The sequence below is a fragment of the Phenylobacterium sp. genome (genome assembly GCF_024508875.1).
Taxonomy (GTDB): domain Bacteria; phylum Pseudomonadota; class Alphaproteobacteria; order Caulobacterales; family Caulobacteraceae; genus Phenylobacterium.
Map to the genome: position 1 here is coordinate 1 of NZ_JANINU010000094.1, position 42,912 is coordinate 42,912.

Genomic DNA, 42,912 nt, shown 5'->3' on the forward strand with positions numbered 1-42,912 from the left:
CCTGACCCGCCGCGACCTGCAGAACGCCGCCAAGGACAAGGGCCAGCCCTGGGACAGCTCCAAGGGCTTCGACGACAGTGCGCCGATCTCGGCCATCCGCCGCTGGACCGGCGCGCCGCCGCAAGGTCGCATCGCCATCTCGGTGAACGGAACGGTGAAGCAGGACGCCACCGTCGCGGACATGATCTGGAACGTGGCCGAAATCGTCGCCGAGGCCTCCAAGCTGTGGGCGCTCGCTCCCGGCGACCTGATCTACACGGGCACCCCCGAGGGCGTCGGTCCGCTGGTGAAGGGCGACCGCGTCGAAGGCCAGGTCGAAGGGGTGGGCAAACTGGCCTTCACGGTGGCCTGATGGGCTGGACGCTGCATTCCGCCTGGCGGGCGACCGCGCCCTACCGGGTGCGCATCGGCCTGAACCTCAAGGGCTGCGCCTACGATTACCACCCCATCGACCTCCTCGCCGGCCAGCAGCGCGAGCCCGAATACAAGTCGGTGAACCCGCAGGGCCTAACGCCGGCGCTGGAGCTGGGCGACGGGACGATCCTCGCGCAGAGCCTGGCGATCCTGGAGTGGCTTGAGGAGACGCGGCCCGAACCGCCGATCCTGCCGCGGGACGCGCTGGACCGCGCCGTGGTCCGTCGGATGGCCGGGATCATCGCCTGCGACATCCACCCACTGAACAACACCCGCGTGGGCCGCAAGCTGACCGAGCTGGGCGTGCCGGCCGAGGTGCAGAAGACGGAATGGATCCAGGCCTGGATCCGCGACGGGTTCGATGCGCTGGCGCCGCTGATCGAAACCCATGGCGGCCGATATGCGTTCCGCGATAGCCCGACGATCGCGGACTGCTGCCTCGTGCCCCAGGTCTACTCGGCGCGACGCTTCGAGCTCGACCTCACGCCCTGGCCGAAACTGGTCGCGGTCGCCGACCACGCCGCCGAGCATCCGGCCTTCCAGGCCGCACACCCCAACAACCAGCCTGACGCGAAGCCCCTCTGATGCCGAAGACCCTCGAAGACCTGAAAGCCAAGAACAAGGCCTGGGCGGCCGGCAAGGTCGCCGTCGATCCTGGCTTCTTCAAGCGGCTCGAGGGCCAGCAGGCCCCCGAGTACCTATGGATCGGCTGCTCCGACAGCCGCGTGCCCGCCAACGAGATCGTGGGCCTCGACCCCGGCGAGCTGTTCGTCCATCGCAACGTGGCCAACCTCGCCCCCCCGCAGGACGCCAACTACCTGTCGGTGCTGCAGTTCGCGGTCGAGGTGCTGAAGGTGAAGCACATCCTCGTCGTTGGCCACTATGGCTGCGGCGGCGTCGCGGCGGCGGTCGACGGCCAGCGGCGCGGCCTGGTCGACCATTGGCTCCACCCGATCCGCGAGGTGCACCAGGACCACCGCTGCGAGCTGGAAACCCTGCCCGACGAAAAAGCCAGGTGGGACCGCCTGGTCGAACTCAACGTCATCCGCCAGGTGAAGAACGTGGCGTCCGACGTCTTCGTGCAGGACGCCTGGGCCCGCGGCCAGCCGCTGACCGTGCACGGCTGGGTCTATACCCTGGGGACCGGCATCGTGACGGATCTCGACGTCAGCGTGACCGGGCCCGAGGATCTGGCAGAATTCGAGGACTAGGTTCGTCGTCCCCCGGTTGACCCGGGGGCCGACCCTCGCTTGTGTCGGGACCAGAGGCGGCCGCGAGCCGCCACCGGAAACGACCAGGACCTACGCATGAAACTGAAGCTCATGGCCGCCTGTGCGCTGGCCGTCATCGCGTGCGCCGCGCCGGCGTCCGCGCAACCGAAGCCCACCGCCGCCGACGCCAAGGCGTTCGTCGAGAACGCCGAAGCCCAGCTCGACAAGGCCAACGCATTCGCCAACCGCGCCGCCTGGGTGCGGGCCAACTTCATCACCGAAGACAGCCAGTGGCTGGAGGCCAAGGCCAACGCCGAGCAGAACGAGCTCGTCACCCGGCTGGCGGTCGAGGCGGCGAAGTTCAATGGCGTGCCGGTCGACGCCGTGACCGCGCGCAAGCTGAAGCTGCTCAAGCTCTATCTGGTGTCGCCGGCGCCGAACCGGCCCGGCGCGGCCGAAGAGCTGGCCGGCCTCGTGACCAAGCTCGACAGCACCTATTCGTCGGGCAAGTTCGTCTACAAGGGCAAGCCGATCACCCTGAACGACGCGGAGGACGTGCTGGCCGAGAGCCGCGACCCGGCCGAGCTGAAGGCCGTCTGGGAAGGCTGGCACGGGACGGCCGCGGTGATGAAGCCCGACTACGCCCGCTTCGCCGCCCTCTCGAACGAAGGCGCCAAGAGCCTGGGCTTCAAGGACACCGGCGCCCTCTGGCGCTCCAACTACGACATGGATCCCGATGCCTTCGCCGCCGAGACCGACCGGCTGTGGAAGCAGGTGGAACCGTTCTACAAGAACCTGCACTGCTACGTGCGCGCCAAGCTCAACGAGAAATACGGCGACGCGGTTCAGCCCAAGACTGGCCCGATCCGCGCCGACCTGCTGGGCAACATGTGGGCCCAGCAGTGGGGCAATATCTACGACATCGTCCAGCCGAAGACGGCCGACTCCAGCTACAGCCTGGACAAGCTCCTGGAGGCCAAGGGCTACGACCCGGTGCGGATGGTGAAGACGGGCGAGGGCTTCTACTCGTCGCTGGGGTACGCGCCCCTGCCGCAGACCTTCTGGGAACGGTCGCTGATCACCCGTCCGCGCGACCGCGAGGTGGTGTGCCACGCCTCGGCCTGGGACATCGACGACAAGAACGACATCCGCATCAAGATGTGCACGAAGGTGAATGCGGAGGACTTCCAGACCATCCACCACGAGCTGGGCCACAACTACTACCAGCGCGCCTACCAGGCCCAGCCGACCCTGTTCCGCAACGGGGCCAACGACGGATTCCACGAGGCCATCGGCGACTTCGCGGCGCTCTCGGCCTCGACGCCGACCTATCTCAACCAGATCGGCCTGCTGGACACCGTGCCGGGCGCCGAGGAGGACATCCCCTTCCTGCTGAAGATGGCGCTCGACAAGATCGCCTTCCTGCCGTTCGGCCTGCTGGTCGACCGCTGGCGCTGGGAGGTGTTCTCGGGCGAGGTGACGCCGGACCACTACAACGACGCCTGGTGGGCGCTGCGCCTGAAGTACCAGGGCCTGATGCCGCCCGCCCAGCGGCCGGCCGACGCCTTCGACCCGGGCGCGAAGTACCACGTGCCCGGCAACACGCCCTACACCCGCTACTTCCTGGCCCACATCTACCAGTTCCAGTTCCACCGGGCCGCGTGCCAGCAAGCCGGCTGGAAGGGTCCGCTGCACCGCTGCTCGGTCTATGGCCAGAAGGCGGTGGGCGAGAAATTCGAGAAGATGATGGCCCTGGGCCAGTCGCAGCCTTGGCCGCAGACCTTGGCGGTGTTCTCAGGTGAGACGCGCACCGACGCCAGCGCCGTCGCCGACTACTTCAAGCCCCTGGACGCGTGGCTGGTGAAGCAGAACAAGGGGCAACAGTGCGGTTGGTAGGATAACGGCGTGGCCCTTCTCCCCTTGCGGGAGAAGGTGGCCCGCGAAGCGGGTCGGATGAGGGGTCGCGCCGGCCTCTCGATCCGAAACGAAGAAGGGTCGCGCGGACAGTTCTGCACAACCCCTCATCCGTCAGCCTGCGGCCGACACCTTCTCCCGCAAGGAGAGAAGGATAGGCTTGGCGCGGGCTACGCCAGCTTGATCTCCTTGAGCCGCTCCTGGAGGTACCCGTCGGCGGTGATCGGCTCGGGGTAGCGGTCCGGGTGCTGGGCGTCGATCGTGCTGGGCAGCGTCTTGATCAGGTAGTCCGAGTTGAAGTGCAGGAAGAACGGCGTGGAGTAGCGCGGGAAGCCGCGACGTTCGGGCGCCGGATTGACCACCCGGTGCGTCGTGGACGGCAGCTTGTGGTTCACCAGGCGCTGCAGCATGTCGCCGATGTTGCAGACGAGGCTGCCGGCCGGCGGGTTGATCGCGATCCAGCGGCCGTCGTGATCCTTCACCTCAAGCCCGGCCTCCTCGGCGCCAAGCAGCAGGGTGATGACGTTGATGTCCTCGTGCGCGCCGGCGCGGATGTGCGGGCCGTCCTTGGGCACCGGCGGATAATGCAGCAGGCGCAGGATCGAATTGCCGACGTCCACCTTGTCGTCGAAGAAGTGGCGGTCCAGCCCGAGGTAGGTGGAGATCGCCTCCAGCACCTTCAGCCCCATGGCGTCCAGCGCGCTGTACAGCCACTGCACCTTTTCGCGGAATTCCGGCAGCTCGGCGTCGGGCCAGACGTTGTCGGCCATGTGGTCGCGGAAGGGATGGCCGGCCGGCAGGTCGCGGCCCACGTGCCAGAATTCCTTCAGGTCGTAGTGGGTGTGGCCCTTGGCGGTCTCGACGCCGAACGGCGTGTAGCCGCGCTGGCCGGCGAGCGGCAGCTTGTACTTGAGCTTGGTCTCTTCGGGGAGGGCGAAGAACCGCTTCATCTGGTCGATGGCGGCGTCGACCTTGTCCTGCGGCAGGCCGTGGTCGGAGATCACCGCGAAGCCCCAGCGCGCATAGCTGTCACCGAGGCGCTGCGTGAACGCCTTGAAGTCCTTGGAGAAGAGCTCGAACGAGACGGGCTCGATTTTGTCTTGGAGGTCGAGGGCTTGGCTCATGCCGGCGTTCTACACCCGGCGCAGCGCGGTCGCCACCTTGGTGCAAGGTCGCGTCAGCTCGCCTCCAGCCGGCGCCCTTCCGCGGTATCGTTGTCGGCCTCCTCGGCTTCTTCCTTGCGCAGCCGCCGCATCTCGGCGGCGAGGAGCTGCTCCATCGTCTCGCGGCTGTCGCGCACGGCCATGGCGTAGCGCTCTTCCTCGCCATAGGTGGGGGCCAGGCGCTTGAAGAGCGCCTTGTCGTGGTCGCGGAACAGGCTGACCGCCTTGGCCGCACGCCGCTCGGACAGCCCCAGACGCAGGAGGGCTTTCTTGCCGAAGAGCAGGGCGCTCTCAAAGGTCTCGCGCACGATCTCGTCGCCGCCCACTCGCACCAGTTCGTAGGCGTGCCGCCGGTCGAAGGCGCGGGCGATGATGGTGAGGTTCGGGAAGTACTCGGTCGCGGCCTTCACCAGCTCGATGGCCTTATCCTTGTCGTCGATGGCCACCAGCAGGAGCTTGGCCTTGTCGGCGCCGGCGGCGCGCAACAGGTCGAGGCGCGAGGCGTCGCCGTAGTGCACCTGCCAGCCGAACCGACGGATCGTGTCGATCTGCTCGATGGAGCTGTCCAGCAGCACCACCTTGAAGTCGTTGGAAATCAGGAGACGGGTGGCGATCTGTCCGAAGCGGCCAAAGCCGGCGACGATGGCGTCGGGCGCCCCATCGTCGAATGGCAGGTCCTCGGGCTCGGCCAGGCCCGAGGCCCGATTCAGCCAAAGATTCTCGTAGAGGGCGAAGGCGACGGGGGTGAGCGCCATCGACAGCGCGACGACCGCCGTGATCAGCGACGCCTGCTCCGCCGTAAGGACGCGCGCGGCGAGGACGAAGCCGATCAGGACGAAGGCGAACTCCCCGCCCTGCGCCAGTGAGACCGCCACGGTAGCCGCGTCGCGCCGACCTTTCCGGAACACGATCCCCACCGCCCACATGGCGAGGAACTTGGCGGCCATCAGCCCGACGGTCAGGGAGATCACCAGCACGGGCTGGGCCATGACGAGCCCGAAGTTCAGCCCAGCGCCCACAGTGATGAAGAAGAGGCCGAGCAGCAGACCGCGGAACGGCTCGATGTCGGTCTCCAGTTCCCGGCGGAACTCGCTCTCGGCCAGCACCACGCCGGCCAGGAACGCGCCCAGCGCCGGCGACAAGCCCACCATCTCCATCAGCGCCGCCACCGCCACGACCAGCAGCAGGGCCGAGGCCGTGAAGATCTCGCGCAGCCGCGCGGCGGCGATGAAGCGGAACATGGGCCGCACGAGGTAGCGCCCACCCACCACGACGAAGGCGACGGCGGCGAAGGTGGCCAGCACCCCCACCCATTCGGGCTGCCCCTGCAGGATGTTGCCGCCGCCGTGGCCGGCCGCCGGCGCCGCGCCCGCCTGGTGGCCGACCGCCAGCAGGGGCAGGAATGCGAACAGCGGAATGACCGCGAGATCCTGGAACAGCAGCACACCGAACGCCGCCTGCCCGACCGGCCCTTGGCGCAGCCCCTTCTCCTCCAGGCTCTGCAGGACGATGGCGGTGGAGGACATGGCCAGGATCAGGCCTGCGGTCGCCGCGACCCGCCAGCCGGCGCCCAGCAAGAGGGCGACGGCGCCTACCAGCGCGGCGGTCGCGAGCATCTGCGCCATGCCCAAACCGAAGATCGAGGTGCGCATCTGCCAAAGCAGCGCCGGGCGAACCTCCAGCCCGATCAGGAACAGCAGGATCACCACGCCGAACTCGGCGAAGCGCATCACGTCGCCCGCCTCGCCCACGAGGTCGAGCACGAACGGCCCCACCAGCGCCCCCGCGATGAGGTAGCCGAGGACCGAGCCCAGGCCGAGCCGCTTGGCGATCGGCACCGAGACCACGCCGGCCGTCAGGTAGACCAGCGCCTGGATGAGGAAGGAATCGGCGTGCATGGGAGCTCCACTCTAGCCTCCGACACGTGGGTGTGACCTTCAAATCATCAATCGATGAATTTTTCTCGCCCCGGTTCCCAGCCGCCGTTTTGCAGCGTATTTGGCGAGCATGGCGGACAAGGTTTCCAAGGACGCGGTCGAGGCGCTCGCGGGTCGGCTCTTCGACGGCATGACGATCATGGCGGGGGGCTTCGGGCTCTGCGGCATTCCCGAGAACCTGATCGCGGCCATCCGCGCCTCGGGGCGCAAGGACCTGACGGTCGTCTCGAACAACTGCGGCGTCGACGATTTCGGCCTGGGCGTGCTGCTGGCCGGCGGCCAGATCCGCAAGATGATCAGCTCGTACGTCGGGGAGAACAAGCTGTTCGCCGAGCTGTACCTGTCGGGCAAGCTGGAGCTGGAATTCAACCCGCAGGGCACCCTCGCCGAACGCATCCGCGCCGGCGGCGCCGGCATCCCGGCCTTCTTCACCAAGACCGGCGTCGGCACCCTGGTGGCCGAGGGCAAGGAAGTCCGCGAGTTCGACGGCGAGCTCTATGTCATGGAGCGAGGCCTGACCGCCGACCTGTCGATCGTGAAGGCCTGGAAGGGCGATCACGAAGGCAACCTGATCTATCGGATGACCGCCCGGAACTTCAATCCGATGATGGCCACCGCCGGCAAGGTCTGCGTGGCCGAGGTCGAGGAGATCGTCGAGACCGGCGCGCTGGACCCCAACAACATCCACACCCCGGGCATCTTCATCGACCGCATCGTCGAGGGCGCCCAGGAGAAGCGCATCGAGCAGCGCACCGTCCGCAAGCGGGAGATCGCGTAACATGGCCCAGGACGCCAAGGGTTGGACCCGCGACGAGATCGCCGCCCGTGCGGCGCAGGAGCTTAGGGACGGCTTCTACGTGAACCTGGGGATCGGCATCCCGACCCTGGTCGCCAACTACATTCCCACCGGCATGCATGTGACGCTGCAGAGCGAGAACGGCATGCTGGGCATGGGCCCCTTCCCCTACGAGGGCGAGGAGGACGCGGACCTGATCAACGCCGGCAAGCAGACGATCACCGCCCTGCCGATGTCGTCCTATTTCAGCTCGGCCGACAGCTTCGCGATGATCCGCGGCGGCCACATCGACCTCAGCATCTTGGGCGCGATGCAGGTGGCCGCCAACGGCGACCTCGCCAACTGGATGGTGCCCGGCAAGATGGTCAAGGGCATGGGCGGGGCCATGGACCTCGTCGCCGGCGTCAAGCGCGTGGTCGTGGTCATGGAGCACACGGAGAAGACCGGCGCGCCCAAGCTCCTCGAGGCCTGCACCCTGCCGCTGACCGGCGCGGGCGTCGTCGACCTGGTCATCACCGATCTGGCCGTCTTCGATGTCAGCCGCGGCAAGAAGCCCCTCACGCTGCTCGAGATGGCCCCCGGCGTCACGCTCGACGAGGTGAAGGCCAAGACCGCCGCCGCTTTCCAGGTGGCGGAGAAGACGACAGCGTAGCTTCGTTCGTGGCGGAAGGGCCTTGAAGCCGCCACAGCCGTGCTCACGTAATGCCCATTAGGCGCTTGCCGGGCGGGCAAGACGTGAGGAATGCTGAAGTCCATGAAAGTCCTGCTCCTTGCCGCGACCACCGCGGCCGCGACCCTTCTCGCCTCGGCCGCGCCGGCGGCGGCCACCAAGACGGCCGTCTTCGCCGGCGGCTGCTTCTGGACCGTCGAGAAGTTCTTCGAGGCCACGCCGGGGGTGACCGCCGCGGTCTCGGGCTATTCGGGCGGTATGTCGCCCAACCCGACCTATGAGAACCACTCGGGCTACCTGGAGGCCGTGAAGGTCACCTATGACCCGTCGAAGGTCAGCTACGCCCAGCTCGTCGACGTCTTCTACCATCACATCGATCCGACCGATCCGACAGGCCAGGTCTGCGACAAGGGTCCGTCCTACCGCACCGCGATCTTCGCGGGCGACGCCCAGGAGCGGGCGGTCGCTGACGCGGCCAAGGCGAAATACGAGAAGCAGCTCGGCGCGAAGATAACCGTCACCACGCGCAACGCGGCGCCGTTCTACAACGCCGAGGCCTATCACCAGGACTTCTACAAGAAGAACCCCGGCCATTATGAGCGCTACCGGATCGGCTGCGGCCGCGACCGGGTGCTCCAGGTGATCTGGGGCAAGAGCTAGGTCTCAGACGCCAGGGTCTTCGTCCCGCGCCGTCCGCGGCCGCGGGGCGAAACCCTCGCCGATGAACATCTCGACACGGCGCTTGTGGCGCCGGTCCAGCCAGACCGAGCCGATCTCCAAGCCCTGGGTGGCGCGGAAATCGGCCTGCATCTCTGAGCGGCGCCAGCCCTCGTACGACACCATCAGCACCCGCCGGCCGATCGAAGCAGTGAGCGGGGCCGTGGTCTCGGCCTGGTTCCTCGGTCCTTCCATGAGCAGCCAGCTCGCAAGTGGCGGATAGCCGAACGCCAGGCGGTCGCGGCCGTAGTAGCTGACCGCGTAGAACAGGAAGCGGTTGTTCACCGCGATGGCCGTCAGCCCCTTCTCCCGCGCCGCGCGGTCCAGGATCAGGTCCGTCGTCTGGGACCAGCCACGGGCCCGCTTCAGCCCGTTGGCCAGGCCGACCTTGTCCGCCAGGTCAGGCGACATGACCGCCGCCAGGAAGAAGGCGGCGACGGCGCCCTGGATCGCAAGGGCCGCGACAAGCCAGCGCCGGGCGCGCCAGCGCATCAGCCAGGCGGCGACCAGCACCGCGCCGGCGAGGTAGCCCGCGCCCGACCAGTTGGCGTTCGCGCGGCTGATGAACGCCTGGGCAGTCACGATCACCAGCGGTGGCAGGGTGAAGCAGAGTAGCGTCAGGTCCCGCGGATCGAGGCTGCGCCGCCGGGCGGCCAGGACCAGGCCCACCAGCAGGGCGCCCAGCGGAACCGGTCCGAACACGCCGAATTGCGAGCCCACGAAGGCGGCCATCTCGGCGACATTGAACAGTTGCACCCCGCTCCAGGCCGCGTTGGACGCGGTGTGCTGGAAGGTGGCGAAATGGTGCGTGGCGTTCCAGGCGAGGTTGGGCGCCAGCACCGCCGCGAAGGCCGCCAGCGCCGCCGCCGCGGCCGAAAGGCTCCACGCCGACCGCGCGGCCTTCGACAACGCCAGATGGACCGCCAGACCGATGACGAAATAGACCGCGGCGTATTTCGACAGGAACGCCAGGCCCAGAGCCGCGCCGAGGCCGGCCGCGAGCAGGACGCGGTGGCGGCCTTCAGCCTCCAGCAGCATCACATAGGCGAGGATGGTGACGCCCAGAAAGAAGAGCAGGGGCGCGTCGGTGGCCGCCACCAGTGCGGAGAGCTGGATGCCGGGCATCAGGGCGTAGAGAGCGGCCGCCGCCAGACCCGTCGCCCCCCCGTAGAGCCGCCGGCCGATCAGGAACACCATCATCGTCGCGCCCGCCTGAAAGAGGCAGGCGGAGAGGCGCACCCAGGCCTCGGTGTCGCCGCCGATCGCCGTCGTCGCCCAGATGGCCCAGGCGATCACGGGAGGTTTCGAATAGTAACCGAAGTCGAGGGTCCGCGACCAAAGCCAGTACTGCGCCTCGTCCGGATAGAGTTCGAGCGGCGTGCGGAACAGGGCGACCAGCCGCGCCAAAGTGAGCCCCGCGGTCAGCAGGACGGCGGCGCGCAGATCACGAGCAGTCCCTTGCGGCGGAAGGCTTTGCGACATTTCGTTCCTCGAAGGCCGCGAAACCTAGTGTGCTCCGAGGGTATCGCAAATGGACTGATGCGCATTTGCCTCAGTGTGACAGTCTCGGGACCGGCGTCGCATAAGTGTCACCAACGGCCGGATTTTTGGCGTTATAGGGGCCCGAAGACTCAAGGGCGCCTGAGGGGAGCCCTTTCGTTCGAGTCTGTGGGAAGGGGTCTACTCTATGAATAGCAAACTGAGCCGCGCGCTGTGCGCGACCACGGCGCTTGCCACCGGCCTGTTGATTTCGGGCCAGGCGCTGGCGCAATCCACCGGTACGGCGATCGTCGAAGAACTGGTCGTCACGGGCAGCACCGGCCCGCGCAACCTGGGCGGCGCCATCGTCGCCGAAACCGAGCCCAAGGCGCGCGCCTCCATCACGGCGGAACTGATCGAGCGCCAGGCGCCGGGTCAGACGATCCTCGACACGATCAACCTGCTGCCGTCGGTGAACTTCACCAACAACGACGCCTTCGGCTCGTCGGGCGGCGACATCACCATCCGCGGCGTCGATTCCCAGCGCATCGCGCTGCTGCAGGACGGCGTTCCGCTGAACGACAGCGGCAACTACGCGATCTACCCGAACCAGCAGCTCGAATCCGACCTGATCGAGCGCGTGACCGTCAACCTGGGCACGACCGACGTCGACAGCCCCACCGCGGCGGCCGCGGGCGGCACGATCAACTACGTCACCCGCAAGGCCTCGAAGGAATTCGGCGTCCGCGGCGAAGTGGGCTTCGGCTCCGACGACTTCCAGCGCTACTACGGCACCATCGAGACCGGCGAGATCGGTCCGTTCGGCACGCGCGCCTGGATCTCGGGCCTCTACACCCGCAACGATCTGTTCAAGCCGCATAACTCGCCGCTGAAGCCGGCCGGCAAGATCCAGAAGAAGCAGTTCAACGCCCGCATCGACCAGGACTTCGGGACGGTCGGCCAAGCGAGCCTGATCTTCAACTACAACGAAAACCGCAACAACTTCATCAACCGGATCAACCTGGCCACCTTCCAGCGCCAGGGCGTCACCACCACGGGCGCGCCGGACACCAGCATGGTCGCGCCGACCACCTGCCTGCGTCCGACCCCGGCCGCGGGCTCGGCTCAGGTCGACAACTCGGGCGCGTTCACCTGCCCGAGCAACTACTACGACTTCAGCATCAACCCATCGAACACCGGCAACATCCGCGGTCTGTCGAGCTGGCGTCTGACCGACGCCCTGACGCTCACCGTCGACCCGTCGTTCCAGTACGTGCTGGCCAACGGCGGCGGCGCCCAGATCTTCGCGGAAAACGACCCGCAGCTCCGCGGCAACTCCTCGGCGGCCGGCGTCGACCTGAACGGCGACGGCGACATCCTGGACCGCGTCTACCTGTACCGCCCGAACACGACGAACACCCGCCGCTACGGCGTCACCTCGTCGCTGATCTGGAAGTTCGCCGACAACCAGAGCGTCCGCGTCGCCTACACCTTCGACCGCGCCAAGCACCGCCAGACCGGTGACATCGGCTACGTCGACGCCGACGGCACGCCCGCCAACCCCTTCGGCGGCAAGGACGGCTACGGCAAGGCGATCACCCTGCCCGACGGCACCAACCTGCGTCGCCGCGACCGCTACTCGGTGGCGCTGCTGAACCAGGTGTCGGCCGAATACCGGGGCCGGTTCCTGGAAGACAAGCTGCTGCTGAACGTCGGCCTGCGCGCCCCGTTCTTCAAGCGCGACCTGAACAACTACTGCTACCAGCAGAACACGTTCAACGCGTACTGCACGACCCAGGTCGGCACGCCGGTCCCCGGCACGAACGACGGCACGGGCAAGCCGCTCGTGACCTTCCCGGCCGCGACGCTGAACTCCAGCGCCACGCTGCGCTACGGCCAGCCGCGCTCGTTCACGCGCAAGTATGACGACGTGCTGCCGAACGTCGGCGCCAGCTACAAGATCACCGAGGACTGGACGGTGTTCGGCAGCTACGCCGAGACCCTGTCGGCGCCGCGCACCGACGACCTGTACGACCAGATCCTGGTCGACCCGGGTCCGGAACGCACCAACACCTACGACCTGGGCCTGCGCTACCAGACCGGCACCCTGATGATGCAAGCCGGCGTCTACATGACGAAGTTCAAGAACCGCATCGAGCGGGTTCTGGACGAGCCGTCGGGCGTCGCCTTCTCGCAGAACGTCGGCGACGTGGACTACAAGGGCTTCGACATCCAGGCCGGCTTCAAGCCGACCGAGGAGCTGAGCGTCTACGGCTCGTATTCGTACATCGACTCCGAGATCAAGGATAACATCCCCAACGCGGTGGCCGGCATCCTGGCGACCAAGGGCAAGGAGATGTACGAGACGCCGAAGCACCAGGGCTCGGTGCGGGTCCAGTGGGATCCGATGGAAGTCCTGAGCCTTGGGGTGCAGGGCAAGTTCGTCGGCGATCGCTGGACGAACCTGGTCAACACCGAAAAGTTCAACGGCTACACGCTGTGGGACCTCGATGCGCGCGTGAAGCTCGACCAGTTCGGCCTGAAGAACACCTACCTGCAAGGCAACGTCCGGAACCTCTTCGACGAGCGTTACCTGGGCGACATCACGACGAACCTGACCGGCACGGCTCTGGGCCAGCCGGGCTACCGTCGCACTTTCATCCTGACCCTGCACGTCGAGTACTAGGACAGGCAGGTCCGGGACACGGACGTGGGAACGGGGCGGCCGCAGCGATGCGGCCGCCCTTTCTCTTTTGGGGAATGCTTGACGTGGGGGGCCCCGGGGGCCATCTGCGCGCGGCTTTTGGAGGTCTGAGCGTCAGATGAGCTTTGTCGTTCCCGCGGAATGGGCGCCCCACAAGGCGATGTGGCTGGGCTTCCCCAGCCATGCCGACCTTTGGGAAGACAACCTCGAGCCCGCTCAGGCCGAGGTGGCCGCGCTGGCCCGCGCGCTCGCGGGCGTCGGCGGCGAGACGGTCAAGCTGATGACCGGCCATCCGGATGGCGAGGCCGCCGCCCGCGACATGCTGGGCGGCCTGGCCAACATCGAGATCGTCCCGGGCGCGTTCGGCGACATCTGGCTGCGCGACACCGGCCCGATCTTCGCGCAGGGCAAGGCGCACGCCTTTCGTTTCAACGGCTGGGGCGGCAAGTACGAGCTGGAGCACGACGACACCGTCGCCACGCAAATCGCCACCGCCGCGGGCGCGCCGCTCGTGCAGAGCGATTTCATCCTGGAAGGCGGCGCCGTCGACCACGACGGCGCGGGCACGGTGCTGACCACCGGCCAGTGCCTGCTCAACCGCAACCGCAATCCCGGCTGGACCGAAGAGATCGCCGCCGAGGCGCTCGGCAGGGCGCTGGGTGCGAAGAAGCTGCTGTGGCTGGGCGAGGGCCTGGTCAACGACCACACCGACGGCCACGTGGACAACCTGGCCCGCTTCGTCGCGCCGGCGACCGTCGCGATCCCCGTGGCCTGGGGCAAGGGCGACCCGAACGCGCCCGCCTTCGACGACGCCGCCAGGCGTCTGGCCGAGATGACCGACGCCGAGGGCCGCAAGCTGAAGGTGGTCCGCATCCCCTCCCCGGGCTGGATCGACGGCGACGACGGCCGCCCGGTCCCCGCCAGCCACATGAACTTCCTGATCGCCAACAAGGCGGTCATCGTGCCGATCTATGCCGATCAGCCGGGCCAGTTCGCCGTGGGTGCGCTGAAGGAGGTGTTTCGCGACCGCGAGGTGATCGGCCTGCCTTCCAACGCCATCCTGAGCGGCGGCGGATCCTTCCACTGCATCACCCAGCAGGAGCCGGCCTGATGTCGCGCGAGATTACGGTGGCCGCCATCCAGACGTCGTACGGCGACGACCTGGCGGCCAACATCAAGAAGACCGAGGGCTTCATCCGCGAGGCGGCCGCCAAGGGCGCCCAGGTGATCCTGCCGTCCGAGCTCTTCCAGGGGCCCTACTTCTGCGTGGCCCAGGAGGAGCGCTGGTTCGCCACCGCCTACCCGTGGCGCGAGCATCCGTGCGTGAAGGCCCTGGCGCCGCTGGCGGGCGAGTTGGGCGTCGTCCTGCCGATCTCGATCTTCGAGCGCGAGGGCCCGCACTACTTCAACAGCCTCGTCATGGCCGACGCGGACGGCAGCCTGATGGGCGTCTACCGCAAGAGCCACATCCCCGACGGCCCTGGCTACATGGAGAAGTACTACTTCCGGCCAGGCGACACCGGCTTCAAGGTCTGGGACACGCGCTTCGGCCGCGTGGGCGTCGGCATCTGCTGGGACCAGTGGTACCCCGAGGCAGCCCGCGCCATGGCGCTGATGGGCGCCGAGGTGCTGTTCTACCCCACCGCCATCGGCTCCGAGCCGCACGACCCCAGCCTGGACACCGCTCTGCCGTGGCGACGCGCCATGCAGGGCCACGCGGTCTCGAACGTGATCCCGGTCGTAGGCGCCAACCGCACGGGCTTCGAGCCCTGGGAGGGCTATCCCAACGGCGGCCAGCGCTTCTACGGCTCCAGCTTCATCGCCGACCACCGGGGCGACCTGATGGGCGACCTGGGCCGGGACGACGAGGGCGTGATCACTGCCACCTTCGACCGCGACTTCCTGCAGACCCACCGCGCCGCCTGGGGCTTCTTCCGCGACCGGCGGACCGACCTCTACGGCGCGCTGGCCAGCCCGCGGCCCGCCTGATGATCGAGACGGATCGCCTCATCCTGCGGGCGTTCCGCGATGAGGATCGCGCGCCGATGGCCGCGATCAACGCCGATCCGCGCGTCAACGAATGGCTGGGCGGGCCGATCACGGCGGAGATGACCGACGCGACCATCGCCCGGGTGAACGCCCACATCGCTCAGCACGGCTTCGGCTTCTTCGCGGCCGAGCGGAAGGCGGACGGCAAGTTGATCGGCATGATCGGCCTGCAGATCGTGCGCGACGAGCTGCCTCCGGCCCCCGGCGTGGAGCTGGGCTGGCGGCTGACGCCCGAGGCGCAAGGGACCGGTCTCGCCACCGAGGGCGCGGCGGCCGTCCTGGCCTGGGGGTTCGCGAACCTGGACCGCGACGAGCTGATCGCCTTCACGGCGCACAACAACGTCCGCTCCCAGGCCGTCATGCGCCGCATCGGCATGGCGCACGATCCGGCCCGCGACTTCGACCACCCCGTGCTGGTCGAGGGCCATCCGCTGCGGCGGCATGTGGTGTTCGTGGCTAGGCGGACCTAGCCGTCGCACCCGAGCGGCTTACCCTTCGCAACGGCGATCTCGCGCTTCGCCGCCGCCATGTCCGCCTGGAACGCCGGCTCGGAATGCAGGCGCGCCACCATGGCCGAGCCCAGGCTGCGCCCCGCCTCCACGTCCGAGATGAAGTGCACGCCGCAGATCACCCGGCTCTCGCCGGACTCACGGCCCAGCGTCAGCAGCGGGTCGGCTTTCGCCGGAGACAGCTCGGTCAGCACCAGCGCCCAGGACCATGCCGTCATCGAGTGCCCCGATGGATAGGACGCGTTGGTCTTCATCCAGTCCTCGCGCGGCACGCACAGCGGCGCGTCGTTGCCGATCAGCGGACGCTTGCGGTCGTAGAAGTCCTTGGCCGGCGTACCCACGGTCCGCACATCCAGCTCGATCTTGTGCAGGATCTTCCAGGTAACCGGCGTCTGCGTCTCGTTCACGTCGACGCCGAGAGCGCACGAGAACCGCTTCAGCGCCCCGCCGCCCCACAGGTCATTGTCCTGGATCGCGGTCTTCCAGCGCGGACTGCCTTCCAGCTTCCGCGTCTCCTCGAACAGCGCCCGATCCGCCTTGCCGTGCGGCGAGTCCGGCGCCGGTGGCGGGCCCAGGATCGTCTTCCCGTCCAGCGGATTGGCTGCGAAATAGCCAGCCAGCTTCGTCGGGCGCGGCCCCATCGAGGCGTCGGACGCCTGCGCGCCTGGCGTGGAGGCCGAGGCGCAGGCGGAGAGGGCGAAGACCGCCGCGGCGGTCAGCAGGTGTCGGATCAACGCGATGCTCGTCTAGCTTCGAAGGACCGTCTTGCCGTTCTTGATGACGGTGGCGTTCCGCTCCTTAACCCGCGCCTCGAACGAGATCACGTTTCCATCGATCCACAGGTCGACGGTGATGGTGTCGCCGGGGAAAACAGGCGCCGAGAAGCGGACCTGATGGCTCTGGATACGGTCGGCGTCCCAGTCCACCACCTCCTGCAGCACGGCGCGGCAGGTGATGCCGTAGGTGCACAGCCCATGCAGGATCGGGCGCGGGAAGCCCGAGCGCTTGGCGCTCTCCGGATCCGAGTGCAGCGGGTTGCGGTCGCCGTTCAGGCGGTAGAGCAGCGCCTGGTCCTCGCGCGTGGTGATGTCCACCGACTTGTCGGGCGCGCGCGTGGGCACAGGATGCGGCTCGGGCGCGCCGTCCGCCGGCCCGCCGAAGCCGCCGTCCGCCCGGCAGAAGCTGGAGCCCGTCAGCGTGGCGACCTTCTCGCCCTTCTCGTCGCGCCAGACGGTCTCGCTGACCAGTACGGCGCCCTTGTCCTTGCCCTTGTCGAACGCGCCGATGGTGCGGCTCTCGGTCGTGAAGGTCCCGGACGTCGGCAGCGGACGGTGCAGCTCCACCTTCTGCTCGCCGTGCACGAGCATCAGGTAGTTCGGCTGGCTGGGGCGGTGGCCGTCCTTGGTGGGCAGCGGTTCGCCGCGGCCGGCGCCCGATGCCAGCACCGTGGCGGCGGTCGGCACGACCTTGAGGTTCTTCTCGTAAACGAAGGCCAGCTCGGTCTCGTTCATGGGGTCGGCCCCCAGGCCCACGCCCAGGGCGTAGAGCATCACGTCCTTGTCGCCGTAGCTGAACGTGCGCGGCCTGGTCCCCTGGTCGAGGATGTCGGGATAGTAGATGGGCATGTGGGCGTTCCCCGTCGTCTTTTCGCGTGACGTGTTCTGCTAGCGATTGAAGGGGCTCCGCGGCTCCGGCGCAAGCGGGCGGCCGCATTTGCCCGTCGAACCCGGATCGGCTAGAGGGAGCGACCTTGCGCGCCATGGCCGGACGCCGGCGTCGCCGCTCCACGAATTCGAAGGTTTGTAATGTCCGAGACCCAAATGATGCCGCCGGGCCAGCTCAGCGGGAACGTGCTGTTCTATTCGAAGCCCGAGCCCCTGGCGAAGGAGCTGCACGGCAAGATCGGCGTGAAGCGGATGGACGGTCCCTTCAAGTTCGCCAAGGCCGGCCATGCCATCCCGCTGACCGTGGGCGAGTTCCCGCTGGCCGCGGTGACCGGCCCGATCATCTTCGTGGGCGACGAGAAGCTGCCGATCGCGGTGATGGGCCTGAACGCTGGCGAGAACATGTTCGTCAAGGACGACGGCACGTTCGAAAGCGGCATCTACATCCCGGCCTACGTGCGCCGCTATCCGTTCGTGTTCGCCAACGACGAACAGAACAACCAGATGGTGCTCTGCATCGACCGCAACGCCGAGTTCATCGTCGACAAGGGCTTCGACATGCCCTTCTTCGACGAAAAGGGCGAGCCGACCGAGTACACGAAGAACTGCATCGAGTTCTGCAACAACTTCGAGGTCGAGCGTCAGCGCACGATGAGCTTCGTGCAACTCCTGAAGGACCTCGACCTGTTCGAGACCAAGGAAGCGACCTTCACGCCGGCCAACCCGGACGGCACCGCGGGCGAGCCCCAGAAGATCGCCGAGTACTTCGGCGTCTCGGAAGAGAAGCTGAACGCCCTGCCGCCGGCCAAGTTCGTCGAGCTTCGCGACAACGGCGCCCTGGGCCAGATCTACGCCCACATGCACAGCCTCGTCGGCTGGGACCGCCTGATCGCCCTGGCGCTGACCAAGGCGAACGAGCAGCCGGCCGCCGCGAACGCCTAGGGCCGAGCGTCTCCCTCCCCTTCGGGGGAGGGATGGCCTCTTACCTCTGAAACACGCTTCGGGTCAGGCAACTGAAGACCAGCCGCCCGGCCTCGTCGAGGACGTCGTGCTGGGCGATGACGATGCCCTTGTCGTCGCCCACCGGGTCCTTGGCCATGACGGTCATCCGCCCCCGCAGCAACTCGCCGGCCGGCGGATTTCGCATCCAGCGCAGCGCGTCCACGCCCAGGCGCTTGGTCTGCGGCCAGTCGGTGGCCGCCACCGCGTCCAGCTTGGCCCAGATCGCATAGACCATGGCGTCCGGCGCGCCGCGATCCAGCGCCCAGCCCGGCGTGAAGGCGGTGACGAATGCGTCAAGGGCCTTGGCGTCCACGGCGCAGGCGCCCAACGAAACCACCTGGCCGATCTCGATGTCGTCGAACGAAGCGGGCACCGGGTCTCCTTCGCGAACGTGATTCCCGATCATGGCCCGCGCACGGCTCAAGTCGAGCCCGCTTTGCGCTATGGACACACCGCGCCATATAACGCCCACACGGCCGGCGCAGCTTGAGGTCATGATGCGGTTCCTGATGGGCGCACTTTCCGCCCTGATCCTGTCGAGCGCGGCCGCGGCCCAGCCCGTGAACACCGGCCACCTGACGGCCGAGCTGGTCGCCGCGAGCCAGGGCGTGGCGCCTGGCCAGACGGTGACGGTCGCCCTGCGCCAGAAGATCCAGCAGGGCTGGCACACCTACTGGCGCAACGCCGGGGACAGCGGCGAGCCCACCAAGATCACCTGGACCCTGCCGCCCGGCTGGACCGCATCGGACTTCACCTGGCCCGCCCCGAAGCGCCTGCCGGTCGGCCCGCTCACGAACTACGGCTACGACGGCGAGGTCCTGCTGCCGGTCACGGTCACCGCGCCGGCCGGCGCCGCGCCGGGCTCGACGGTCACGCTCAAGGCGGTCGCCAACTTCCTGGTCTGCGCCGACATCTGCGTCCCCGAGGACGCCAATCTCTCGCTGCAGCTCCCGATCACCGCAGGTCCGGCCCCCGCCGATCCGCAGTGGGGCGCGAAGATCGTCCGCACGATCGCCGAGGCCCCGAAGCCGGCCGGGCTGACCGCCGCCTTCGAGAAGCAGGGCGAGGCGGTGAAACTGGCCATCGTCGGGCCAGCCCTCAAGGGCGCCGACATGGCCGGGGCCTATTTCTTCCCGTTCGCCGGGACGATCATCGACCACGCCAAGCCGCAGGCCATCGACCGTGGTCCGGAGGGGCTCACCCTGTCCCTCCCGCCCGGCTACGACTTCCAGTCGCCCACCCCTCCGAAGAGCCTCGCCGGCGTGCTCGAGGTGGACGGCAAGGCCTACGAGCTGACGGCCGCGGCCGGTCCGCTTCCGGCCGGCGCCGCCGGCCTGGGACCTCCGCCCGTCAAAATCGCGGCGCCGGCGGGCGCGGCCAACCTCGGCCTCGCCTCGGCCGCGGCCCTGGCCCTGGTGGGCGGCCTGATCCTCAACCTGATGCCCTGCGTCTTCCCCGTGCTGGCCATGAAGGCCGCGTCGCTCGCCGGCCACGGAGGCCACGACGCCGCGGCCCGTCGGCAAGGCCTGGCGTTCGGGGGTGGGGTGCTTGTGACGTTCCTGGGCCTGGCGGCGACCCTGATCGCGCTACGCGCCGCCGGTTCGGCGGTCGGGTGGGGCTTCCAGTTGCAGGATCCGCCCGTGGTCGCGGCGCTGGCGCTCCTGATGCTGCTGGTGGCGCTTAACCTGTCGGGCGTCTTCGAGATCGGCACGTCGCTGCAAGGCGTCGGCACGGACCTGGCGGCCCGCGGCGGCCTGTCGGGCAGCTTCTTCACCGGCGTCCTCGCCGTGGTGGTCGCCGCCCCCTGCACGGCGCCGTTCATGGGCCCTGCGCTCGGCTGGGCCCTGACGCAGCCTCCGGCCGCGGCCTTGGTCGTCTTCCTGGCCCTGGGAATCGGCTTCGCGCTGCCGTTCGTGGCCGTGGCCTTCGTGCCGGGGCTGCTCTCCCGTTTGCCCCGGCCGGGTCCGTGGATGGACATCTTCAAGAAGGCGCTGGCCTTCCCGATGTACGCCGCGGTCGCCTGGCTGGTCTGGGTTCTGACGGTGCAGGTGGGCTCGGACGCGGTGCCGCGGATCCTGGGGGCGGCCGTCGCCCTGGCCCTTGCCGCCTGGATCGCCGGCGCCGCCCAGCGGCAGCACGCCAGCGGTCGTCATCACGTCGGGCTCGCGGCGGCGGCCACGCTGGTGGGCGCGGTCGCCGTAGTGGGCGGTGTGCTGTGGCCGGCCTACTCGCTGGCCGAGACGCCCACCGCGTCGGGCGAAGCGAAGCTGGACGAGCAGGCCTACACGCCCGAGAAGCTCGCCACGCTGCAGGCCGAGGGCCGCCCGGTCCTGGTCAACTACACCGCCGCCTGGTGCGTCAGTTGCCAGGTGAACGATCGCGTCGCGCTTTCCACCAACGCGGTGTCGGAGGCGCTGAAAAGAAACAACGCCGTCTACCTCAAGGCCGACTGGACGAAGCGTGACGCCTCCATCGCTGCGGAACTGGCCCGCTTCGGGCGCGCGGGCGTACCGCTCTACCTCGTGTATGGCGCCAAGGGCGGGGAACCGGTTATCCTGCCGTCGATCCTGACCGAAGGCGTCGTCGTGAAAGCCCTGGACGCCGCCGGCAAAGCCAGTTGATCCAACCCGCGCAAGGAGCCGCCATGCCCCGCGTCCTCGCCGCCATCGCCATCGCCACGACCGTCTCAGCGCCCGCCTTCGCCTCGCCGACGCTGGGGCAGCCCGCTCCCGCATTCCAGGCAGTGGACGCCGCCCGGCGGACCCGCTCGCTGTCCGAGTTCCGCGGCAAGACCGTGGTCCTGGAATGGACCAACAACGGCTGCCCATACGTGCAGAAGCACTACAACTCGGGCAACATGCAGGGGCTGCAGCGCCAGGCAGCCAAGGACGGCGTGGTCTGGCTGACCGTGATCTCGTCTGCTCCGGGCATGCAGGGCTATCTGACCGGCCCGCAGGCGCGCCAGTGGAAGGGCGAGGTGAAGGCCGCCTCGGCCGACGTCCTGCTCGACCCCAAGGGAACCGTGGGCCGCGCCTACGAGGCCAAGAGCACGCCACACATCTTCATCGTCGATAAGGCCGGCAGGCTCGCCTACATGGGCGGGATCGACGACCGGCCCTACTCCGATCCCGAGAGCCTCAAGGGCGCGACGAACTATGTCGCGGCCGCCCTCGGCGACATCAAGGCGGGGCGCGCCGTGGCGCAGCCGGCCACCAAGCCCTATGGCTGCAGCGTGAAATACGGCTCCGCCGAATAGAGAGGTCCTCTTGTCCACGTCCGACGCCGCCTGGGCGGCCCTCTCCAAGGCCGCCGACGCGGCACGCGGCCGCCGCATCGCCGGCCTGTTCGCCGCCGAGCCTGAGCGGTTGAAGCATCTGACGCTGGGCGCGGCAGGGCTGGAGATCGACCTTTCGAAGCAGCCCTGGTCGCTGGACGACCTCGCGGTCATGCTGGATCTGGCGAAGGCGTCTGGCGTCGAAGCCGCCCGCGACCGCCTCTTCGCCGGCGAAATCGTCAATGCCTCGGAGGGCCGCCCGGCCTTGCACATAGCCCTGCGCGCGCAAGAGGGCGCCGATTTCCGCGCCGACGGCCAGCCCGTGTCCCGCGAGGTCGAGGCCACCCGCGCCGCCATGGCCGCCTTCGCGGAGGCGGTGCGGTCGGGCGGCAAGACGGGGTGCACCGGTCTGCCGTTCCGCACCATCGTCCACATCGGCATCGGCGGCTCGGACCTAGGCCCGCGGCTGATCTGGGAGGCCCTGAAGCCGCTGGACCCGCAGATCGACCTGCGGTTCGTGGCCAACGTCGACCCCGCCGAGCTGGCCCAGGCCCTGACCGGCCTCGATCCCGCCGAGACCATGGTCGTGACCGTCTCGAAGACCTTCACCACGCTGGAGACGCTGACCAACGCCGAGGCCGCCCGCTCATGGCTGCGCGCGACACTGGGAACGGCCTCGGACAGCCACCTCGTCGCCGTCTCGGCCGCGCCGGACAAGGCCCAGGCGTTCGGCGTTCCGGCCGATCAGGTGTTCGGCTTCTGGGACTGGGTCGGCGGCCGCTATTCCATCTGGTCGTCGGTCGGCCTCTCGTGCGCCGTGGCCCTGGGATACGACGTCTTCGCCCGCATGCTGGCCGGCGCGCGGACGATGGACGAGCACTTCCAGACCGCCCCCCTGGCCGCCAACGCCCCGGTGCTTCTGGCGCTGGCCCATGTCTTCAATCGCAACGGGCTTGGCCGCCCGATCCGCGCCGTCGTGCCCTACGCCCAGCGCCTGCGCCTGTTCGCCGCTTTCCTGCAGCAGCTCGAGATGGAATCGAACGGCAAGCGCGTCACGGCCGACGGCCTGCCCGTCGCGCACCCGACCGCCGCCAGTGTGTTCGGGGACGCCGGCACCAATGGCCAGCACGCCTTCTTCCAACTCCTCCACCAGGGGACCGACGTGGTCCCCGTCGACATCCTGGCCGTGGCCGAAGGCAGCGAGGGCGATCCCGCCGCCCAGACCAAGCTGCTCGCCAACGCCATCGCCCAGGCCGAGGCCCTGCTGGTGGGACGCACCGAGGCCGACGTGCGCGCCGAACTCACCGCCGCCGGCAAGTCGCCCGCCGAGATCGACAAGCTGGCGCCGCAGCGCACGTTCCCCGGCGACCGGCCGACCAGCTTCCTGCTGTTGGACCGCCTGGACCCGGAGCGGATGGGCGCCCTGGTGGCCCTCTACGAGCACAAGACCTTCGTCGAGGGCGTGCTCTGGGGGATCAACAGCTTCGACCAATGGGGCGTGGAGCTGGGCAAGACGCTGGCGACCCGTGTCCTGGCCGAGCTGGAGGGCGGGCCGGCGGGCCAGCACGATCCGTCGACGGCGGCGCTGATCGCCCGGCTGAGAAGCTGAACCGGAGCCGGCGCCGCACCGACCGCCAGCTTGCTCCGGGCCGGCGCAACAGGTCATCCTAGCGCCATGACGCTCGCCACCCCGGCCGGCGCGGTCCGCGGCGCGGGCCGCCACGACCACATCGTCGATATGCTGATCGCCGAGCGCGCCCCGAAGTTGGCGGCCAGCCCCCTATGGCCCGCGGCCCGGCCCTTGCTCTATGCGATGCTGGACTATGCGAAGGCGGTGCGGATGGCCGACGCCATCGCCCCCCTGCCTGGCCGGGCGGCGCTCGATTTCATCTCGGACCTGCTGTCGCTGAAGGTCTCCACAGCGCACCTCGACCGCACGCCGTGCGCCGGCCGGCTCGTCGTGATCTGCAACCATCCCACCGGCATCGCCGACGGCATCGCCGTGTTCGACGCCCTGAAGGCGCTGCGTCCGGAAATCTGCTTCTACGCCAACGCCGACGCCCACCGTGTCTCACCGCGCTTCGGTGAGGTGCTGATCCCGGTGGAGTGGGTCGAAGCCAAGCGCACTCGCGAGAAGACGCGCGCCACGCTCCAGCTCACGCGGGAGGCGATGGAGGCCGAACGCTGCCTGGTGATCTTCCCCGCCGGCCGGCTCGCGCGACGCCAGGCCGATGGGCGTCTGGCTGAGAGTCCCTGGATGGCCTCGGCGGTCTCGATCGCCCGCAGGCATGAGGCGACCGTGCTGCCGATCCACGTGGACGGTCCGTGGTCCACGCTGTTCCACTTCTTCCACGGCTTCTCGGGCGAGCTGCGGGACATCACCCTCTTTCACGAACTGCTCAACAAGCAGGGGCGCGAGTTCCGGCTGGTTGTCGGCGAGCCGATCCCGCCGGGGGCGCTGGAGGGCGACGTCGCGCAGGTGACCGAGCGGCTGAAGGCGCATGTGGAGCATGGGCTGGCGGCCGACCCGCACCGCGTCTTCGCATGAGCGCCTCACGTGTCGATCTGGCCGACGAGGCGGCCACGGCGCGGCTGGGCGCAAGGATCGCGGGCGCCCTTCGTCCCGGTGAGGCGGTCTGTCTCTCGGGACCGCTCGGAGCCGGCAAGTCGACCTTGGCGCGAGCGTTGGTGCGCGCCCTGACGACGCCGGACGAGGATGTGCCGTCGCCCACCTTCACCCTGGTGCAATTCTACGAGGGCCCGCGCCTGACCGTCGCCCACTTCGACCTCTACCGGCTGTCCGATCCCGACGAGGCCTATGAGATCGGCCTGGATGAGGCGCTGGACGAGGGCGCGGCGGTCATCGAATGGCCGCAACGCCTGGAGGGCCGCCTGCCGCCCGACCGACTCGACGTAGAGATCGAACTGGCCGAAGACGCCGATGGCCGCCGCGCGACCCTGACCCCGCACGGCGCCTGGGAGGGACGAACGCTTGAGCTCTGACCGCGAGGCCCTGAAGGACGAATTCCTGCGCGCCGCAGGCTTCGCCGACGCCCGCCGCGAGCTCCTGTCCGGCGACGCCTCCACGCGCCGCTACGAGCGGCTCCACCGAGCCGACGGGTCCCAGTTCATCTTCATGGACCAGCCGCCGGCGGTGGAGAGCACGGTCTGCCCGCCGGACGCGTCGGAGGCGGAGCGGATCGCCCTGGGCTACAACGCCGCCGCCCGCCTGGCCGCGGGTTCGGTGGCCGCCTTCGTCACCACCGCCGCCTGGTTGCGCGACCGCGGCCTGTCGGCGCCGCGCATCCTGGCCCACGACATCGAGGCGGGCCTCGCCGTCCTGGAAGACCTGGGCGACGGGCTCTACGCAAGCCTGATCGAGCGAGGGACGCCCGAGGCGCCGCTGTACGAGGCCGCGGTCGACGCACTGGTGGTGATGCAGGGCGAGCCCCCGCCCGACGTCTTGCTCGCCGATCAGGCCGCCTGGCCGCTCCTGACCTACGACACCCTGGCGCTCAAGATCGCCACCGACACCTTCCTGGACTTCTGGCGGAAGTTCGCGGGCCTGGCGCCCTTCGGCGCGGAGGCCACCGCCGAGTGGGATGCGCTCTGGGCGCCCGTTTGGGTGGCGGGCGAGGCGGGCGCGGCCGTCTTCACACACCGCGACTATCATGCCCAGAACCTGCTCTGGCTGCCGGAGCGACAGGGAGTGGCGCGCGTGGGCCTGCTCGATTTCCAGGACGCCCTGAAGGCCCATCCGGCCTGGGACCTGACGCACCTGCTGCAGGACGCCCGCCGCGACGTCTCGCCCGAGCTGGAAGCCGCCATGCTGGACCGGTTCCTGGCGGCCCGGCCGCGGCTCGACCGCGCGCAGTTCCTCGCCGAGTACCGCGCGCTAGCCAGCTCCAACGCCGCACGTATCCTGGGCCGGGTCTTCGCCCGCCAGGCGCTGCTGGGCCGTCGGCAATACGAGGCCTTCATGCCGCGCACCTGGCGCTACCTGGAGCGCAACCTGACCGACCCGGCTCTGGCCGGCCTGAAGACCTGGTTCGACCGCCACGTGCCGCCGGAGGCGCGGCGGTGACCCCCGGCCCCAAGACCGCGATGGTGCTGGCCGCCGGGATCGGCAGCCGGATGCGCCCGCTCACCGACATCATGCCCAAGGCGCTGGTCCCCGTGGCCGGTCGTCCGCTGATCGACCATGTGCTCGACCGCCTCCGCGACGCGGGCGTGGAGCGGGCCGTCGTCAACGTCCACCATTTCGCCGACGAGATGGAGGCGCACCTGCGCCAGCGGCGCGACCTGGAAATCCTGATCTCCGACGAGCGCGCGGCCCTCCTCGACTCCGGCGGCGGCATCCGGCATGCGGCCGACAAGCTAGGCCGCGAGCCGATCTTCGTCGCCAACATCGACTCGCTGTGGATCGAGGGCGCCACGCCGGCGCTGGAGACCCTCAAGGCGGCCTGGAACGCGGCCACCATGGACATCCTGCTGCTGCTGGTGAAGCGCGGTCACGGCATCGGCTTCGAGGGGCCGCAGGGGTTCTTCATGGACGCGGCGGGCCGGCTGACCCACTCGACCGCGCCCGAGCCGCCGACGCCTTTCGCGAACATCGGCTTCGCGATCCTGAAGCCGCAAGTGCTGGACGACCAGCCGGCCGGCGCCTTCTCGATCGTTCCGGTCTGGCGCCGGCTGCAGCGCGAAGGCCGGCTGCACGGCGCAGTCATGGACGCGTTCTGGATGCACGTGGGCGACCCGGCCGCGCGCGAGCAGGCCGAAGCGCGGCTGCGCAGCGAGGCTGCCGCCTCATGACCGCGGCCTTCTTCGAGCGGCCGGGCTCCCGCTGGTTCCACATCCCGGCGCACCGGCCGTTCGCGGAAGACCTGGCCCAGGGCCTGTACGACGCCCTCGCCCCGCTCGGACCCGAGGCCCTGGCCGACGCCGTCGTGCTCACCCCTACCCGCCGCGGCGCCCGCGCCCTGGCCGACGCCTTCATCAAGGCGAGCGGCGGACGCGCCGTGCTGCCGCCGCAGATGCGCCCGCTGGGCGACCTGGAAGCCGGCGAGCCGCCGTTCGAGCCCGGCGACCTTGCGCTGGACCTGCCCGCCGCCATCGACCCCCTGCGGCGGCGGTTTGAGCTGACGCGCCTGGTCTCCGACCTCGCGGAGCATATCCCCGGAGGCCTGGTCAGCGCCGGCGCGGCGCTGGAGCTGGCCGACGCCCTGGGGGGGTTCCTGGATGGCCTGCAGATCGAGGAGGTCGAGGTTGGCGACCGGCTGGCCAGCCTCGTAGGCGCCGAGCTCGCGGAGCACTGGGAGGTCTCCCGGAGCTTCCTGGAGAAGGCGCTGAGCCTCTGGCCCGAGCGGCTGCGGAGCCTGGGCGTCGTCGATGTCAGCGACCGGCGCGTGCGCCTCCTGCGCCGCCTGGCCGAGGTCTGGACGAATACGCCGCCGAGGGGCGTGCTGGTAGCCGCCGGCTCGACCGGCACCGCTCCGGCCACCCGCGCCTTGCTGATCGCCGTAGCGGCCGCGCCGAAGGGCGCTGTCGTCCTGCCCGGCCTCGACCAGGACCTCGCAGACAAGGCCTGGGCCAAGGTGGACGTGCAGCATCCTCAGGGCGCCTTGAGGCGGCTACTGGACGAAGCCCGCGTCGCCAAGCGAGAGGTCTCGCTATGGCCTGCCTCGATCCGCGCCGAGAGCGCCGGCCGTTGGCGGCGCAGGGTCGTCAACGAGGCGCTGCGGCCGGCTGAAGAGACCGCCGACTGGCTGCAGGTCATCGAGAGTCTCAGGGCCGAGCACCCGGACGCCATCGCCGAAGGGCTTTCCGGCCTGTCGCTGGTGAGCGCCCGCACCGAGGAGGAAGCCGCCACCGCCACCGCGCTCCTGCTGCGCGAGGCGCTGGAAACGCCCGAGCGCACGGCGGCCCTGGTGACGCCCGACCAGGTGCTGGCGCGTCGCGTGGTGGCCAAGCTGGCCCGCTGGGGCGTCGTCCCCGACTCCTCCGCCGGCGAAAGCCTGGCCGGCAGCCGCTGTGGGGTGCTTGCGGCGCTGGTCGCGCGGGCGGCCGTCGACCCCACCGATCCGGTGACCCTGCTGGGGTTGCTGAAGCACTCATTCGCGCGCCTGGGCGACAGCGCCGCGCTGGAGGCGGCCGCCCTGCGTGGACCCCGCGTCCGCAGTTGGGACGGGCTCAAGAGCAAGGCGGCCGACGCCACCGCGCTCGCCGAGCGCCTGGAGGCCGTTGTGGCGGGCCTAGCCTGGCCCGGCGAGGCCGATACGCCGGCCGCCGCGGCGCGGCGCGTCGTAGAGGCGATGGAGGCCTTGGCCGCGGATGAGCACGGCGAAACCGGCGAGCTCTGGGCCGGCCACGGCGGCGAGGCCATGGCGCGGCTGCTGGGCGCCCTGGTGCGCGAGGGCGACGCCCTGCCCGCGGTTACCCCTCGCCAGTTCGCCGACCTGCTGCAGCGGCTGATGGAGGGTGAGACGGTCCGCTCGGGCGGCGCCACCCACCCGCGTCTGCGGATTCTGGGGGCCATCGAGGCGCGGCTCGTGCGAGCGGATCGGCTGGTAGTGGCCGGGCTGGAGGAAGGCGTCTGGCCCGGCGACGCGCCGACCGACCCGTTCCTGTCGCGGCCCATGCGCGAAATGCTGGGCTTGCCGCCGCCCGAACGTCGCGTGGGCCTGGCCGCCCACGATTTCGCCCAGGCGGCCTGCGCCCCCGAGGTGATCCTGCTTCACACCGAGCGCCGCGAGGGCGCGCCGTCGGTGAAGTCGCGCTGGCTGTGGCGGCTGGAAACCCTCGCCAAGGGCGCGGGACTGGCCATACCCGGTCATACCGACGTGCTGGGCTGGGCCCGCGCCCTGGACGCGCCCCAAGGCTACGAGCCATTCCGCCGACCGGCGCCGGTCCCGCCCGTGGCCCATCGACCGCGGGTCATGGCGGTGACCCGGGTGGAGACCCTGACCCGCGACCCGTACGCCGTCTGGGCGCGCGACATCCTGCGCCTCTACCCCATGGACCGGCCCGACGAGCAGGCCGACGCGCGGGCGCGGGGCACCGCGATCCACGCCGCCTTCGAGCGGTTCGCCGAGACATTCCCCGCCGACCTCCCGCCCGACGCGGCAGGACAGTTCGCCGCCTTCTACCTGGAAGCCCTGGAGGCCGCCGGCCTGCCGCACGAAGCCATGGCTCGGGAAGCCGCGCTCGCGAAGGAAGCCGCCGAGTGGGTCGCCGAGCTCGAGCGTGACCGTCGCGACGGCCGACGGATCCTTGTCGAGCTCAAGGGCGAGCGCACGATCCAGACCCCGGCCGGCGCCTTCACGGTCAACGCCCGCGCCGACCGCATCGAGGTGACGGCCGAGGGCTACGGCCACATCCTCGACTACAAGACCGGCAAGGCGCCTTCGAAGAAGGAGGTTCAGACCGGTTTCTCGCCGCAGCTCACCCTGACCGCCGCGATCCTGGAGGCCGGCGGCTTCACCGATCTCGGCCCCGTGAAACCCGGCGACCTGACCTATCTCGAAGTCACAGGCCGCAAGCCGGCCGGCAAGGTCGAGACCCGCGCCCTGGCGGGCGACGAGAGCGCCGAAGCCGCCGCCCGCGCGCTGGAGGGCCTGCACACGCTGATCGCCCGGTTCGACGACCCCGCGCAGCCTTACCTGTCGCGTGTGGCCCCGCAGTTCGTGAAGGCGCGGGTCAGCGACTACGACCACCTGGCCCGCGTCTTCGAATGGTCCACCAGCGGCGAGGAGGGCGACGAATGAGCCTCGACCTCGCCGACCGCACCGTCGACCCGCAGAAGCTGGCGGCCGACCCTGGCCTCTCGGCCTTCGTCACCGCCAACGCCGGCTCGGGCAAGACCAAGACGCTGATCGACCGGGTGGCGCGCCTGCTGCTGGCGGGCGCGGAGCCCGAGACCATTCTCTGCGTCACCTACACCAAGGCCGCCGCCGCCGAGATGCAGCGGCGGCTGTTCCAGGTGCTGGGCGAATGGTCCGTCCTGCCGGACGCCGAACTGGCCGCGAAACTCGCCGCCCTGCAGGATCGCCCGTTCGACGACCTGTCCCGCGCCCGAAGCCTGTTCGCCCGCGCGCTGGAGACGCCTGGCGGCCTGAAGATCCAGACGATCCACGCCTTCTGCGAGAAGCTGCTGCGGCGCTTCCCGCTGGAGGCCGGGATCTCGCCGGGCTTCCGGGTGATGGACGACGCCGCCTCGGCCGCCGTGGCGCAGGCGGCCCGGCGTCTGGTGGCCGAGGTCTCCATGAAGGGCGGCCGCCTCGGCGAGGCTTACGGCCGCATGTCGGTGCAGCTCGATTTCCAGAGCTTCCACGCGATGTTCGCCGATTTCGAAGCCCGCCGCGGCGCGCTGAGGGCCTTCTTCGACGGCGAGGGTGGGTTCGAGGGCGCCCTCGGCTGGGTCTGGCGGGCCGTGGACGTGCCCTTCGGCTCGGAGCCAACCGCCCTCGCGGCGGAGGTCATGGCCCGGATGGACCGCGAGCTTTGGCGGGGCGCGGCCGAGGTCCTGCGCCAGGGCGGGGTCACGGACCAGAAGTGCGCCGCGCAGCTCGCCGCCGTCGCCGAGGATCCCGACGCCACGTTCGAGCAGGCGCTGGCGGCGCTGTTCACCGAGAAGGGGGAGGGCGAGGCCGCCAAGTGGGTCGGCAAGACCAGCGGCCTGAAGGCCCACGAGGGCCTGCGGGTGCAGCTCCTCGCCGAGCAGGCCCGGCTGCACGAGGCGCGCCTGCGCATCCGCGCCGCCCAGGTCGCGGCCGACACGGCCGATGTCCTGATCCTGGCCTACGCCTATCTGGAGGCTTACGACCGCGAAAAGCGCGACGCGGGCGCCCTCGACTTCGCCGACCTGATCGAGAAGGCCTGCCACCTGCTGCGCGACCGGCCCGCGGCGGCCTGGGTGCTCTACAAGCTGGACGGCGGCATCGATCACATCCTGCTGGACGAGGCGCAGGACACGGCGCCCGAGCAGTGGAAGATCGTCGACTCGCTCACCGAGGAGTTCTTCTCGGGCGCGGGGGTCGGCGGCGAGCGACGCCTGCGCCAGCTCTTCGTCGTCGGCGACGAGAAGCAGTCGATCTATTCCTTCCAGGGCGCCCAGCCCGAGCAACTGCTGCAGAAGTTCGAGTTCCACCGCGACCGCGCCACCGGCGCCGGCTTCCGGCTGGAGCGGGTGGACCTGCTGACCTCATGGCGGTCGACGCCCCAGGTGCTCCGCTTCGTCGACACCGTGTTCACGCCGCCCGGACTGGCCCAGGCGATCCAGCCGCGCGCTGAGCCCGAACAGGTCGTCCACGAGCCGGCGGCGTTCCTCCGCGAACATCCCGGCTGCGTCGACGTCTGGCCGCTGGAAGTCGAGAAGAAGGGCGAGGATCGCGAGGCGTGGGACGCCCCCTTGGACGCCGAGCCCGAAGACAGCGCCAACCGCCGCCTGGCGCGACGGATCGCCGGCGAGATCGCCGGGCTTATCGCCCGCGGCGACGCGGTCTGGGACAAGGACGAGCGCCGCTTCCGCCCGGCGCATGCCGGCGACGTGCTGATCCTGGTGCGCCGCCGGCGCGCGTTGTTCGAGGAGATCCTCCGCGCGCTGAAGCACGCGGGCATCCCGGTGGCCGGCGCCGACCGGCTGGCGCTTTCCGAGCACATCGTGTTCGACGACCTGGTGGCGCTAGCGCGCTTCCTGCTGTTCCCCGCCGACGAGCTCACCCTTGCCGCCCTGCTGAAGAGCCCGTTCTGCGGCCTGTCCGACGACAGCCTCTATGCTCTCGCCCACGGCCGCGGGAAGGAGCTGCTGTGGGACCGGCTACAGCGTCGGGCGGAGGAGCAGGCCGATTGGGCCGGCGCGCACGCCTTCCTCGTCCACGCCCTCGCCGAAGCAAGCGTCCGTGCGCCGTTCGAGCTCTATGCCCGGCTGCTGGGCTACGTGGGCGCCGAGGGCCGCTCCATGCGACAGCGCCTGCTGCGCAGGCTGGGGGCGGAGGCCGAGGACGCCCTGGACGAGTTCCTCAACCAGGTGCTGGCGGCGGAGGCCCGGGGCGTACACGACCTGGAGGCGCTGGCGGCCGAGCTGGCGGGCCTCGACATCACCGTGAAGCGCGAGATGGAGGCCGAACGACGCGAGGTGCGGGTGATGACCGCCCACGGCGCCAAGGGCCTGGAGGCGCCGATCGTCTTCCTGCCCGAGACCACGCTCACCCAGACCGCGCGTGGCTCGCCTTTGCTCCGGGTCCGACACGACGGCGCCGATGGGTTCCTGTGGTGCTCGTCCTCCGCCCGCGACTGCGAGGCGACCGCGAAGGCGCGCGACGAACGCGCGGGGCGCGAGGAGGCCGAGGCCTACCGCCTGCTCTACGTGGCCCTGACGCGCGCGCGGGACAGGCTCGTCCTCTGCGGCCGCGTGGCGGAGCGGACGGATCAGGCCAAGCTGCGCGGCTGGTGGGGCGCGATCCGCGACGCGCTGGGCCATGCCGACATCGCCGACCACGTCCGCGCAGTGCAGAGCGGCGACCTGACCTTCGAACGCTACGGCCCCGACCCAACACCCTTGGGCGGCGAGGCGGCGGCGGCGGCCAGCCGCTCGGACCTGCCGCCCTGGACGCAGGCGGTGGCGAAGCCCGAGGCCTACGCCCGCTACGCCTCGCCTTCCGACCTCGGTGAAGGCGCCGCTGTGCCCGCGCCGTCGCCACTGGCGGCCGCCCAGGGGCTGGGCCGGTTCCGTCGCGGCGACCTGATTCACCGGCTGTTGCAGTTGCTGCCGGACCTGACGCCTGCCGAGCGCGCGGGCGGCGCGGCGGCGATCCTGGCTCGCGAAGCCGACCTTACGGACCCGCAGCGCGCCGAGATGGCGGAGGCTGCCCTATCGGTGCTGAACGACGCCCGCTTCGCCGAGGTCTTCGGCCCCGGCTCGCGAGGCGAGATCGCCGTGGCCGGGACGGCCCAGGCCCTGCCGCCGGGCCTCAGGATTTCTGGCCGGATCGACCGCCTGGTCGTCTTGCCCGACCGCGTGCTGGTGGTTGACTTCAAGACCAACCGGCCCTCGCCCGACCGCGTCGAGGACGCCGATCCGGTTTATCTGCGGCAGATGGCGCTCTATTCAGCGGTGCTGGCCGACGTCTTCCCGGGCCGGCGTGTCGAAGCCGCCATCGTCTGGACGGATGGGCCGAAGCTGATGCCGGTTCCAGAAAACCTCGTCGTCCAGACCCTTGCCGACCTCCGCCGTGGCGGTTGATACAAGGGTGGGCGCCGCCTACATGGCGGGATCGAAAGGCCGCGTTGGGCGATTCCATCGGGCCACAGGAGTTATCGAATGAGCACCGTGAAGGTCACCGACGACACCTTCCAAAGCGACGTCCTGGGTTCGGAGACCCCGGTCCTGGTCGATTTCTGGGCCGAATGGTGCGGCCCCTGCAAGCAGATCGCTCCTGCGCTGGAGCAGCTCTCGGAAGAGCTGGCCGGCAAGGTGACGATCGCCAAGCTCGACATCGAGCAAAGCCCGACCACTCCTTCGCGCTACGGCGTGCGCGGGATCCCCACCATGATGCTGTTCAAGGGCGGGCAGATGGCCTCGATGAAGGTCGGCGCCATGCCCAAGCAGAAGATCCTCGAATGGCTCGCCGAAGCGGGCGTCGCAGCCTAAGCTGACAATCGGCTTCGTCAGTCGCCGCCGCGCCTCGGCATGCGGCGGCTGACGGCCCAGTTCACAATCCGGCTGACGATTAGCCAGCCGATGAGCCAGCCGAACATCACCTCGGGCCCGCGCCCGTAGACGTGGATCAGCGCCGCGAGCACCACCAGCCCCACGGCCAGTGTCGCGAGCCACGGTAGCGGCAGGGCGAGGCGCCAGGTGCGCTTTCCGAACATCCAAAGACCTCTTCAGGTCGGCCAGGTCTCGGGACTCATCGCAAGGACCTCGCCGGCAAAGTGCAGCCCGCCGCAGATCAGGACGTGGGGCGCCGGGCCGTCGGTCTCAAGGGCGCGCGCCACGGCGTCGGAGACGTTCGCCGCCGTCTCGGGCTGCAATCCGGCGCGGACGCCAGCCTCCATCAGCTCGTCCGTGGTCGCTGCGATGGGGCTGTCGAAGCCGGTGACGATCACCCGCGGCCGCATCTCGGCGAAGGGGCGGAAGAAGCCCTCGGCGTCCTTGCGCGCGAACATGCCCGTGACCAGCACCAGCGGACGTGGGTCGCGGTCGACGATGCGGCTCGCGGCTTCGGCCAGCGCCCGGCCGGCGTGGGGATTGTGGCCCCCGTCCAGCCAGAGGTCGGCGCCGCGCGCCCGGGCGAGTTCCGCCAGCGGGCCCGCCGTCAGGCGCTGCATCCGCGCCGGCCAGACCGTGGACGTGACGCCGCTCGCCAGGTCTTCGTCGCTGAGGGTCCGGTCGAACGTCAGCGCCGCGGCGACGGCCAGCCCGGCATTGTCGAACTGGTAGCCGCCGAACAGGCTGGGCGCGGGCAGGTCCAGCAGACGATCGGGCATCTGAACCAGCAAGCGCCCCCGCTCCTCCCAGGCGTCGAAGTCGCGGCCCATCAGCAACATGGGGGCCATCCGGTCATCCGCCTCCCGCTCGATCATCTCCATCGCCTCGTCCATCTGCCGCGCGACGACGACGGGGCGACCGCGCTTGATGATCCCGGCCTTCTCCCAGGCGATCTTGGAAAGGCCGGGCCCCAGCATCTCCAGGTGATCGTAGTCCACGGGCGTGATCACGCTGACCGCGGGAGCGTCGAAGATGTTGGTGGCGTCGAACCGGCCGCCCAGGCCCACCTCGACGATGCACAGGTCGGCCGGGGTCTCGGCGAAAGCGGCGAAGGCCAGGACGGTGGTGATCTCGAAGAAGCTGATGGGCTCGCCGGCGTTGGCGGCTTCCAGCCGGTCGGTCAGGTCGGTGAGCTGCTCGTCGGTGATCAGCTTGCCCGCCAGCCGGATCCGCTCCGCGAACCGCACGAGATGGGGCGATGTCAGCGCGTGGACGCGAAGCCCGGCGGCTTCGCCGATCGCGCGCAGGTAGGCGACGGTCGAGCCCTTCCCGTTGGTGCCCGCCACGTGGATCACCGGCGGCAGCTTCTTCTCGGGATGGCCCAGCGCCGCGAGTAGGCGTTCCACCCGCCCCGTGGTCAGGTCGATCAGCGTCGGATGGTTGGCGCGCAGGCGCTGGATCACCGCGTCCGAGGCGCGGATCGGGTCGTGACCGGGGTCGGGGGGAAGGTCGGTGACCATCTAGATGCTCCCCCTATGAGGGAGCTCCAGCGGCGCACAGCGCCGATGGAGAGGGGGTTTCAGCCACGAACGGAGAGATTTGGGCGCTAAACCGCCTCTCATTTCGCGAGCTCCCCTGGCCGGGGAGCATCTACCGGACATCAGGCGGCTTTCGAGTGCTCACGCCCCATCATAAGGGTCTTCAGGATCGAACTCAGCTTTTCCGGAAGATCTTTCCGCGCGACCACCTGATCGACCATGCCGCGCTCGACGAGGAACTCCGAGCGCTGGAAGCCCGGCGGCAGGGTTTCGCGGATGGTCTGCTCGATTACCCGGCGGCCCGAGAAGCCGATGGTGGCGTTGGGCTCGGCCAGGTGCACGTCGCCCAGCATGGCGTACGAAGCGGTCACGCCGCCGGTGGTCGGGTCGGTCAGCACCACGATGTAGGGCAGCCCGGCGGCCTTCACCTCGTTCAACGCCAGTGTCGTGCGGGCCATTTGCATAAGGGACAGCGTGCCCTCCTGCATGCGCGCGCCGCCCGAGGCGGTGAAGATCACCAGCGGAACGCCGCGCTTCACAGCCTCCTTGGCCGCGACCACGAAGGTCTCGCCCGCGGCCATGCCCAGGCTGCCGCCCATGAAGGCGAAGTCCTGCACGATCACGACCGTCGGCTGGCCCTGGATGTGGCCGTAGCCGACGGCCATGGAGTCCTGCTCGCCCGTGGTCTTGCGGGCCGCCTTCAGCCGTTCGGGGTACGGCTTGTCGTCCGGAAAGCCGAGTGGATCGTCGGGCACGACCGGCGTGGCGATGCGCTCGTACTGGGCGTCGTCGAAGGTGTAGTCCAGGCGCAGCTTCGAGCCGATGCGCATGTGGGCGCCCGACGGCGTGACCCACAGCGCGGCCTCGAGGTCGGGCCGGTACAGCATCTCGCCGGAATCGGGGTCCTTGACCCACAGGTTCTCGGGCGTGTCCTTCTTGGTCAGGCCACGGACGCCGGGCGCGATCCGGGAGAGCCACCCGCGGCGGCGCTCGGCCGGCGGCCGGTTGGGTTTGTCGTTACGCTGTTCAGCCATCGCCATGGTTTTCAGACCGGGACCCGACGCGCGAAGCGCACAGCCTTAGCTAGAGATTCCACTTTGGAAAGAACTCGCCGGGTCACGTCTTCGTTCAAATCCACTGCTTCGGCCACTTCGTCCACAAGCGCGGACCCCACGACCACGGCGTCGGCGACCTGCGCTATAGCCGAAGCTCGCTCCGGTGTCTTGATTCCGAAGCCGACTGCGACCGGAAGTCCCGAAGCCTTGCGGATGCGCTCGACGTTCGGCGCGACCGCCTGGGCGTCGGCTTCCTTCACGCCAGTCACCCCGGCGACCGAGACATAATAGACGAAGCCCGCAGCCCGTCGGATCACCGTGGGCAGGCGCTTGTCGTCCGTCGTGGGCGTGGTGAGGAAGATCAGGGCCATGCCGTGGGCTTCCAGCGCGTCCGCCAGCGGATCGGCCTCCTCCGGCGGACAGTCGACCACGATCACACCATCCACCCCGGCCTCGGCGGCTTCGGCGGCGAAGGCCTCGAAGCCCCAGGTCACCAGCGGGTTCAGATAGCCCATCAGGATGATCGGCGTCGCCTGATCCTCGGCGCGGAACGCGGCGATGGCCTCCAACGTCCCCTTCAGCGTCATGCCCTTGGCGAGCGCACGCTGGGCGGCGCGCTGGATCGGCGGTCCCTCGGCCATGGGGTCCGAGAACGGGAAGCCCACCTCGATGAGGTCGGCGCCGGCCGCCGGCAGCCCCTTCAGGATCGCCAGAGCGGTCGCCGCGTCCGGATCGCCGGCCATCACATAGGGCACGAAGGCCGCGCGCCCCTCGGCCTTCAGGGCCGCGAAGCGGGCGTCGATACGGGCTTTGGTCAAGTCGTCCGTCCCTTAGATCTGACGGCCAAGGTGCGCCGCCACGGTGGCGACGTCCTTGTCGCCGCGGCCCGACAGGTTGAGCACCACAACGCCGCCCTTGCCCACGTCGCGGGCGATGTCGCCGATCCGAGCCAGGGCGTGCGCCGATTCGATGGCTGGCAGGATGCCTTCCAGCTTCGAGAGCAGCATGAAGGCGTCCAGCGACTCCGCGTCGGTGGCGGTGAGATAGGTGGCGCGGCCCACGTCGTGGAGCCACGAGTGCTCCGGCCCGATCCCGGGATAGTCCAGGCCCGCCGAGATCGAGTGCGCCTCGGTGATCTGGCCTTCGCGGTCCTGCAGCAGGTAGGTCATATTGCCGTGCAGGACGCCCGGACGGCCGCCGTTGATCGCCGCGGCGTGGCGCTCGGTGTCCATACCCTCACCGGCGGCCTCGACCCCGTAGAGCTTCACGCCCTCGTCGTTCAGGAACGGGTGGAAGATGCCGATGGCGTTGGAGCCGCCGCCCACGCAGGCCACCACGGCGTCCGGAAGCCGGCCCTCGGCCTCCTGAATCTGCGCGCGCGCCTCCTGGCCGATCACCGACTGGAAGTCGCGGACCATCTCCGGATACGGGTGCATGCCGGCGGCGGTGCCGATCAGGTAGTAGGTGTCGTGGACGTTGGTGACCCAGTCGCGCAGGGCCTCGTTCATGGCGTCCTTGAGGGTCGCCGAGCCGCTTGTCACCGGCCGCACCTCGGCCCCCAGCAGGTTCATGCGGAAGACGTTGGGCTTCTGCCGCTCGACGTCCACCGCGCCCATGTAGACCACGCAGGGAAGGCCGAAGCGGGCGCAGACCGTGGCCGTCGCCACCCCGTGCTGGCCGGCGCCGGTCTCGGCGATAATCCGGGTCTTGCCCATCCGCATGGCCAGCAGGATCTGGCCCATGCAGTTGTTGATCTTGTGCGAGCCGGTGTGATTCAGCTCCTCGCGCTTCAGGTAGATCTTCGCGCCGCCGAAATGCTCGGTCAGGCGGCTGGCGAAATAGAGCGGCGAGGGACGGCCCACATAGTGGGTCAGATAGCCCTTGAGCTCTGCCTGGAACGCCGGATCGACCTTGGCCGCCGCCCAGGCGGCGCTGAGGTCGTGGACCAGAGGCATCAGGGTCTCGGGCACGTACTGGCCGCCGTAGTCGCCGAAGCGCCCCTTGGCGTCCGGGTAGGCGGTGTAATCGTTGGGGCGGGCGGGCGCGTTCATGGCGGCGAAAGTCGTCTCAGGCGCGGCGTACAGCGTCGAGGAACGCCGTGATCAAGGCCGGGTCCTTTAGTCCCGGACCGCGCTCCACGCCAGAGGAAACGTCCACCAGCGGCGCGCCCGAGGCCGAGATCGCCCGCGCGACGTTCCAGGGATCGAGACCGCCGGCGAGCAGCCACGGCCTGGCGAACCGGCGTCCGGCGAGCAGCGTCCAGTCAAAGGGCTCGCCCAGGCCGCCCGGCCGCTCGGCGTCCTTCGGCGGCTTGGCGTCGAACATCAGGTGCTCGACCAGGGGCTCGTACGCCCCGGCGGGGGCGAGGTCCGAGGCTTCGGAGACCGGCAGCACCTTGATCAGACCGCGGCCGGACCGCTGGCCGATTTCGCGCACGCGCGTCGGGCTCTCGCGGCCGTGGAGCTGGATGAGGTCCGGGGAAAGGCCGGCGACGATCGCATCGACCTCGGCGTCGGTCGGATCGACCGCCAGGGCCACGATCTTGACGTTCCGGGCCCTGGCCGGCGGAGCCAGCCGCGCGGCGGCTTCCGGCGCGATGTTGCGGGGGCTCTTGGGAAAGAAGACGAAGCCGATGTGGCTGGCTCCGCCGTCGACGGCGGCGCGGACGCCTTCCGGCGTCGAGAGCCCGCAGATCTTGGCCGTGACCGTCATGCGCTGCGGATTAAGGGGACCGGCGACCCCGCCGCAAGCCCAATCCGTCCGGACTCAGCCCCGGGTGAGCACCACCGTGCCTTCCAGCATGAACAGGCGCTTGGCCGAAGGCGGGATGGCGGCGTCGAACTCGTCCAGGATGGCTAGCGCCCACGGGGGCAGCGCCAGGGACGCATCGCCCGTGCTGAGCCGGATCTGCACCGCCGCCGCGTCGCGATAGAGGGTGGGATGGTCGTTGTGCGGCACGAAGCGGACCTGCGCGAAGCCGCTCTCGCGCGCCATGGCCTCGAACTGCTCGCGCGAGAAGAGCCACTTGTCGTCCAGGTGGGCGAAATGCGGCGCGGCGGGATCCGGCGCCGTCCGGGCCGCGATATCGATCGCCATGGCGCGAAGCGTCCGCTCGACGGGGGCCGCCAGGGGATCGCGCCGCAGTTCGGCCTCGGCGAGAATCCGCTGATAGGCGAGGCGCATCAGGCCGTAGCCTTCGAACGGCTCCAGGAAGATCGCGTGCCCGCCGGGCTTCAGGGCGCGCGCGGCGACCTGCAGGCCGCGCCGGGGATGCACGAGGTGGTGCAGGATCGAGGCGCCGGTGACGAGGTCGAACCGTCGCGGGGCCACGTGGTCGCTCATCGCGTCCATCACCACCGGCAGCACGCGGTCGGCGAAGCCCGCGTGCTCGGCATAGTCCGCGAGGATCGCGAGCAGTTCGTACGAGAGGTCCGTAGCCACCTGCCGCGCGCCCGGGAAAAGCTCCAGGCAGGGCACGATCGAATTCACGCCCGAGCCCGAGCCGAGGTCGAGGACCAGCGGACTGTCGGCGACGCTCACGCCGCTTGCTGCGAGCGCCTGCCGAAACAGCACCAGGAAATGGCCGCTCGCCGCATAGCGGGCATGATAGCCGTCGGCGTCGGCCTTGAACTGGTCGGAGATGGTGGCGGTGGATGTGTCTTGCGCGATCCGCCATACGGCCGAACGGTCGCCGTCGGCCGGCACGATCTCGCTCGCCAGCAGGTCGCGCGCCCACTTCGGCGCGGTCGCCACGGTCAGTAGGTCGGACATGTTCACCGCCGGACAGGAGTTCACCCGGACATGGGCGAACACTCCTATCGCGCAGCAAGGTGCGCCGCCTCAACTTTGAGACGAGCGGCGTTCGTCGAACGATGAGATCTATCCGGCCTGCCGCGCCTTCAGCAGGTCGCGGATTTCTGTCAGCAGGGCCTCCTGCGGCGTCGGGGCGGGCGGGGCCGCCTCGGCCTTCTCCGCATGCTCGCGGCGCAGGGAATTCACCGCCTTCACCAGCAGGAACACGACCCACGCCACGATCAGGAACTTGATGCCGGCGTTGATCAGCGCACCGTACTGGATCGCCACCAGCTCGCTCGCGGGGGTCGCCGGGTCGTCCGGTTTCAGCACGATCATCATCTTCGAGAAGTCGACGCCGGACGTCAGCAGGCCGATCGGCGGCATCACCACCTGGTCGACCAGAACCTTGACGATGTCGTTGAACGCCGCGCCGATGATCACGCCGACCGCCAAGTCGACCACGTTGCCGCGCTGGATAAATTCGCGGAACTCTGAGAACACGCCCATGTGGCCCTCCTCGTTAGAGGGCCAGCCTCGCTCAGCCCTCGTCGTCGGCGTTCAGCCGCTCGCGCAGCTCCTTGCCGCTCTTGAAGAAGGGGACGTGTTTGGCGCGCACGTCAACCGGTTCGCCGGTGCGCGGATTGCGGCCGGCGCGGGCGTCGCGCGAGCGCACCGAAAGGGCGCCGAAGCCCCGCAGCTCGACCCGGCCGCCGTCTTCCAGGGCCTCGATCATGCGCTCGAGGATCACGCCCACAACGCGCTCGATATCGCGCTGCGTGAGGTGCGGATTCTCTTCCGCAAGTTTGGCGATCAGTTCGGACTTGATCATACGCGCCCCTCGAACCGGCGCGACCATGGCGAATGCGGACCCTGCAATCAAGGCGCAAAAGCGGGTTTACCGTAATCTATGGTCAAGCTTGCATGGACTCGGGCGCCACAACCCCCGCGCGCCGGGGCGGCGCCCTATAGTGGAGCGCGGACCAGGCTGTCCTCGGATGCGATCCGCCGGAAGGCCCGGGTGGCCGCGTCGGCTTCGGCCGCCGGGATCTCCGGCTGGAGCGAGCGCAGGTCCGTGGTGAAGCGCGCCACCCCGTCCGTGATGGCGGACGCCCGGCTGAGCTCCATCGCGCCGATCGTCTCCTTGCCGCTGGGCCCGCGCACGCTGAAGCCCTTGCCGGCGGACGGCAGCACGATCTCGGTGGTCGCGCGGACGTAGAGCGGAAACGGCACCGCATAGGGCGCGTCGCGGTTTGGACCGGGCTCCCGCCGCGGATAGCCGGGCGCCGCGTTGCTGGGCGGCGTCACGCGGTACTCGCGCACGCCCAGGTCCGGGTTCTTGCGCCAGTCCAGGTCGGCCACACCCGCAAGCCGGATCTCGAAGGCGTCGTTCGCCGCGTCGTCGGTCCATTCCACCTTCTGGACGTCGATCCAACTCATGCTGCCCGACATCTGCTGGCGGAAGTTGCGCTCAAGGTCCGCGCGGGGGACCGTCGCCACCATCTGGCGCAGGCCGTTGGCCGCATCGCCCCGGTAGCGGCTGACCATCTGCATGGCCGCCGGCGCGTCGAGCCCCTTGGAGGCGTCGAAGCGGGTGGTCGCCTCCAGGAACGGGGTATCCAGCGGCGGCACCACGATCTCGACCAGATCGGAGCCTGCGGCGCGGACCGGCAGCGCCCAGCGATGCGGCGGCGGGCGGAGCGCGTCCAGGCCGCTGCGGTCCCCCGTGCGGGTGCCGTCCAGCCAGTACGTCTTGCCGGCGATGCTCGCCTTGACGATCACGTGGTTGAACGCCGCCAGCGACGGCAGGCGCTCGTTCATCCCGTCCCCGCCGCCCAGGCTGACGAGGGCCGGCTCGGCGTCGACCTTGAGCTCCCTGAGGACGGCGAGCAGCAGGGCGGTCTTGCCCTTGCAGTCGCCGAACTTGCGCCGCCAGGTCTCGTCGGCAGCGGCCGGCACATAGCCCCCGTCGCCGATACCGATGAAGAAATAGCGGGTCTTGTCCTCGACGAGACGCAGCGCCTCGAAGGCGCGCACCTTGGGATCGGCCGACTTCGCGGCGATCGCATCGATCTCGACGCGCAGGTCGGAGTCGGGGGCGATCGTCGCAGCGCGCTCATAGAGCGGCGCCATGATGCGCGAGATCTCGTTCCAGCTCTCGAAGCTGGAGGTCTCCATGAACCCCAGACGGCGGAAGCGGGCCGGCGCGCCCACCGGAGGCTTGGGCGCCTGGGCGTTGGGCGCGTCCAGGGTGAGGACGGTCCAGCCCGCGTCCTCGTTCAGCCGGGGTTCTCCAAAGCCTTGGGTGGTGCGGTACTTGACGGGCGCGCCGGTCGGCCATGACAGCCGCACGCGATAGCGGCCGGCGACGCCCGGAAAACCCAGGCCCTCCATGTCGTAGGAGCGGTTCCCGGCTACCGGATCGCGGCCCGAATGAGTCCAGGAGGCGTCGAGAATGTCGCCCACCTGCAAGCCCTCGATCTGCTGGGTGGCGCTCATGCGGCCGTCCAGCATGGCCCGCTCCAAGTCCTGCTCGCGGCGCAAGACCAGCATCTTCTTGCCCTTGCCCAGCAGGTCGATGGTCTGCCCGCCGCGAATGATCCGCAGGCTGTGGATCGTCACCACCTCGTCTTGCGGGTCCCAGGTGACCCCGAACGTGGTCTGGGAGGCTAGCCCCTCGGGCTTCAGCACCTTGCGGACGCGGCGGTTGTAGAACGTGTCGCCCTGGGGGGTCAGGCGGCTCTGGTTGTCGTCGAGCAGCGTCTGGACGGCCGGCGCGTCTTCGGCGGGCGGCGCCTCGGGGATCGGCGCGACGTCCACCCATTTCGGAGGCGGGCCGAACGTCGGCTTGGGAGCGGCCAGCGCCGGTGCGGAGATCAGGATGGCCGCAGCCAGGCCGGCGGCGAAACGGACAAGACGCGACACTTGGGCGACGACCCTTCTCGAAGACTGGGCCGTTACGATAGAGCGCGCCCCGCAAAACGAAAGCGGCGGACCGGTCTCCCGATCCGCCGCTCGAAGTTCAGGCCATGCGGCCCGAGCTTATTCCTTCGAGGCCTTCTCGCGCAGGGCGGCGCCCAGGATGTCGCCCAGCGACGCACCCGAGTCCGACGAGCCGAACTGCTCGATGGCTTCCTTCTCTTCGGCCATTTCGAGGGCCTTCACCGACAGGGACACGCGGCGCGCGGCCTTGTCGACGTTGGTCACCTGGGCGTCCATGCGGTCGCCGACGGCGAAACGCTCGGGGCGCTGGTCGGCGCGATCGCGGCTCAGGTCCGACTTGCGGATGAAGGCCGTCATCGGGGCTTCCTCGTCGC

The 42,912-nt window shown here is 69.7% G+C and carries 39 protein-coding genes; 22 read left to right on the forward strand and 17 right to left on the reverse strand.

The window, feature by feature from the left end; translation table 11 throughout:
• The 4 genes from Q0L11_RS08460 to Q0L11_RS08475 all read left to right on the forward strand — a co-directional run.
• On the forward strand, nt 1–352 hold a 352-nt coding region (locus Q0L11_RS08460), incomplete at its 5' end, for a fumarylacetoacetate hydrolase family protein (protein WP_296596654.1).
• Nucleotides 352–999, forward strand: coding sequence for a maleylacetoacetate isomerase (gene maiA / locus Q0L11_RS08465; protein ID WP_296596656.1), 648 nt, complete (start codon nt 352–354; stop codon nt 997–999). The genes Q0L11_RS08460 and maiA, both read left to right, overlap by 1 nt.
• A complete protein-coding gene (locus tag Q0L11_RS08470; RefSeq protein ID WP_296596657.1) occupies nt 999–1,625 on the forward strand; it encodes a carbonic anhydrase in 627 nt (208 codons plus the stop codon). The genes maiA and Q0L11_RS08470 overlap by 1 nt, the downstream gene beginning before the upstream one ends.
• A 96-nt stretch (nt 1,626–1,721) precedes the next feature.
• Entirely contained in the window at nt 1,722–3,521 is a 1,800-nt protein-coding gene (locus Q0L11_RS08475; protein ID WP_296596659.1) for a M2 family metallopeptidase, read from the forward strand.
• A gap of 188 nt (nt 3,522–3,709) precedes the next feature.
• On the opposite strand, the gene Q0L11_RS08480 is transcribed toward Q0L11_RS08475, so the two are convergent.
• Entirely contained in the window at nt 3,710–4,663 is a 954-nt protein-coding gene (locus Q0L11_RS08480) for a 2-oxoglutarate and iron-dependent oxygenase domain-containing protein (protein WP_296596660.1), read from the reverse strand.
• 53 nt (nt 4,664–4,716) lie between these two features.
• Nucleotides 4,717–6,600 carry a monovalent cation:proton antiporter-2 (CPA2) family protein gene (locus tag Q0L11_RS08485; protein ID WP_296596661.1) on the reverse strand — a complete coding sequence of 628 codons (1,884 nt, stop codon included), beginning with the start codon at nt 6,598–6,600 and terminating at the stop codon, nt 4,717–4,719.
• A 109-nt stretch (nt 6,601–6,709) separates the two neighbouring features.
• Here Q0L11_RS08485 and Q0L11_RS08490 point away from each other — a divergent pair, with 109 nt between their 5' ends.
• The 3 genes from Q0L11_RS08490 (at nt 6,710) to msrA (ending at nt 8,765) form a co-directional block, all read left to right on the forward strand.
• Nucleotides 6,710–7,417 (forward strand): CoA transferase subunit A, encoded by a 708-nt coding sequence (locus Q0L11_RS08490; RefSeq protein ID WP_296596662.1) that lies wholly within the window; start codon nt 6,710–6,712, stop codon nt 7,415–7,417.
• A 1-nt stretch (nt 7,418) separates the two neighbouring features.
• Entirely contained in the window at nt 7,419–8,087 is a 669-nt protein-coding gene (locus tag Q0L11_RS08495) for a CoA transferase subunit B (RefSeq protein ID WP_296596663.1), read from the forward strand.
• A gap of 102 nt (nt 8,088–8,189) precedes the next feature.
• Complete coding sequence (gene msrA / locus Q0L11_RS08500) at nt 8,190–8,765, forward strand: peptide-methionine (S)-S-oxide reductase MsrA (RefSeq protein WP_296596665.1); 576 nt, start codon at nt 8,190–8,192, stop codon at nt 8,763–8,765.
• 3 nt (nt 8,766–8,768) lie between these two features.
• On the opposite strand, the gene Q0L11_RS08505 is transcribed toward msrA, so the two are convergent.
• The gene (locus tag Q0L11_RS08505) at nt 8,769–10,304 is read right to left on the reverse strand and encodes a glycosyltransferase family 39 protein (RefSeq protein ID WP_296596666.1); all 1,536 of its coding nucleotides are present in this window, start codon (nt 10,302–10,304) and stop codon (nt 8,769–8,771) included.
• Nucleotides 10,305–10,509: 205 nt separating this feature from the next.
• On the opposite strand from Q0L11_RS08505, the gene Q0L11_RS08510 reads away from it, so the two are divergent.
• From Q0L11_RS08510 to Q0L11_RS08525, 4 genes are all read left to right on the forward strand, one after another.
• The gene (locus Q0L11_RS08510) at nt 10,510–12,987 is read left to right on the forward strand and encodes a TonB-dependent receptor (protein WP_296596667.1); all 2,478 of its coding nucleotides are present in this window, start codon (nt 10,510–10,512) and stop codon (nt 12,985–12,987) included.
• A 136-nt stretch (nt 12,988–13,123) separates the two neighbouring features.
• Nucleotides 13,124–14,116, forward strand: coding sequence for an agmatine deiminase family protein (locus tag Q0L11_RS08515; protein WP_296596668.1), 993 nt, complete (start codon nt 13,124–13,126; stop codon nt 14,114–14,116).
• The gene (gene aguB, locus Q0L11_RS08520; RefSeq protein ID WP_296596669.1) at nt 14,116–14,994 is read left to right on the forward strand and encodes an N-carbamoylputrescine amidase; all 879 of its coding nucleotides are present in this window, start codon (nt 14,116–14,118) and stop codon (nt 14,992–14,994) included. Before Q0L11_RS08515 ends, aguB begins: the two co-directional genes overlap by 1 nt.
• Nucleotides 14,994–15,524: a GNAT family N-acetyltransferase gene (locus Q0L11_RS08525; RefSeq protein WP_296596670.1), complete on the forward strand. Its 531-nt coding sequence runs from the start codon at nt 14,994–14,996 to the stop codon at nt 15,522–15,524. The genes aguB and Q0L11_RS08525 overlap by 1 nt, the downstream gene beginning before the upstream one ends.
• Here the strand turns inward: Q0L11_RS08525 and Q0L11_RS08530 are convergent.
• The gene (locus Q0L11_RS08530; RefSeq protein ID WP_296596671.1) at nt 15,521–16,297 is read right to left on the reverse strand and encodes a phosphatase PAP2 family protein; all 777 of its coding nucleotides are present in this window, start codon (nt 16,295–16,297) and stop codon (nt 15,521–15,523) included. The genes Q0L11_RS08525 and Q0L11_RS08530 overlap by 4 nt on opposite strands.
• A 12-nt stretch (nt 16,298–16,309) precedes the next feature.
• Nucleotides 16,310–17,188, reverse strand: coding sequence for a MaoC/PaaZ C-terminal domain-containing protein (locus tag Q0L11_RS08535; RefSeq protein WP_296596672.1), 879 nt, complete (start codon nt 17,186–17,188; stop codon nt 16,310–16,312).
• Nucleotides 17,189–17,368: 180 nt separating this feature from the next.
• Between Q0L11_RS08535 and Q0L11_RS08540 the strand changes: the two genes are divergently transcribed.
• Nucleotides 17,369–18,169: a SapC family protein gene (locus Q0L11_RS08540; protein ID WP_296596673.1), complete on the forward strand. Its 801-nt coding sequence runs from the start codon at nt 17,369–17,371 to the stop codon at nt 18,167–18,169.
• 40 nt (nt 18,170–18,209) lie between these two features.
• On the opposite strand, the gene Q0L11_RS08545 is transcribed toward Q0L11_RS08540, so the two are convergent.
• Nucleotides 18,210–18,602, reverse strand: a complete 393-nt coding sequence (locus Q0L11_RS08545; protein ID WP_296596674.1) for an acyl dehydratase — start codon at nt 18,600–18,602, stop codon at nt 18,210–18,212.
• A 124-nt stretch (nt 18,603–18,726) separates the two neighbouring features.
• Here Q0L11_RS08545 and Q0L11_RS08550 point away from each other — a divergent pair, with 124 nt between their 5' ends.
• The 10 genes from Q0L11_RS08550 to trxA all read left to right on the forward strand — a co-directional run bounded on the left by Q0L11_RS08550 (nt 18,727) and on the right by trxA (nt 33,150).
• Nucleotides 18,727–20,850, forward strand: a complete 2,124-nt coding sequence (locus Q0L11_RS08550; RefSeq protein ID WP_296596675.1) for a protein-disulfide reductase DsbD — start codon at nt 18,727–18,729, stop codon at nt 20,848–20,850.
• A 23-nt stretch (nt 20,851–20,873) separates the two neighbouring features.
• The gene (locus tag Q0L11_RS08555) at nt 20,874–21,485 is read left to right on the forward strand and encodes a redoxin domain-containing protein (protein ID WP_296596676.1); all 612 of its coding nucleotides are present in this window, start codon (nt 20,874–20,876) and stop codon (nt 21,483–21,485) included.
• Between the two features lie 10 nt (nt 21,486–21,495).
• On the forward strand, nt 21,496–23,112 hold the full coding sequence (gene pgi / locus Q0L11_RS08560) for a glucose-6-phosphate isomerase (RefSeq protein ID WP_296596678.1): 1,617 nt from the start codon (nt 21,496–21,498) through the stop codon (nt 23,110–23,112).
• A 66-nt stretch (nt 23,113–23,178) separates the two neighbouring features.
• Entirely contained in the window at nt 23,179–24,051 is an 873-nt protein-coding gene (locus tag Q0L11_RS08565; RefSeq protein ID WP_296596679.1) for a GNAT family N-acetyltransferase, read from the forward strand.
• Nucleotides 24,048–24,506, forward strand: coding sequence for a tRNA (adenosine(37)-N6)-threonylcarbamoyltransferase complex ATPase subunit type 1 TsaE (tsaE, locus tag Q0L11_RS08570; RefSeq protein WP_296596680.1), 459 nt, complete (start codon nt 24,048–24,050; stop codon nt 24,504–24,506). The genes Q0L11_RS08565 and tsaE overlap by 4 nt, the downstream gene beginning before the upstream one ends.
• Complete coding sequence (gene amgK / locus Q0L11_RS08575; protein WP_296596682.1) at nt 24,496–25,587, forward strand: N-acetylmuramate/N-acetylglucosamine kinase AmgK; 1,092 nt, start codon at nt 24,496–24,498, stop codon at nt 25,585–25,587. Before tsaE ends, amgK begins: the two co-directional genes overlap by 11 nt.
• On the forward strand, nt 25,584–26,315 hold the full coding sequence (locus Q0L11_RS08580) for a nucleotidyltransferase family protein (RefSeq protein ID WP_296596683.1): 732 nt from the start codon (nt 25,584–25,586) through the stop codon (nt 26,313–26,315). Before amgK ends, Q0L11_RS08580 begins: the two co-directional genes overlap by 4 nt.
• The gene (addB, locus tag Q0L11_RS08585; RefSeq protein ID WP_296596684.1) at nt 26,312–29,266 is read left to right on the forward strand and encodes a double-strand break repair protein AddB; all 2,955 of its coding nucleotides are present in this window, start codon (nt 26,312–26,314) and stop codon (nt 29,264–29,266) included. The genes Q0L11_RS08580 and addB overlap by 4 nt, the downstream gene beginning before the upstream one ends.
• Nucleotides 29,263–32,742, forward strand: a complete 3,480-nt coding sequence (gene addA, locus Q0L11_RS08590; RefSeq protein ID WP_296596685.1) for a double-strand break repair helicase AddA — start codon at nt 29,263–29,265, stop codon at nt 32,740–32,742. Before addB ends, addA begins: the two co-directional genes overlap by 4 nt.
• Nucleotides 32,743–32,820: 78 nt before the next feature.
• On the forward strand, nt 32,821–33,150 hold the full coding sequence (gene trxA / locus Q0L11_RS08595) for a thioredoxin (protein WP_296596686.1): 330 nt from the start codon (nt 32,821–32,823) through the stop codon (nt 33,148–33,150).
• Nucleotides 33,151–33,167: 17 nt separating this feature from the next.
• Here trxA and Q0L11_RS08600 read toward each other — a convergent pair whose 3' ends face one another.
• The 11 genes from Q0L11_RS08600 to Q0L11_RS08650 form a co-directional block, all read right to left on the reverse strand.
• On the reverse strand, nt 33,168–33,374 hold the full coding sequence (locus Q0L11_RS08600) for a hypothetical protein (RefSeq protein ID WP_296596687.1): 207 nt from the start codon (nt 33,372–33,374) through the stop codon (nt 33,168–33,170).
• Between the two features lie 12 nt (nt 33,375–33,386).
• Entirely contained in the window at nt 33,387–34,730 is a 1,344-nt protein-coding gene (locus Q0L11_RS08605; protein WP_296596688.1) for a folylpolyglutamate synthase/dihydrofolate synthase family protein, read from the reverse strand.
• A 140-nt stretch (nt 34,731–34,870) separates the two neighbouring features.
• On the reverse strand, nt 34,871–35,788 hold the full coding sequence (gene accD, locus Q0L11_RS08610) for an acetyl-CoA carboxylase, carboxyltransferase subunit beta (RefSeq protein ID WP_296596690.1): 918 nt from the start codon (nt 35,786–35,788) through the stop codon (nt 34,871–34,873).
• A 5-nt stretch (nt 35,789–35,793) separates the two neighbouring features.
• The gene (gene trpA, locus Q0L11_RS08615; RefSeq protein WP_296596692.1) at nt 35,794–36,621 is read right to left on the reverse strand and encodes a tryptophan synthase subunit alpha; all 828 of its coding nucleotides are present in this window, start codon (nt 36,619–36,621) and stop codon (nt 35,794–35,796) included.
• A 12-nt stretch (nt 36,622–36,633) separates the two neighbouring features.
• On the reverse strand, nt 36,634–37,854 hold the full coding sequence (trpB, locus tag Q0L11_RS08620) for a tryptophan synthase subunit beta (RefSeq protein WP_296596693.1): 1,221 nt from the start codon (nt 37,852–37,854) through the stop codon (nt 36,634–36,636).
• Nucleotides 37,855–37,870: 16 nt separating this feature from the next.
• On the reverse strand, nt 37,871–38,515 hold the full coding sequence (locus Q0L11_RS08625) for a phosphoribosylanthranilate isomerase (protein ID WP_296596694.1): 645 nt from the start codon (nt 38,513–38,515) through the stop codon (nt 37,871–37,873).
• Nucleotides 38,516–38,569: 54 nt separating this feature from the next.
• Nucleotides 38,570–39,574, reverse strand: a complete 1,005-nt coding sequence (locus Q0L11_RS08630; protein WP_296596695.1) for a class I SAM-dependent methyltransferase — start codon at nt 39,572–39,574, stop codon at nt 38,570–38,572.
• Between the two features lie 108 nt (nt 39,575–39,682).
• On the reverse strand, nt 39,683–40,105 hold the full coding sequence (mscL, locus tag Q0L11_RS08635; RefSeq protein ID WP_296596696.1) for a large-conductance mechanosensitive channel protein MscL: 423 nt from the start codon (nt 40,103–40,105) through the stop codon (nt 39,683–39,685).
• A 31-nt stretch (nt 40,106–40,136) separates the two neighbouring features.
• Nucleotides 40,137–40,427 carry an integration host factor subunit beta gene (locus Q0L11_RS08640; RefSeq protein WP_296596697.1) on the reverse strand — a complete coding sequence of 97 codons (291 nt, stop codon included), beginning with the start codon at nt 40,425–40,427 and terminating at the stop codon, nt 40,137–40,139.
• Between the two features lie 134 nt (nt 40,428–40,561).
• A complete protein-coding gene (locus tag Q0L11_RS08645) occupies nt 40,562–42,520 on the reverse strand; it encodes a DUF3857 domain-containing protein (RefSeq protein ID WP_296596698.1) in 1,959 nt (652 codons plus the stop codon).
• 117 nt (nt 42,521–42,637) lie between these two features.
• The coding region (locus Q0L11_RS08650; RefSeq protein WP_296596700.1) for a S1 RNA-binding domain-containing protein at nt 42,638–42,912 on the reverse strand (275 nt) is incomplete at its 5' end.

What these genes read in the sequence shown, in the direction of transcription:
- Q0L11_RS08505 (WP_296596666.1), bottom strand. Translation starts at nt 10,304, where the DNA reads ATGTCGCAAAGCCTTCCGCCGCAAGGGACTGCTCGTGATCTGCGCGCC.
- Q0L11_RS08565 (WP_296596679.1), top strand. Translation starts at nt 23,179, where the DNA reads ATGACGCTCGCCACCCCGGCCGGCGCGGTCCGCGGCGCGGGCCGCCAC.
- Q0L11_RS08540 (WP_296596673.1), top strand. Translation starts at nt 17,369, where the DNA reads ATGTCCGAGACCCAAATGATGCCGCCGGGCCAGCTCAGCGGGAACGTG.
- Q0L11_RS08480 (WP_296596660.1), bottom strand. Translation starts at nt 4,663, where the DNA reads ATGAGCCAAGCCCTCGACCTCCAAGACAAAATCGAGCCCGTCTCGTTC.
- Q0L11_RS08535 (WP_296596672.1), bottom strand. Translation starts at nt 17,188, where the DNA reads ATGCCCATCTACTATCCCGACATCCTCGACCAGGGGACCAGGCCGCGC.
- trpB (WP_296596693.1), bottom strand. Translation starts at nt 37,854, where the DNA reads ATGAACGCGCCCGCCCGCCCCAACGATTACACCGCCTACCCGGACGCC.
- addB (WP_296596684.1), top strand. Translation starts at nt 26,312, where the DNA reads ATGACCGCGGCCTTCTTCGAGCGGCCGGGCTCCCGCTGGTTCCACATC.
- accD (WP_296596690.1), bottom strand. Translation starts at nt 35,788, where the DNA reads ATGGCGATGGCTGAACAGCGTAACGACAAACCCAACCGGCCGCCGGCC.
- msrA (WP_296596665.1), top strand. Translation starts at nt 8,190, where the DNA reads ATGAAAGTCCTGCTCCTTGCCGCGACCACCGCGGCCGCGACCCTTCTC.
- Q0L11_RS08510 (WP_296596667.1), top strand. Translation starts at nt 10,510, where the DNA reads ATGAATAGCAAACTGAGCCGCGCGCTGTGCGCGACCACGGCGCTTGCC.
- Q0L11_RS08525 (WP_296596670.1), top strand. Translation starts at nt 14,994, where the DNA reads ATGATCGAGACGGATCGCCTCATCCTGCGGGCGTTCCGCGATGAGGAT.
- maiA (WP_296596656.1), top strand. Translation starts at nt 352, where the DNA reads ATGGGCTGGACGCTGCATTCCGCCTGGCGGGCGACCGCGCCCTACCGG.
- Q0L11_RS08640 (WP_296596697.1), bottom strand. Translation starts at nt 40,427, where the DNA reads ATGATCAAGTCCGAACTGATCGCCAAACTTGCGGAAGAGAATCCGCAC.
- Q0L11_RS08625 (WP_296596694.1), bottom strand. Translation starts at nt 38,515, where the DNA reads ATGACGGTCACGGCCAAGATCTGCGGGCTCTCGACGCCGGAAGGCGTC.
- trxA (WP_296596686.1), top strand. Translation starts at nt 32,821, where the DNA reads ATGAGCACCGTGAAGGTCACCGACGACACCTTCCAAAGCGACGTCCTG.
- Q0L11_RS08470 (WP_296596657.1), top strand. Translation starts at nt 999, where the DNA reads ATGCCGAAGACCCTCGAAGACCTGAAAGCCAAGAACAAGGCCTGGGCG.
- Q0L11_RS08490 (WP_296596662.1), top strand. Translation starts at nt 6,710, where the DNA reads ATGGCGGACAAGGTTTCCAAGGACGCGGTCGAGGCGCTCGCGGGTCGG.
- Q0L11_RS08630 (WP_296596695.1), bottom strand. Translation starts at nt 39,574, where the DNA reads ATGTCCGACCTACTGACCGTGGCGACCGCGCCGAAGTGGGCGCGCGAC.
- Q0L11_RS08495 (WP_296596663.1), top strand. Translation starts at nt 7,419, where the DNA reads ATGGCCCAGGACGCCAAGGGTTGGACCCGCGACGAGATCGCCGCCCGT.
- tsaE (WP_296596680.1), top strand. Translation starts at nt 24,048, where the DNA reads ATGAGCGCCTCACGTGTCGATCTGGCCGACGAGGCGGCCACGGCGCGG.
- Q0L11_RS08550 (WP_296596675.1), top strand. Translation starts at nt 18,727, where the DNA reads ATGCGGTTCCTGATGGGCGCACTTTCCGCCCTGATCCTGTCGAGCGCG.
- Q0L11_RS08475 (WP_296596659.1), top strand. Translation starts at nt 1,722, where the DNA reads ATGAAACTGAAGCTCATGGCCGCCTGTGCGCTGGCCGTCATCGCGTGC.
- Q0L11_RS08555 (WP_296596676.1), top strand. Translation starts at nt 20,874, where the DNA reads ATGCCCCGCGTCCTCGCCGCCATCGCCATCGCCACGACCGTCTCAGCG.
- aguB (WP_296596669.1), top strand. Translation starts at nt 14,116, where the DNA reads ATGTCGCGCGAGATTACGGTGGCCGCCATCCAGACGTCGTACGGCGAC.
- addA (WP_296596685.1), top strand. Translation starts at nt 29,263, where the DNA reads ATGAGCCTCGACCTCGCCGACCGCACCGTCGACCCGCAGAAGCTGGCG.
- Q0L11_RS08485 (WP_296596661.1), bottom strand. Translation starts at nt 6,600, where the DNA reads ATGCACGCCGATTCCTTCCTCATCCAGGCGCTGGTCTACCTGACGGCC.
- mscL (WP_296596696.1), bottom strand. Translation starts at nt 40,105, where the DNA reads ATGGGCGTGTTCTCAGAGTTCCGCGAATTTATCCAGCGCGGCAACGTG.
- Q0L11_RS08605 (WP_296596688.1), bottom strand. Translation starts at nt 34,730, where the DNA reads ATGGTCACCGACCTTCCCCCCGACCCCGGTCACGACCCGATCCGCGCC.
- Q0L11_RS08515 (WP_296596668.1), top strand. Translation starts at nt 13,124, where the DNA reads ATGAGCTTTGTCGTTCCCGCGGAATGGGCGCCCCACAAGGCGATGTGG.
- Q0L11_RS08600 (WP_296596687.1), bottom strand. Translation starts at nt 33,374, where the DNA reads ATGTTCGGAAAGCGCACCTGGCGCCTCGCCCTGCCGCTACCGTGGCTC.